Source organism: Olivibacter ginsenosidimutans (assembly GCF_039542865.1).
In the GTDB taxonomy this organism is placed as follows: Bacteria; Bacteroidota; Bacteroidia; order Sphingobacteriales; family Sphingobacteriaceae; genus Olivibacter; species Olivibacter ginsenosidimutans.
The window spans coordinates 57,672-115,342 of the sequence record NZ_BAABIQ010000035.1 but is presented as its reverse complement, the minus strand read 5'-3'; the positions used below and the strand labels follow the sequence as shown (position 1 = coordinate 115,342).

Here is a 57,671-nt window from a genome sequence, read left to right as displayed (position 1 = left end):
TAGCTCCAGTGGAAACCTTAAAAAAACCGGTTACCTTAGAAACGATCAAAGAAGACGAGCAGCTACAGGAAATCGCTTTAGTTCGTCAAGGTAGGTTATCGGTGATGCCGCTAAAGCGAGAAGAGTTTGACCGAATTGTCGCTCTCGGGAGCTAAACGGTTATTCGTTATTGGTTAATCGTAGCTTGTTGTTCATAACATCATACAGATAGCCTGTAAGATTTTGTCTAAAACGTGATCTAATACGAATAACTAAGAACCAACAACCAATAACCAATAACTAATAATCCACTAAGCTCCAATCTGATTAAAAAAATGATGTAATTCAGTCGCTTCTTCCGGTTTCATTTTACCTGCTAGTATTAGCCGTAATTGCCTTCTTCGTAAGGCACCTTCGTACAATTCTTTTTCTTCATCTGTTTCAGGAATTAAGTCGGGTACTGCGATTGTCCTCGAATTCTGATCAATGGCTACAAAGGTATAAAAGGCCTCGTTGGATTTGACTCGCGTTCCAGATGGTATATTTTGCGCGTAAACCTGTAATCTAACTTCTACAGAGGTGTTAAATGCCCGGGTAACCTGCGCTTCAATACTAATGACGTCGCCCAGTTTAACGGGATGCTTGAAGGATACATTGTCTACTGATGCTGTCACAACAATACGGTTACAATGTTTCTGTGCAGATATGGCGGCTGCAATATCCATCCAGTGCAATAATCGTCCACCCATGAGATTATTCAGCGTATTGGTATCGTTAGGGAGTACCAGCTCATTCATGATAGTGAATGATTCGCGAGCAAATTTTTTATCCATTCAGCAAAGATAAGGATTCACAACCGATATATATGCCTTTCATCATTCGCTAAAGTCTAGTATTTCTTCGGCTAATCTTTCCCATCTGGTCTGTTGTTCTTGCAATTCAGCCTTTTTACGTTGATACTGTTGATTAATTTCTTGTAATTTATCTGGACTATTATAGATTTCTGTATCGGCAAGTAATTCTTCCAGCGCAGCCAATTCTTTTTCTAAAGAAGTTACCTCTTGTTCTAACGTGTTCAACTCGCGGTTCATCTGTTGCAATTGCCGCTGTTTATCCACGGTTTCGTTCTTAGGATGCGCAGATTTTTTGTTTTCTTCCTTCTTAGGTTGAGCAGGCACAACTTGTTTTTCTTTTATCGGTTGTTTTTTTGCCGCCCATTCTTCATATTCCTGATAAGTACCTGGATACTCTTTAATTTGTTGCTGCTCAATATACCAAATTTTATTGGCTACGCTATCCAAGAAGTAACGATCGTGGGAAACCGCAATAAACGTACCTTCATATTGTTGTAGGGCCTGAATCAAAATATTGACAGATTGAATATCCAAGTGGTTCGTAGGCTCATCGAGGATCAGGAAATTGGCATCAGCCGTCAAGGCTTTTGCCAAGGCTACCCGAGATTTTTCCCCTCCCGAAAGCACTCTGATTTTTTTAAAGGCGTCATCGCCAGTAAATAAAAAGCAGCCTAAAATAGACCGCAGCTCGGTTTCGGTATGTTTCGGTGCAAAAGCCTGCAGTTCTTGTAAGATTTCATGATCAAGGTGTAAGGCTTCCAATTGGTGTTGAGCAAAAAAGGTTGTTGTTACATTATGTCCCGTTTCACTCTTGCCCTCAAAATCCTGATCAGCTCGGGCTATGATGCGCAATAAGGTAGACTTACCCTTACCATTTGCACCGATTAACGCTATTTTATCTCCCTTTTCAATTACGGCATGTGTATGTTTTAAAATAGGAACACCGGGATATGCTTTCGTGATATCTTCCAAGCGTACCACATGTCTGCCCGATTGCTTACTAAACTTAAAGCTAAAATTAACGGTAGGATTATCATCATCCACGTCATCTACACGCTCCATCCGCTCCAGCGCTTTAAGACGTGATTGCGCCATCTTTGCTTTACTCGCTTTGGCCCTAAAACGTTCGATTAAACGCTCCTCTTGCTTGATCTTGGCTTGTTGGTTCTTAAATTGCCCTGCCTGTATTTCGTTTCTCAGCGCCTTCTCTTCCAAATAATAGCTGTAGTTACCCGCATATAAGGTTAATTTGCCTTTTCTAGACTCAACGGTTTTATTAATAACCCGATCAAGAAAATATCGATCATGAGAGACAATAACGATTGCGCCTTCAAAAGCCTGCAGATAGGTCTCCAGCCACTTTATAGAAGGTAGATCTAAATGGTTGGTTGGCTCATCCAGTAATAAAATGTCCGGAGCTTGCAATAAAATACGGGCCAGCATAACACGCATTCGCCAGCCACCGGAGAATTCCGAAAGTTTACGGTGTTGCTGCTCGTCATCAAAACCCAATCCGGCTAAAATTTCATGTGCCCGGTATTCAATGTTATAGCCATCTAAGGCTTCAAATTCCATTTGTTTATCGCTAAGCTTATTGATCAGGTCTTCACTATAATCGGTTTCCATTTTCTTCAGCAAGCTTTCAATCTCCGTATGAAGCTGATTTTGACGCTCAAAAGCTTCCATGGCCACATGAAGGATGCTTTTTTCAGACTCATACGATAATAAGTCTTGGTTGAGGTATCCGATCTTTAAATCTTTGGCCATCGAGACCGTTCCCGAAGTAGGCGTGTATTCTCCAACGATAATTCGAAGTAAGGTTGTTTTACCTGTCCCATTGGCACCAATCAGCCCCACCTTGTCTCCTGGTTTGATATGCCAATTTGCTTCATCATATAAAGCTCTGGCGCCTATCTCAAAAGTTAAATTATTTATAGCGATCATGATGGCGGCAAAAGTACGAAAAAGTTCTAAAGTTATGAGTTGCCTGTTGCGAGTTGTGAGTTAAGGTTTATGCATATCTTAATACTTTGTACTTAGTACTTAATACTTTTCTAATTATCTTTGCGCCATGTATAAACTTGTTAAACCGTTATTTTTCTTAATGAATCCCGAAACAGCCCATTATAATGTTACAGGTGGATTGCGGGCAGTTAATAAAATTTGGGGAGGTAGCCAATTAATACGGGCAGCTTTTAATTATCAGCACCCTGCACTAGAAAGAAAAGTTTTTGGTTTAACATTTAAAAATCCAGTTGGTCTCGCGGCTGGCTTCGATAAAAATGCTACTTATGTAGACGAGCTGGTAGATTTAGGTTTCGGCTTCATAGAAATAGGTACGGTCACTCCAAAACCTCAACCCGGAAATGACAAACCCCGAATGTTCCGGCTTGTTCCAGATGAAGCCTTAATTAACCGAATGGGCTTCAATAATCAAGGAGTTGAAGTAGCGGCAACACGTTTACGTTATATAAAAAAAAGAAAAGAAGTACTTATCGGTGGTAATATCGGAAAAAATAAAACAACTCCTAACGAAGAAGCCGTAAACGATTATACCTGTTGTTTTGATGCCTTATTTGATGTAGTTGATTATTTTGTGGTTAATGTCAGTTCGCCAAACACTCCCGGTTTACGGGATTTACAGGAAAAAGAACCCCTGATGCATATCTTGAATACGTTGCAACAGCGTAACATGAAAAATGGCATTTCAAGACCTATTTTGTTGAAAATTGCACCAGACCTAACGAATAACCAATTAGACGATATTATTACCATTGTTAAAAGCACAGGTATCGCAGGGGTCATTGCCACCAATACCACCACCTCTAGGGAAGGATTGCATGCTGCCGCCGAGTTAACAAAAGAAACAGGCGGATTAAGTGGTAAACCTTTGGCCAAACGATCGACGGAGGTCATTCGTTACCTCAGTGAAAAATCCAATCACGCATTTCCCATTATTGGCGTAGGAGGAATCCACAGTGCAGCTGATGCACTAGAAAAATTAGCAGCAGGTGCTTCCCTGATACAGGTTTATACCGGTTTTATTTATGAAGGACCGGCCTTGGTGAAAAGAATATGTAAAGCGCTTGTGAAGTAGTAGAGTTGTAACAATCGTAGAGTTGTGATAGTCGTTGGTAATAACTATTCAACTACTTAACCACTCAACTACTAACTTAACTCACCTAATACAAAACATTTTCTATTTTCTACCGTATCCTTTGGAACCTCGATTACCTGGTAATCATATTTTTCATAGGTTGCTTTCATTAGGCCATAGGTTTGTTCAGCTTCTTCCCAAGTTTGTTTCCTTTCTTCATCCGTTGTATAAATGGCCGACCAAGGAGGTAATATAAAAACTTTAGGATTGTACCGATAGGTCCGTGCGCAGAAATCCATTTCGGCGGATATACCGTAACCAATCATTTCGGCGTAACATAGGGTATCTAAAATACTCCGATCAAAGAAAACGGGACTTTTTGTATTGGATAATTGCACTTCACGATAGCTTTTTACCGAGCGTTCCAACATAAGCTCCGTATAATGCGCTTTGTTTTTCCAAGGTAGGGCCTCTCCCTGATTGTCCATTTGTTCCCTGATAATTTGACGGGCTACTTCCGGTATGATAGGGTATATCGTTCCCAATTGATTAAGAAGACTTGTTTTACCCACACCAGGCCCTCCAGTTATGCAATAAAAATTCATTTCTTGCGACATTTTTTCGAAGTTTTGTGCTTATTTAAGCGGTTTAGTGGATGAGATTGGCTGCTAAAAAGCTTATTGCTGTCATATTGAGCGTACCCAGGTTTTTGGAAGAAATTTGAACTGCCCCCGAATATTAGGGATCGAAATGATGACTTTTTAGCCTGCCTCGTTTTTACCGCTATTCAGAAACTTAATGTTTCGTGTAAGTCCAGCAAATTTAGCTCTTTTTACAGCAGATTTCCTAAATACACGTTGAAAAGTTTCTGCTGTAATTTCTTCCCAATCGCGCTTGTTCATTGCCAAAAGTTCGGCGCTTGGCTGAAATGTGGGTTCCGCATGGGGTTCAGAAAACCGATTCCAAGGACAAATATCCTGACAAATATCACAACCAAACATCCAATTATCCATTTTCCCCTCAAATTCTTTAGGAATTTCGTTTTTTAGTTCAATAGTTAAATACGAAATACACTTACTTCCATCGACCACTTGTGGAGCGACAATGGCTTCTGTAGGGCAGGCATCGATACACTTGGTACAGGTGCCACAGTAATCTTTCGTAGGAGGAATATCATAAGTGAGAGGGAGATCAATAATCAATTCACATAAAAAGAAGAAAGAACCTAATTTTCTATTGATTAAATTACTATGCTTGCCGATCCATCCCAGTCCAGCTTTCTTCGCCCAAGCTCGTTCTAAGATGGGAGCAGAATCAACAAAAGCCCGCCCACCAACTTCACCGATATGCTCTTGAATATAGTGAAGTAGTTGTTTTAGCTTATCCTTAATTACGGTATGGTAATCGGCTCCGTAGGCATATTTGGATATTTTAGGTGAAAACTTATCTTTCTGTGTTTCAGTTGTATAATAGTTATAACCTAAAGAGATGACAGATTTGGCATCATCCACTAATAAGCGAGGGTCCAAGCGTTTATCAAAATAGTTTTCCATGTAATGCATTTCACCGTGCATCTGGCCTTGAAGCCATTTTTCTAATCTCGGGGCTTCTTCTTCCAAAAAGTCGGCTTTTGCAATACCACAAAATGCAAAGCCTAAACGTTTGGCTTCTTCTTTAATCAACTGCGTATGTTTCACCGTTGCGCTTTGCATGTTGCAAAATTAGTTAAAATGCGTGGCGAATGAAAAAGTAAATTGTGCTGTACAATTAAAGTTTGTCATTATAGGCAAGCGCCCGATGGATCCATTTTCTAAAATCCGTAGCACGTTTATATCCTTCTTCGTATACATAGATATAACCCTTCATTAATCTTCCGCCATGCACCATAGGTTCACATCCACGTTCTTCCAAATAGGTTTCATAATCTTCTGGTCCTACGCGGCACATCATATGATCACCTCTTACGCAAATACACATTTTATCGTTTACCATAAAACAAATGCCACCAAACATGGATTTCTCCACAACATGCTCACGGTTCATAAGTGCCTCCCGAATGTTGAGCAGTAACGTTTCATTTACGGGTGTCGATTTTTTTTGTTTTGCCATGCGGTATAACCCAAATAATAAGTGTGCGTTATGGGTAAAACGGTAACATACGAAAATAAGTATGTATATTCTTAAACGCTAAAATATGGGATTAGGTTTTTGATTCGTTACTTCATGCGAAGACAGCTACGTTATATTTTCTTAACTTTATGCCTTATGATGAAGTGGTATAAGATTGATCGCCATTTATTGCCACAGGCTGCGGTGATAAAGAAGATTAAAGTAGCAGGTAAAAATGTTTGTCTCATCCATGGTGAGAATCAGTATTACGCCACGGGCAGTACTTGTCCGCATGCAGGAGCCGACCTATCGAAAGGCTGGTGTGCTAATGGTCGTTTGGTTTGTCCTTATCACCGTCATGCTTTTGATCTACTGACGGGGCGTGGTGATCCGGGGCAAGGAAATTACATTTCAACCTATCCATTAGCATGGCGAAATGATGAACTTTATATCGGTTTACCCCTGAGTTGGATTAAAAGGCTTTTCGGATCTAAATAGCTCACTTACATAAAATATCATTAGCGGCTGAAGAATAGGGAATTGGACTGAGATAGGGGATGCCTAAATTTGCTCCTCTTAAAACGAACCAAAGACCAAATAAGATCAGTAAAGCCGGCATCCATTTCGTGAACTTCAATTTTAATCGACCTTTTATCGTCGAACCAATCATTGCTGCTCCAAGCATCAATGGCAGGGTACCTAAACCAAAGAAGAGCATAAACAGACTTCCACGCAAAGCTGTTCCCGTATTTAAGGCGGACGCCAGCGCCAGATAAACCATACCACAAGGTAATAGGCCATTTAGACAACCTACCATAAAATGCCCCCTGGGTTTTTGTAACCAATATGCCATTTTTTCAAGCACAGGCGTGACCAACAATTGTTGCCTACGGGCGATAGCCGGAATTTGCCTTCCGATGAGCTGGTAAACACCAAAAAAGAGTAAAACGACTCCCGTGAACAGGCTAAGTTGTTGTTGCCATCCATTTTGTATACTTGCACCTAAAAGTCCCAACGCAAAGCCTAGCATACTATAGCTCGTTATCCGTCCAAATTGATATAATAATTGTCGGCTACTAGTTGACCAAAAGCTGTTGGTCTTCCCTAGTACAGTGAACATGAGCGGTCCACACATGCCCACACAATGTACACTACTTAGTAAACCGATAAAGAAGGCCAACGAAATCATCTTTCTTAATCATTAACGTAAAATACTTCATCCTGTAAATAATGTTTTCCTTTATGCTGCCATTCCAATTCTAAACGCCAAGCCCCTGGTTTTAAATGATGAATAGGCACCTCGTAGGTTCGTAAAGCAGAAAATCGGAATTTTCTGTCTAACGAGCGATCCGAAGGACGCAATAAACGTAAGGTACCCTCATTATGCTCATTATTAAATACGATTTTCAGATCACCTTTTTGAATGGAAACATGTGCTTTGGCATGATCCCTTGTTACGTTTTCTTTTTGCTGATAGACTTCGTCATACCGCAAGCCTTTTTCATAATAATCCACGTCTTCCAACGAATCGGTATCGTGACTAACCATGTAAATGCCTGCCGTTACCACTAAGGTCATGGCTATCCCCATTCCAATAATTATTTTTGTTCCCCAATTCATTTTTTTAATCAGTATTAAGATATAAAGACATACGTATCAAGACCGTAAACTTATCTTTGGTATTACATTTCGCAGCTGGCCATTCACCATCCGCTAGTAGGTAAGCAGGCGCACAATTTTTAATACACCAACAACTAACAACCCATAACATACAACTCATAACTATCCTCCAACAGGTGCCACAAAGGTTGTTTTCATTTGTTTAACCACTTTATTTGCAGAGACTATCTTTACTTTTACATCTGTTTTATAGTGATGTATCTTATTTTTCGGAATAACTAGAAAGAAAGACAGATGAACCGTTTCATCCTTTTTTATCTCTCGAATGTTTCCAACAGTTTGCAAACGAAAATCCCCATTTGCGCTTTCCAGCGCAAACGGGAGGGTATTAGGCGATTTGTTGATCAATTCCAGGTTATACAAATTCGTTACAGTTCCATCATCTCTAAAAATATAACTCGTTCCGTTGGCTCTTAATAAAGTACCATCAAGGATACTTCTACTAAAAATAAGCCAACCGCAAGTAATAAGTAATACCAAAAGTACCGCGCTATAGGCTATCGTTCGTGTATAATTTCGCTTACTGCCCACTTCCTCAATGTCCTTAGTTGAATAAAATCCAATTAAACGGGTAGGTCTACCAATTTTTTGCATGACGGCATCGCAAGCGTCAATACAGGCAGTACAATTAACGCATTCCAATTGAATACCATTCCGAATATCAATTCCCGTTGGGCATACTTGAACACAAAGACCACAATCGACGCAATCCCCTTGTTGTGGTTCTGTCTGTCCTCTCTTTCGCTTTCCTCTGGGTTCACCACGTTTATGGTTGTATGCAACGGTTATACTCTGCTCATCCAGCAATACCCCTTGTAACCGACCATAAGGACAAATCGTTGTACAGACCAATTCTCTAGCATAGGCAAACACGGCGTAGAATACCAGGGTGAAAATGCTAATAGCGATCAATCCACTAATATGTTGATTAATGGGATCTGTGATAATGTTAATCAATGATTGAACACCAATGATATAGGCTAGAAAGATATTGGCAATAAAAAAGGAGATGACTAAAAATACACCATGCTTAATCACTTTTTTTAACATTTTTCGCCCATCAAGTGGTTGCTGCGCTAGATGTTGCTGTTGGTGGGCATCGCCTTCTATCCAGTATTCGATACGTCTAAAAACGAGTTCCATAAAAATAGTTTGCGGGCAAGCCCACCCACACCAAACTCGACCGTACACTACAGTAAATAACACGATACATACCATAGCGATGAGCATACCAAAAACGAAGATATGGAGATCTTGTGGGTAGAAAACCATTCCAAAGACAACAAATCGCCGTTCAATCACATTAAATAACAAAAGCGGCTCACCACCAATTTTTGTAAAAGGCGTTATAATCAATAAACACAACAGTAGATAACCGATATATTGCCTATACGTGAATAACGGGCCCGTAACTTTTTTGGCATAAATCCAATTTCGTTTGGTTTTTTTGTCTTTTACTGCTATATCCGTTGAATGAGCCATGAATTGCTATTAATTAACTTGTGTTGAATCCTGAACAGCGGCCTCTTCCGTTGCTGGTACTTGAGACAATTCACCTTGCGGCGCTTTTGCATTTGGAGGATTTGTACCATGAATAGACAATATGTAGTTGGCCACATGTGCAATTTGCGCAGGAGAAAGTTGTTGATCCCAGGCAATCATTCCTTTATCGGGAACGCCATGTGTAATGGTTCTAAAAACGTTTTTAATTCCCCCACCATGTAACCAGTAATCATCGGTGAGGTTAGGTCCGATTCCACCTTCACCAGCAGCACCATGACAAGCGATACAGTTCTGATCAAAAATAGCTTTGCCGTCTGCTATTATTTCTGGATTTTTGTCTACAGTTACCGTATTTTCATCTACGTTGTCGGCTTGGCTGGCTAGGAAAGCTTGTCGCTCATTTTCCGCGATCATCATTTCCTGCTCATACTCCTGATCTTGGTTAAGACCTATTCCAAAAACATAATAAACCGATAGGTAAACAACACCAAAAAGCATGGTCGCATAAAACAATCCCATAAACCAAGCAGGGGTTGGATTATCCAATTCCTTAATACCATCGTAGGCGTGATCGATTAATAAATCGTCTTCTTCTGCCAAAGGCCGTAAACCCAATACGTTATTCCAACGGTTTTTCCAAGCCTGCCGTCTTTCCTCTTGTTTGGAACGTTTACTTGCTTCGGCTTGTAGTTCCACTTCGGGCATCGTTACCCGGACAATAGTTTTAAATGCTTTATGTAAAACGATGGCCGCTACTAAGATGACTAGTAAAACCAATACTAAGGTTACCATCAATAGATCTTGGTTGACATTACCACTGCCCGTAAACCAAGATTTGCTTGTTTCAGCTGTTGTCTGTAATAAGACTCCCTTCATAGCTTAATAGTCGTTTAGTTTGTTTCTTCTTCCAATACTTCAGTTTCCCCGTCGTTTAGGGGGAGCTGTTGCATATAATTTACATGTTGTTTCTTCATTCTGAAAAGTAGAATGGCTACTAAGATGAAGAAAGCTAAAAAAATCCATAGCGAAATAATAAGGTACCATTCATTACCTTGCAAGTCTGTTATCTGTTTAAACATGGTTGTTACGTTTAGTTTTCTTTAACCTTAATATCTGTGCCTAGGCGTTGCAAATAGGCAACAATAGCTATAATTTCCCGATCACTGAGCACATCTACTTGATTTGCTTTTAAATCTGAAGCAATGGATTTTGCTTGTTGATCCAAATCTTTATTAGCTTGTAATTCATATCCGTCAGGGTAGGGAACACCTAATTTGCGCATTGCGATAATTTTGCTCGCGGTGTTGGTCGTATCCAATTTTTGCTCAATAAGCCATGGATAAGGAGGCATGATACTTCCAGGAGACGTAATGGTAGGATCTAACAAATGATCAAAATGCCATTTATTGGGATATTTTTTGCCCACACGGTGTAAATCCGGACCGGTCCGTTTCGATCCCCATAAAAATGGATGATCATATACAAATTCCCCGGCCTTGCTATATTCGCCATACCTTACAGTTTCTGAGCGGAAAGGTCTAACCGTTTGGGAATGGCAATTGACACATCCTTCACGAATATAAATGTCCCGTCCCTGCAGTTCCAGAGGAGTATAAGGTTTCACGCTGCTAATGGTAGGTACATTCGATGAAATCATAAAGGTAGGTACCATCTCCACCATACCACCAATCAAGATAACAATCAAGGCAATAACCATGAATAGGGCCGGTTTACGTTCTAACCTGCGGTGGCGCGAGCGTTCGTTAACTATTAATGGTTGTAAGGCTACCGCTTCTGCAGGCTCATTGGCTAATAGGCTACCCTTACGCATGGTGCGTATCAAATTATAGGTCATCATTAATGCTCCCGACAAATAAAGTGTACCGCCTACAGCACGTAGCATATGCATTGGCAAAATCTGTAAGGTTGTTGCTAAAAATGTTGGATATTTTAAGACGCCTTCGGGTGTGAATTCCTTCCACATTAAACCTTGTACAACGGCTGCCCAATACATCGGTATGGCGTAAAATAAAATGCCTAATGTACCTACCCAAAAGTGAATGCTAGCTAACTTTTTTGAATACAGCGTAGTGCCATATATTTTTGGAATGGCCCAATACAGAATAGCAAAAGTCATAAAACCATTCCATCCCAAAGCACCTACATGCACGTGTGCTACAATCCAATCGGTAAAATGGGCAATGGCATTTACTTGTTTTAAAGAAAGCATAGGTCCTTCAAACGTAGCCATACCATAGGCTGTTAACGCCACGACCATAAATTTTAAGGTAGGTTCGGTGCGTACCTTATCCCAAGCACCACGTAGCGTTAATAATCCATTGATCATACCTCCCCAACTTGGAGCGATAAGCATGATCGAAAACACCACACCTAAAGATTGTGCCCAGCCAGGCAAAGATGTATAGAGCAAGTGGTGCGGTCCGGCCCATATATAAATAAAAATCAGCGACCAGAAATGTAAAATACTGAGTTTATACGAATACACTGGTCGGTTTGCCATCTTGGGTAAAAAGTAATACATCATACCCAGATAAGGAGTTGTCAGGAAAAAAGCAACGGCATTATGTCCATACCACCATTGAACCAATGCATCTTGTACGCCGGCATATAAATAATAACTTTTCCATGCGGAAATAGGTAGTTCAAATGAGTTTACGATGTGTAATACCGCAATGGTAACAAATGTGGCGATGTAAAACCAAATAGCGACATACATATGGCGTTCTCTTCTTTTGATGATGGTACCAAACATATTAATACCAAAGACTACCCAGATAATGGTGATTGCTATATCTATAGGCCATTCTAATTCAGCATATTCGTGTGAAGTAGTAAAACCTAAAGGTAAGGTAATAGCTGCGGCGAGAATAATGAGTTGCCATCCCCAAAAATGAATTTTACTTAATACATCGCTGTACATACGTGCCTTCAAAAGACGTTGGAGCGAATAGTAAACGCCCATGAAAATACCGTTTCCCACAAAGGCGAAAATGACGGCATTCGTATGCACAGGCCGAATCCGTCCGAAGGTGCTAAATTGCGTTCCAAAATTCATAACCGGCCATACCAATTGAATAGCCACCAATAAGCCAACGGACATTCCTACAATTCCCCAAAAAATGGTTGCAATACCGAAGTTTCGGACAATTTTATTGTCATAGCTAAATGTTTCTAACTGCTGCATAGTTTAGTTTTTTACTGCTGTAAAAGTATTGACTGTATATGGTGCCGCGAATGATCGATATCGGCGTAAAAAATGATTGTAATCACTATTTGTCTTCATTGGAAATGGCATCATCTGGATTAGATGCACTGATTTCATCTTCAAATAATATACGGATGGATGGTGTGTAGGTGTCTTCATGCTGTCCGTTTTTACTAGCCCAAAAAAAGGCAACTAAAAAAAACAGTGCTATACATACACTACAACCTATTAAAAAGAAAAGAACACTCATCGTTTCATGTTATTTTTAAATGCACAATAGTAAACAGCCAAGCGTGTGAAACTTATAATTGTTATTGTACTTAAAGGCATCAGAATAGCTGCAAATAGGGGAGACATATTACCAGAAATAGCAAAATATAAACCGATGATATTGTAAATGAGCGATATACAAAAGCTGCTATAAATAATCTTCATGGCTTGTTTAGCGAGTCTAAAAAAGGTAGGTAGCAGCAGAAAAGATGTTCCGCTTAATATTCCGTCAGATGCTGGGGAAAAGTTATTGATATCATCACTCACCGCAATGCCGATCGTTGCTTGTTTTAGGGCGCCAGCATCATTTAGTCCATCACCAACCATCGCTACCTTTTTTCCATTTTGTTGTAGCGCCTGTATATAATGCAATTTATCTGCAGGAAGTTGGTTAAAATATAGTGGAGTGCCTGATGGAAATAGATCATGTAATAAGTGCTGATCACTGCAGCCATCACCAGAAATAAGATGTAATGAATATGTTTCTTTCAGTTGTTGTACGACATTCGGTAATGCCGGACGCCAATGTTGTGCTATGCTATAATAGCCTTTTACTTTTCCATTCAGCTGAATATATGTTCCGATAGGTTGCCCTGTTCCAAGACCTAAAAAGTGGGGCGTACCAATGAACACCTCATTGCCATCAGCTGTTGCACGGATACCTTTACCTGGTATTTCTTCGTAAGCGCTGATCGCCAATGGAGCGCGGTAAAACGGTGGCAAACTATTGGCAATGGCTCGGCTAATAGGGTGGTTAGAATTCCTACAAACTGAAAAAACTAAAAGCTGGTCGAGTTCACTTAATTTACCTTGAAAAGCTAACTTGTGATCAAGTGGATTCGTGATCGTTCCTGTTTTATCAAATACAATCGTATCCACTGTTGCCATTTTTTCTATGGCAAGCGTGTGCTTCATATAAAAACCGTTTTTATCGAAAACGCTTAATATACCTGACAGGGTAAAGGGCGAGCTTAATGCGAGGGCACATGGACATCCAATAATCAGTACTGCCGTGAAGGCCCTCCAAGCTTTTGTATAGTCTCCAGATAAAATCCAAAAGCTTGCACTGAAAAAGGCTATTCCAAGTAAGACAGGTGTGAAATAACGACTAACCGTATTGCTAAAAGAAGTAAAAGAGCTGGGTTTAGAAAAAATAGGTTGATTCCATAAGCTCGTCAGATAACTTTGGGATACCGACTTTACAACTTCTAATTCAATAGCTCCTGCCATTTGCCTACCACCGGCATAAATAACCTCTCCTAACACTTTTTCTACCGGAAAGGCTTCTCCGGTGACAAAACTAAAATCTATTTGGGCTTCACCTTTTAATAAAATAGCATCCGCCGGAATGATCTCTTGATTTCGAATCAATATCCGGTCGCCCACCGCTAAGTCGGCCAACGCGATAGCTTTCTCCTGTCCCCCTAAAATGCGCGTTACAGCAATGGGGAAGTAAGATTTATAATCACGTTCGAAAGAGAGATTATCGTAGGTTTTACGTTGTATCCATTTACCGATTAAAAGAAAGAATAACAATCCACATAGGGTATCAGAAAAACCCGGTCCCGTATTCCAAATGATTTCAAAGGCTGAGCGAATAAAAAGCATGGCAATACCTAAGGCCAAGGGAACATCAAGACTTAAACGCCCTTGTTTTATACTTTTTAAGGAAGAGGAAAAATAACTTCTTCCGCTATAAAGCATCGCGATTAAACCGAAGGATAGGTTAACCCAGCCAAAAAGTCGGGCATATGTTGCTTCAAAAGATCCCATACCAAAATACTCCGGAAAGCTCATCATCATGGAATTTCCAAAGCAAAACCCTGCTACAGCAATTTTTCGGATTAATTGGTATTGATCATTTTTTCTTTCACTTTTAACAACATCCTGTAGGGTAATTTGAGGAAGATACCCAATACTATCCATTAAGGCTATAAGTTGCTTTAATGAAAGTTGCTGATAGTTGAAACGAATGCGAACCCTTCTTTTCATGAAATCCGCACGCGAAGAAAGGATATTGGCATTTATTTTATGCAGATTTTCCAAAAGCCATATACAAGAACTACAATGAATTTGCGGTACATACAAGGTAATGATCATACAATCATCATCCTTAAAATCAATTAATTGATTAACAATGTTTTCTTCGTCTAAATAAGAAAGATCACCTGAGTTATTCTTCGTTGACCTTCCGGGATGAGGATTATAGCTGTAGTACCCATTTAATTTATTGCTGTTGAGCAATTGATAGACACTTTGGCAAGCTAAACAACAAAAATGGTGTTCGTCAACTATATAATAGGTGTTGCTTACTTCATCACCACAATGATAGCACTGCAACTTTTCTTCGGTACGACTGGTCTGTGTTTCCATGGCCTATATTGCTTTACTGAACCGACCATTCGATTCGCTGCTGGTATCCATACGCTCATCAAAGGCCGCGCAAATATTCCGGAGAAAAGATGAGCCCAAGTGTGTTACTTTAAGTATCCCTGGTTCAAATGCAACCATTCCATCGGTAATCAAAGGTTTTAAGCGCTGTTTAGTAGTCTCAGAAAGGGGCATTTCCGCCAAATCCAATTGACCGCTACACATCAGGCCAAGAATTTGTTTTCGGATAGCAATGTCTTCTTCAGTAAGTACATGTCCTTTACATACCGGCCATTTGCCTTGCGCTATTAAGTCTTCGTATTCCTTTACTGTTTTTACATTCTGCGCGAAAGCGGTCCAACTGTCGCTAATGGACGATACTCCTAATCCCAACAATAAAGGCGAATGTTTATCCGTATATCCCATGAAATTCCGGTGCAAGCAATTCGATTGAGCGGCAATAGCAAGTTTATCTGTTGGAAAGGCAAAATGATCCATTCCAATATCCAAATAACCAGCGGCTTTTATGATTTCCGTACCCCGTTGATAGAGGTTAAATTTCTCTTCTGTACTTGGTAGATCAGCTTCTGTAAACAAACGTTGTCCGGGTTTTAACCATGGCACGTGTGCATAACTGTAATACGCAATGCGATCGGGTTGCATAGCCATGGCAATTTTTATGGTTTCTGCTACGCTTTCCAAGGTTTGCAGCGGCAAGCCATAAATCAAATCAAAGTTAATGGATGTATAACCAATCCTTCTGGCTTGCTGCATGACCCGTATTACATCTGCCGGACTTTGTTGACGGTTAATTACCCGCTGTACGGTTGGGTTAAAATCCTGAATGCCTAAGCTAAGTCTCCTAAATCCTAAGCCATAAAGTGTTTCAAGATGCTCCTGACTCGTATTTGCCGGATGGGCTTCAAAAGAGAATTCAGCATCATGTACGGGCTTGACGGCTGTTAACAGCTCGTTGATTAAGAAACTCAAGTTTTCAGGACTGAAAAAAGTAGGTGTTCCACCACCGAGATGGATGTCATTGATGCTTATATCCTTTGGAAGCACCCGAAGGTACATTTGCCATTCCTGAAGAACAGCTGTCAGATAGGGCAATTCTACGTTATGGTTTTTAGTAATGCGCGTATTACATCCACAATAGGTACACAGCCGCTCACAATAGGGCAAATGAATATAGATACTGATTCCTTCTTTAGCCTGTTCTGCCGCTTGTTGCACAGATGCTAACCATGCATCAGTCGACCATGTTTCGCTATCCCAACAAGGAACAGTAGGATAGCTGGTATAGCGGGGAACAGGTATGTTATATTTTTTAAATGTTGAAGTGTACATGTGCACAAAAGATTATTTAGAAACGCGTTCATTGCAATCTTGACAACAGCAAGCACGCCCAACACATCGGCCGGCCTCCCATAAATGGAGATTTCTAATCGTTTGATAAGCTGTGCTTTCATAAGATTGATCGTCAGAAGGGTTATTGGCAACTTTAATCCCCAATTTTGATGCACTTACCAAATCAATGTGCGTAGTGGTTTTAGAGCGCGTGATGATGTGCTTAACCCCAATCTGTTTGAGTGATCGGAGGAGGTCGCGATCTAAAACATCCCTTCCAGAAATAATGATCACCGTTTTACCAATACAATAGGAAAGGGTAGTGTGGTTCAGTTCATTGGATATTAAGGTTAAATCGTGAACTTTTGCGTTTGATCTAACTAAGTATTCTTTTTCGTCTGGCTTTATGCTATAAGCGATGGCTTTCATACATGCTAGTTTTTTTGTCTTAGGCTCCTTTGAGCTACACGCAAAACTATATAGAAAGGTAAAATTGGACTATGAAGTGCATCACCAAAAAAAATGATCTAGGTTATATTTTTAAAGCTTTAGGCTATAAGCAGTAAGCTGTAGGCTATAGGCAGTAAGCATAAAGCCCAAAGCTTAGAGCATAAAGCCTACTGCTTAACATTACGTAATCGTTCAATAGAATGGATAATAATGGCGTTTCCTTCTTTAGAAAGTAACTTCTCGTCTTTAAAATCAGCCAGCATGCGGCTAACCGTTTCGTTCGCTGTGCCGGCCATCGCCGCAAGATCTTCTCTGGAAACACGGATTGTACACTGATCCTCATTAGGATCCACGATAAACTTCTCGGCTAAAATGACCAATGCATCGGCGACTTTTTTACGGACCGAATGATAGGCCAAGCGTAACAATTGTTCTTCTTTTTCCCTTATATTATCGGATAATAAATGAATGAACTTTTGCGCGATTAATGGATTTTGATAAAGGATTTCAAAAAAGGTATCTTTATTGATCAGGCATAATTCACTATCCTCAATTGCCTGTGCGTTATCTGAATATTTTTCCCGTGCTAACAGTGCCTCATATCCAAAATAATCACCCATAGTATAAATATTCGTAGATAGCTCCCGGCCGTCTTGATAAAAGAGGTAACTCCTTACCTTTCCCTTTAAAATCTGATAGATGTATAAAGGTTGGTCGCCTTCCTGATAAATACTTTGTTTCTTTTTATAGGTTCTATTACGGCCACTTAGATGAAGACCATTTAATAAATTCTTTTGTTCTGCTTCATTGATGTAGGTTACTTTGGTATGATCCTGGTGATTGGAAGCTTTCTTTTTTAACCGGGTTTCGATAGCATTAAGCAATTCGATATCATCGAACGGTTTGGTAAGGTAATCGTCTGCTCCCATTTCCATGGCTTTACGCATATCCGCACGTTCTGCTTTGGCCGTTAAAAATATGAAAGGAATATTGACCGTTTCAGGGTGTTTCCCTAACAAAAATAAAACACCATAGCCATCTAAATTGGGCATCATAATATCACACAAAATGACATCGGGTACATGTTTCAACGCTAAGTCTACACCTGATTTTCCATCGGTAGCTTCATAAACTTCATAACCGGCTAGTTCCAATATTTCCGTTGTACTTTCCCTTATGTCATTATTGTCTTCAATAATCAATATTCGCTTCATGCGTAAAAAAAGATTTTTTATAGACGAAAGGTAAGAGTAAAAACGGTTCCTTTATTCGGATCACTAATACAACTCACCTCACCATTCATCAAATGGACGTATCTTTTAACAATATTTAAGCCGAGTCCAGTTCCAGGAATATTACCGGTATTGTTTGCTCTAAAGAATGGCTCAAATAAATTCTTTTGCTCTTCTTCTGGAATCCCAATACCGTTATCTTTTACAGTAATAATACAATATTCATCTTGTATTTCACTATTAAATTCGATAAAGGTGTTTTCCCCAGAATATTTAATAGCATTAGAAATTAGATTAATAATGCTATTCTTCAATAAATTAGGATCAATATTTACAATGGCCGTAGAACCCGTATGTTGATATACAATGTGCTGGTTCTGCTTGGCCAGCAATTGCATTTCTTCCGTAATATCTTCCGCTAACTTGATCAGGTTAACTTGCTCTGTTACCACATTGACTTTACCTGCTTCTAATCGTTCAAGCGATAAAAAATCATTAAGAATATTGGTAAGCAATTGTACGGAGCTTTTAATTTTCCCGGTATGCTTTTTTATGTGATCAAAATCGTGCTTATCCAAATATTTTTCGATCAGGGTAGCTGAGAGCTGTACAGAACTCAATGGGGTTCGAAATTCGTGAGAAGCCATGGAGACAAAACGGGATTTCAGTTGATTGAGATCCTTTTCCTTCTCTAAAGATAAACTGACATCTTCTTTAGCTTCTTCTAGCTCACTGATCAATTGGATAAGATCTTTGGTGCGTTCCTTTACTTTTACTTCCAGTTCGGCTGCGTATTCTTTTAATCGTTCTTCTGCTTCTTTTTGTTTTGAAAGGTCATGGATGAAACCGGTAAAAATCTTACGATCTCTATAATTTACTTCGCTAACGGCTAGGCGAAATGGAAAAGTGCTACCGTCCTTTCTTTTTCCACGAACTTCTCTACCGATTCCGATAATATGCTTTACGCCTGTTGTCAAGTAATTATGGATATAGTCATCATGCCTGCTGCGGTCGGGTTCGGGCATAAGCATAGAGATATTATTGCCAATAACTTCTTCTGCTGTATAATTAAATAAACGTAATGCCGCAGGGTTAATTGACTCTACGATACCTTTATCATCAATGGTAATAATACCGTCTATTGCATTATGGATAATTGCTTCGAGTAATTTCCCTGTTTCCATAATTCACATGTTAACAAGAAGGCGCATCCTGATGCGCCTTTCGTTCACGTATAAGCTTACTTTTTATGTTGACCAGCTTGTTGTTGCTGACGCATATATTCCTCCATTCTTTTTTGAAAAGAAGATTTTTTCTTAGCTGTTTCTGGTTTTTTCTTATTTGCTTGAATCATGGCATGAATCTTTTCATCATTAATAGATTGTCTGATGAAGAACTGGATACCGAAAGTCATACAAGTGGATAAGAAATAGTAATAGTTCAATCCTGCAGGATAGCTATTCAATACAAAGAAAAAGATTAAAGGCATAAAATAGCCAATATATTTCATTTGTCCTGTTGCGCCTGACACCATATTGTTGTACCACGTTGAAAGTAACGTAGCGCAAGTCATCAAAATACACATCAAACTGATGTGATTTATATTAACGATAGGTAATTTGGAAAACGTAAAAAGCGCATCGTAAGTTGACAGATCTTTCATCCATAAGAAACTTTGTCCTCTTAACTCAAATAAATTGGGGAAGAAGAAAAAGAATGCAATCATAAAAGGCATTTGCAATACCATCGGTATACAGCCTCCCATAGGATTTACTCCAGCTTGCTTATATAATTTTAAGTATTCTTGCTGTAATAAGGTTTGGTTGTCTTCTCCAACTTTCGCCTTGATCTCATCCATCTCCGGCTTTAATACACGCATTTTAGCCATAGATACGTACGATTTATACGTGAGCGGTGATAAGACCAGTTTTAGCAAAACGGTTAATACCAAAATAATCAATCCATAATTCCAATTGAAACCTTCCAAAAGATTAAATACTGGTAAGGTAATGAATCGATTAATCCATTTCATCGGTCCCCAGCCCATATCTACCTGTTTCTCTAAGTCATTTCCCTGATCTTTTAAGATACTGAATTTATTGGGGCCGAAATAAAAAGATAGCGGATAGGTATTGACATCCTGGCGTGCAAAATCCAGATTCATATTGGCTGTAAACGACTTTACAATATCGCCATTAGTTACGGTTGCAACTTTTAGCGAACCACCGTCAAAACCATTTTTAGCTAGCAGTACATTAGAAAAATAGTGCTGTTTAAAAGAGAACCAACTTAGCTTTCCTAATTCTTTACTATCGTCTTTGGCTAAATTTAGTTTATCTACATCTCCCTCATATTCTTTATAGTAAGCCGTAGAGCGCTTTTGTTCATCGCTTAAATCCTTTTCCTTTTGCGGCAGTTCCGCTTGCCAATTAAGTGTTAATTTCGTTTCGGCAGGAGCAACCACATCTTGCATACCTTTGGTGACAATCGTTAATCCTATTTGATGACTCTTCCCCTTAATGCTGTAGATGTAATCGATATATTTCGCATCAGCATAATTTAAACGGAAGGTTACCGAGCTGGAATCCGTATTATTTACGGTAATATTACCTTTTGTAAGTGGTTTGAAATAAAGGTCGTTAGTGTTGATATTAACCCCTGCTGTGCTAAATACGAGCCCAAACCTATTTTTGTCTCCTTGAAATAAAAGCAGTGGATTCCCTTTATAATCTTTTTCGCCTTTAACCTCAACAGCCGTTACCCGAGCGCCCTTCGTACTGATATTAGCTTTAATATATTCATTTTCAAGCGTCACGGTTTCTGCTGCACCAACTTTCGTCTGACCAAAAGGACCGGCTAGGACGGTAGAGTCTACCATACTCGCTTCCACACTCTGCTGTGCTGCAGAAAGGCTATCTATTGGTTTTTTTTTCTGCTCAGTTGATTTAACCCGGGCTATTGAATCTTGTAGTTGTTGTTCTTTTTTTATTTCCTCTTCTGAAGGTTTCAGGAAAAACACCGATCCTGCCAAGATGAGCATAATCAAAAACAGTCCGGTGAACGTATTTCTATCCATTTTATCTATTTGATGCTATATACTAATGTAATGTATTTAAATTTAAAATTATCGTTTTCCCGCTTTAGCCAAAGCAGCGGCCACAAAGTTAACAAAAAGTGGATGAGGATTTGCTACCGTTGACTTTAATTCTGGGTGAAATTGACCAGCAATGAAAAAAGGATGGTCTTTTAATTCAATAATTTCAACTAAGCCATTATCTGGATTAATACCAGAAGCGATCATACCGGCCGTTTCATATTGTTTTAGATAATCATTATTGAATTCGTAGCGATGGCGATGGCGTTCACTAATTCTCGTTTTACCATATATTGCGGCAGCCTTGGTGCCTTTTTTTAGCTCACAGGGATAAGCTCCTAACCGCATGGTTCCACCCATATTCTTGATATGTTTTTGATTTTCCATCAAGTTAATCACTGGCTGTTTGGTTTTTTTGTCCATTTCGTAGCTATTGGCTCCTTTTAAGCCTAGCACATTTCGGGCAAACTCAATAACGGCAACCTGCATTCCCAAACAGATACCAAAAAATGGAATTTGGTGTTCCCTCACGTATCTAATCGCTGCTATTTTCCCATCCAAACCACGTTCCCCGAAACCAGGTGCTACCAGCACTCCATGTAGGCCTTTTAATTTTTCCTCTACATTGCCATCGTTAATGCTTTCTGCTGCTATACTTCGTACACTGACTTTACATTCATTTTGTGCGCCAGCATGAATAAAAGATTCGTTGATTGATTTATAGGCATCTGGTAATTCAACATATTTTCCTACCAAGCCAATTTTAATTTCTGCCGTCGGATTCTTGACGCGCCCTAAGAACGCTTTCCAATTTTCTAAATCCGGCTCATTTTTGTTGGATAATTTTAACTTGGCTAATACGGTCTTATCCAATTGCTCTTTCAACATTAAAAGGGGAACATCATAGATGGATTGCGCATCAGCCGATTCAACAACCGCATTGATATTAACATTACAGAATAAGGCGATTTTTTTTCGAATATCATGCCCAATACGATGTTCTGTACGGCAAACTAGTATATCGGGTTGTATGCCGTATTCTAAAAGCATTTTCACCGAGTGCTGGGTTGGTTTTGTTTTTAGTTCACCAGCTGCAGCGAGGTAGGGCACTAAGGTTAGATGGATCACCAATGAATCGTTACTGCCTAATTCCCAACGCAATTGACGTACGGCTTCTATAAATGGAAGTGATTCGATATCGCCAACGGTACCCCCTAATTCGGTAATCACGATATCGTATTTGCCTGTTTCTCCTAAAAGCCGCATCCGACGTTTAATTTCATCTGTGATATGTGGTACTACTTGAACGGTCTTGCCTAAGTAATCACCAGCACGCTCACGTTCAATAACGTGTTGATAAATTCGCCCAGTAGTCACATTGTTCGCCTGTGATGTAGGGGTATTTAAGAAACGTTCGTAATGACCAAGATCTAAGTCTGTCTCCGCACCATCTTCCGTAACATAGCATTCACCGTGTTCATACGGATTTAGTGTACCTGGGTCGATATTAATATAAGGGTCAAATTTTTGGATGGTCACACTGTAGCCTCTCGCTTGAAGTAGTTTTGCCAATGAGGCCGATATAATACCTTTACCTAATGATGAAGTAACACCGCCCGTAACAAAGATGTATTTGGTCATGATAATAAAATGGAAAATTATATGCTGTATATTGTTCTGATAACGATTAAAGCATGTTCTTGTACGGGATACAAAAGTAGAATTTTTTTTTGTCTTTTATCTGGAAATAAGGAATTGTTGGTAAATAAATAGGAGGTAGACGTAAGGTACGAGGTGTAAGGTATGAGGTTTTAAGCTTTAAATATAACACCAGTTTATAGCCTTAAGCTGTAAGCTTTAGGCAAAAAGCTCAAATAAAATTGCTATTTTTACACATCTCAAACAAAATAGTTTAGCATTTTGAATTTTAACGACTTTAATTTTGATGAGCGGTTATTAGAAGGCCTTACCAGCATGGGCTTTAAAACGCCAACACCCATTCAGGCACAGACCATACCGCTGATTTCCCAACAACATGATTTAATTGCGTGCGCACAAACAGGGACTGGTAAAACGGCTTCGTATCTTTTACCGATTATGGATGCTATCTGCAAGATGCCAGATCGTCCAACAATAAGTGCGTTAATTTTAGCGCCTACTAGAGAACTCGCCGTACAAATAGACCAGCAGGTCGAAGGCTTAGCTTATTTTACGGGAATTACTTCAATTGCAGTTTATGGTGGGGGAGATGGAATGGGGTATGAACAACAACGCCGAGCGCTTCGCGAAGGGGTTGATTTAGTCATAGCAACACCTGGAAGATTGATCGCACATATGGGGTCGGGCTCCGTTAAGCTGGAAGCCATTCGTTTTCTTGTGCTGGATGAGGCCGATCGCATGTTAGATATGGGATTTAAAGATGATATCCTGCGTATTGTACGGCAATTACCCGAACAACGGCAGACCTTGTTATTTTCTGCTACTATGCCGCAAAAAATACGTGCATTTGCAAAAGTCCTGCTAAAAAACCCTTCTCAGGTTAATATCGCTGTTTCTAAGCCAGCAGAAAAAATTAAACAGCTATATTATAAGGTCTTTGACCAACAAAAACTTAACCTGCTAAAACATATTCTTCAAGGTAATGAATATAAAAGCATCATTATCTTTTGCAGCACCAAAGAGCATGTGAAACTATTGGATAAAGAATTACGTTCATCCGACTTGAAAGTTAAAGCTTTCCATTCTGATTTACAGCAAGATGAACGGGAACAGATTCTGCTAAGCTTTAAGAATAGAAGATTGAATATATTAGTGGGTACAGATGTTCTTTCGAGAGGCATCGATATTGAAGGAATAGATTTAGTGGTAAATTATGATGTTCCTTCCGACCCAGAAGATTATATACACCGGATTGGTCGGACCGCTCGAGCAGAACATACCGGAACAGCCATTACTTTTGTAAACAGTCGCGATTTTCGTAAATTTATAGCTATTGAACGCCTGATGGATCGTAGTGTCGAAGAAACTCCTCTGCCCGATTTTTTAGGTGAGGGGCCGCATATCGTTCCTACTCAAAAGAAAAAGAAGAAAAAAATCTTTAAAAAGAGAAAAAGTAAAGGCTATGACCATCCCATAAAGGCAACGACAACCAGTGAAGATTCCAAGGCTTCCTAAAGGTAAAAGAAATAGGTGGTGATATGGTAAGCAAGCTTATTAGAAAAATACATTTGGGTATTTATGTATTCTGGGTTGTTTTCTTTTTTATTTTATTTTATCCCTTATTAGCTATCCTAGCCCGAAACCCCAAAAAGAATTTTTCGTCAATCGCCAAATATAGAAGACAAATTGCCCGATTAAGTACTTGGTGTAGCGGTTTTCGTTTTAAATTTAATATTCCGTATGACTTTACCTGGAATGGCGTTTATATTATTTGCGCCAACCATACGTCTATTTTAGACATTTCTGCTTTGGCAATATTGTGCAAGCAAGATATTTCTTTTATGGGTAAAATAGAATTGCTACGGAACCCCATCACTCGTTTTTTCTTTAAAACAATTGATATACCAGTTGATCGGAGAAGTAAGATCTCTTCCTATAAAGCTTTTAAGCTGGCACAGCAGCGTTTAGCGGAAGGGAAAAGTGTTGTCATTTTTCCAGAAGGAAAAATAGAAGACACTTATCCTCCCGTATTACAGGATTTCAAAAATGGGCCGTTCAAATTGGCTATAGAAAACAATATCCCTATTCTTCCGGTCGTTATAAATGGGTTATGGAAGCTCCTATGGGATGAAGGGAGTAGGGGAAGCAGACCTGGCCATTGTACGATCCATGTATTAGAACCTATAGAAACCACCTCACTTGGCATAGCAGCGTCTGATCAATTAAAAGATTACGTCCATCAGTTATTTGCTAATTACCTTATGGGTCCGTAAGTTTCATTTTAATGTAACAAATCGAGATAACAGACGTCTTATCCGTATTATCATATATAGCTTATGTCATCATCGCTCATAGACATCAAGGAAATAGGAAGAAAGTACGTTATTGGTGCCGAAACCATTCACGCGTTAAAGTCCGTAACCTTGCAGATTAATAAGGGAGAATTTGTAGCCTTAATGGGACCCTCGGGATCGGGTAAGTCTACCTTAATGAATATTCTTGGCTGCCTGGATACGCCCACCCGTGGAGAATACATCTTAAATGGTATAAAAGTTAGCGATATGACCGATGACGAACTGGCTGAAGTGCGGAATAAGGAAATCGGTTTTGTTTTTCAAACATTTAATTTATTACCCCGTTCTACCTCATTGGATAACGTGGCGTTACCTTTGATATATGCCGGATTAAGTAAATCAGCACGGGTAGAAAGAGCGCAAAAGGCATTAGAAAGTGTAAACTTAGGCAATCGGGTAGACCATAAGCCTAATGAGCTTTCTGGTGGCCAACGTCAACGCGTTGCTATCGCCCGAGCACTTATTAATGATCCGTCTATTATCCTTGCCGATGAACCCACCGGAAATTTGGATACCAAAACTTCTGTTGAAATTATGGGACTGCTAGAAGAAATCCACTCAAGAGGAAATACAATTGTTCTGGTCACTCATGAGGAAGACATTGCACAACATGCCCATCGGATTGTTCGCATGCGCGACGGACTGATAGAAGATGATTATCCTAATAAGGATATCAAAAGTGTTTCTCCGAGATTAGCGGCGCTAAAAGAAAAGGGTGCGGACTTTGAAGGAATATGAGTTGTGCGTTGTGAGCTATAACCTACAGCTTACAACCTATTGCCTTTTTTACTTTTTACTTTTGAATTTTTACTTTGAAAATGAAAATATACACAAAAACAGGTGATAGCGGACTTACCACCTTAATTGGTGGTACAAGGGTGCCTAAAGATCATATTAGGGTGGCTTGTTATGGTACAATCGATGAGCTTAATTCCTATATAGGCTTAGTTAGATGTTATGCTATTTCCTCAGCCACAGATACGCAACTTGAAGAAATACAGCAGTTGCTTTTTGCTATCGGTGCGGTATTAGCTGCCGACCCGGAAAAATCCAACATGAAATTATATGCATTGACTACGAGTGATGTTAAATTCTTGGAAAAGGCTATAGATCAAATGGACGGTGAGTTACCAACCCTCAAACATTTTATTTTACCTGGAGGTAGCATTTTGGTTTCTACTATTCACATCGCTAGATGTGTTTGTCGAAGAGCGGAACGCTTAGTTGTGCAGTTGGCTAGCGCTACAAGTGTACCAGAAAATGTTGTTATTTATCTAAATCGCCTAAGTGATTATCTCTTTATTCTGGCTCGGAAGATGGCTAAGGATACGGATACTAAGGAGATTATATGGCATGCCCGTTAATAGTTTAGCCCTTCCGAATAACGGGTGCTGCCTTCTGCTGGCTTCCATTCAGACTTAGGCTCAAAATAATTCCAAAGTAGAGCTGAAACCTTACGGGCCAGCTGCCATGCCTCATTATCTCCACTCCACCGCTGATCTTGTAAGTTTTTGGTAGCGATATAACAAACATAATCGCCATGGGGTGCATTAACCATTAGTAGTTCTGATCGCGAATCGTCTACCATCCCTTGTTTAGACGCACTTTGTATATATGGAGGTATCTGTGATAGGGCATATTCATCGTAATAAATGTGCGTCATCAGGCGATACATGCGTTCGGATGCAGCCTTACTAACCACTTCACCTTTTCTTATTTTAACCAGCAACTGCGCCATTTCCCTGGGTGTCGTCTGTCCCCAACCAAATTGCTTCCAATCTTTTTCTCTGCCATCCGTTCGAGAGTTTACCCGTGTATCATGCAAACCATAGGTTTCCATTAATGTGTTAATTGCCGCACCGCCGCCAGCTAAGGATTGGTTCCAAAGGGAAGTGGTATTATCGCTATAACTGATCATCAATGCAGCTAAGGTGCTTAAATCAATCTTGGTACTATCCTTAAAGAATTGTGCCAGTCCAGACCCACCGGTTTTCAGGGAATCCCGATATAGCATCGTTTGATGATACGTTAATTCGCCCTTTTCTATTTTGTCAAATAACCCGACTAAAATGGGCACTTTAACAATGCTTGCAGTTGGGAAGATGGTATCCGCATTTAGAGCAGCTTCCTTATCCCTTTTTACGTTGTAAACATAGAGGCCAACCGTTCCGTGAACGTCTTTCGCTGCCTGCTCCAGGAGATGCTGCAGTTTACGATCAGTTTTTTGGGCATTTACGCAGATAGTCGTAGAGAGGCAAAGGAGCGTGCAATAAAGAAAAACGTTAACATTCACCATAGCCCGTTATGATTGGTGATTGATCTTGTGGAGATCCTGAGGTTCATCTATTGCGAAGGTTTCAACGAAAGTTTCGGCCGTTTGTATACGGTAGCCGTTTTCCAGCCAGCGCAATTGTTCTAATGATTCCGCTTTTTCTAACGTCGAGAGGGTCAACTTCGTCAATGCTTTTAACACCGCACTCCGATAGCCATAGATACCGATATGTTTATAAAAGGTATGGTGCTTTAACCATTGTTCGGCCGGTATACCCCTTAAAAAGGGTAGCGTAGCCCTACTGAAATAAATGGCTTCCTTTTTATGATTCAGCAATACCTTGGGCGTGTTTGGATTAAATAGATCCTTATCATCCTGAATAGCCTTTACTAAGGTAGCGATCTGGGTTTCCTTTTCACGGAAACAAGCGGCAACCAAGTCTATTTGCCTAGGATCAATATAAGGTTCATCACCCTGAATATTAATCGCTATATCAAAATCTGTCTTATAGGCAATCACTTCCGCACACCTATCCGTTCCGCTCTGATGTGTGGCGGCAGTCATCATAACCTGACCACCGAAGGTATGAACATGATTTAGGATACGTTGATCATCAGTTGCCACAACAACCGTTTTTAGAGACGATGCTTTCAATGCCTGTTCATAAACGCGCTGAATCATACTTTTCCCTTGAATGTCGATTAAAGGCTTACCAGGAAAACGGGAAGAAGCATAACGTGCAGGTATAATTCCGATGATGTTCATAATTGTTATGTTAAGTATCAAGACATAAGTATCAAGATAAGAATAAATTAAAAATCCTGAAGAGCCTTGTCTTTACGTAAAACATAGCACATACAACTTAAAACTCAAAAGCTTTTTCACTTTCCATCTTGTGTCTTGTGTCTTACATCTTGTGTCTCCATTTAAAACAATCCATTTAAATTCTTCTCAATCTCTTCAATCACGAAACCAAGATCTTCAGGTTTATTGGCAAAATCCAATTTGTCTTTATCTAAAATTAAGAGTTTCCCTTCTTTATAACCCGTAATCCACTTTTGGTATTTGTCATTCAATTTGGATAGGTAATCCAATCGTATGCCAGCCTCATACTCTCTTCCTCTCAGCTGAATATTATCTACAAGCGTTGGTACGGACGCTTTTAAGTAAATCAAAAGATCTGGCGGTTTAATAAATGAAACAATACTTTCAAAAATCTCACTGTAATTTTCAAAATCCCTGGATGTCATTAAGCCCATATCATGCAGGTTCTCAGCAAAAATATAAGCATCTTCATATATCGTCCGGTCCTGAATAATATTTACATTCCTTTTTTGCAGATCAATGATATGACGAAAGCGACTATTTAAAAAGAAAATCTGTAAATTGAAAGACCACCGTTTCATATCGCTGTAAAAGTCTTCCAAATACGGGTTATCTTCGACTTCCTCAAACTGCGGTTCCCAACCTAAATGTTTAGCTAACAAACCCGTTAGGGTTGTTTTTCCTGCACCAATATTACCTACGATGGCTATATGCATATTCGTTATTCGTTATTTGTTTGATTTATGAAACGGATTACCGAAATCTTTTCTCTTTATGCATTCCGCTTCCTAAAATGGTTTAAAACCAATAATTTCCCGCACATCACTTATGGTTTTACGGGCACTTTCCCTTGCTTTTTCGGCACCTAAATTCACTACACGGCTAATATACGCTTTATCGTCGGCAATTGCTTCAATACGCGATCGCACCGGTTCTGTTGCCACAACCATGTCTTCTGCTAATTGTTTTTTTAAATCGCCGTAACGAATGTTACACGTATTGTATAGGTGATCAAAATGCGCCACGGTATCTGGTGTAGATACCACCGTCATTAAATCAAAAAGGTTCTGTATCTCCACAGGTTTTTGTTGATATTCCTGTGTTGGCCCACTATCGGTTACCGCACGCATGACCTTTTTCCTTATGGCTTCTGGCTTATCCGACAGATAAATACAATTCGCATCGCCCTCAGACTTTCCCATTTTACCTTTTCCATCCAAACCCGGGATTTTTATTAAGTTATCACTATAGCTAAAGGCGAAGGTTTCGGGGAAATAATCGTGTTGATACAAGCGATTGAAACGATTGCCGAAGGTCCTTGTCATCTCTAGATGCTGCTCTTGATCTTTACCCACAGGAACTTTTGTTGCTTTGTGCAGTAAAATATCTGCTGCCATTAAAACGGGGTAAGTAAGTAGACCAGCATTTACGTTATTGGGATTAGCACGCACCTTATCTTTAAACGAAGTAGCCCGTTCAAGTTCACCTACATAGGCATTCATATTTAGATAGAGATAAAGCTCGATAACTTCAGGCACATCAGACTGTACATAAATGGTAGCCTTCTCTGGGTCGATACCCGCTGCAAGATACTCTACCACAACTTGCTTGACATTATGGTGCAAATTTTCAGGTGTAGGGTGTGTCGTTAACGAATGTAGATCAGCAATAAAAAAGAAGCAGTTATATTCATCCTGCATGTTTATAAAATTCTTTATTGCGCCATAATAATTTCCGAGGTGCAATTTTCCGGTACTCCGGATTCCACTTACAACAGTTTCCATATAGTGGCGAAAATAAGGATTTCTCCGTAAATTTCATCACCGGTATATAAGTTCTGTCAACGATAAGATTAAAAAAAACTTCCTAACTTTACGCTTCTTTTATTTTATTAAAATGACACCAGAAGAGATAAAGAACTATTTTGATAGTAATCCGCCACCATTTGAAATTGAATGGAAACCTTGGGCTAAAATCGCGAATACCAAAAAATTTCTGGAAGCTTGCTATACGGCAATTGAGCATTACAAGGGTTCATACCAAAATTGTCCTGATTATTGGCACCTGTTGGAATTTTATAAAGATCGGGTAAGCGATCAAAATGCTTCGGAAACCCCTGCGGCTTGATAGGGGATAACTTCGTACTTCCTGCGTACCATCTTCGAGTCCAGGGTTAGTCCAGGTTTTTGCGATAAAGACCTGGACTAACCCTAGATAAAGCATGCATACATGCTATATTCATGGCGAAGATGGTACGGACATGATGTAAGGTTGGTACGACTCTTAGCCGAATCACGATTAAAGAATTTGCTAGATAGAAATTGGCATATTTTGATCAGTCTCATTTCATTCGACAGTTCAAGTATTTCTCTGGTTTTACCCCATCAGAATACCTCAAAACCGGAAATAGCTGCCCACGGATGATGTTATTTCATAAAGATTAATAGAAAAAACCAGTTTAATTGTCTGATCATACCCGTAATTCTGTCTATTTCACACCGCCTAAATTGTAGAAGAGTTAAATATCTTTGTTTTGATAAAAGAATGTATATGAAAATAAAAACCGGAGAATTTATAGCGATATCGGCATGTACCATGATGCTCACGGCTTTGGGGATAGATATCATGCTTCCAGTTTTTGGTGAAATAAGGAAACACTTTGAGTTAAGCCCCTCATCCACTGCCGCTGCAAACATCGTGGTTTTCTTTTTCCTCGGTCAGGTTACTCAAGTTATTTTTGGGGTACTGTCAGACCGTTTTGGTCGGCTAACCATACAGCGTATTGGGTTTCCATTGTATATCATCGGCGGAATCGCCGCTACATTTGCCCCAAATCTCGACGCCATGGTCGCTGCACGTTTCATTGCCGGTATGGGCGCATCAGCTGTTTTCATGACAACGATTGCCAGTGTGCGAGATCGATTTTCCGGCGATCAGATGGCAAAGATTCTTTCCTTGATTTTCACTATTTTCCTGTCCACGCCGGTATTCGCGCCATTTTTGGGTTTAGCCATTCTTTCTGTAGCATCGTGGCGTATGGTCTTTCTAACACCTGTATTATTTGCCATTGTAGCGTTTATCTGGTCGCTCAGGCTGGAAGAATCGCTTCCAAAATCGCAACGGAGTATCTTATCAGCAAAGAATATTTTTCTTTCCACGAAAGCCGTTTTAAGCAACCAGGTCTTTCTTCGGTATACAACGATTACCACGATGCTCTTCGCCGGTTTAAGCGCGTGGGTTTCCAGTTCTGAGCATATCATTACAGAAATTTACGGGAAACCATATTTGTTTGCCTGGATTTTTGGTGGTATTGGTCTGTTACAGGCTTTTTTTACGCTAACCAATTCGAGGCTTTCGTCTAAATTCGGAGCGCGTTCTACGTTACAAGGCCTACTTGTTGTTTATACCATAATAGCCGCCTGCTTGCTTGCATCAGATTTTTTATTTGGCGATCCACCCAAACTCCCCATATTTGTTACAGCTGTTGCGCTACTATTGGGTATCAATTTGGCCATCGAGCCTAATAGCAGCGCTCTTGCAATGGAGCCTATGGGGCGTATGGCCGGTCTGGCCTCATCCCTTTACGGAACTTTTTTCTTTTTTATCGGTTCGGGTCTCGGTTCGGTCATCAATATGTACATGAAAGATTCGGTGTCACCTATTATTGTCAGTTTTTTTACCTTCGGTATCGTCACCTTAATCCTTGCATTTAGCGATGGCAGGCCAAAAATGTAAAAAACAGACTTGAGGATGTTTCTTAGTTGCTTCATCAGAAAAACCGCTATCGGTATCTTAAAATCATATCATCTACTGATGTGCATAAAGCATTTTTGAAGGAGTTGGGGTTACCTCCGATTTTTTAGTTAGATATATGTTGATAGTATTCCCAAAATGTATAGTGAGGGCGAAATCAGAACAAGGCGAGATATAATTGGTTCGATATTCCCTGAAAAATTGGAATTTGATGGAAAGACTTATCGAACCGCAAGAATGAACGTAATCGCAAACCGTATCTTTCAGACAAACAGCGATTTATCCCAAAATAAAAACAGGAAAAGCGATAGTAATAATCACTTTTCCTGTTTAGTACGCCCATCAGGATTCGAACCTGAGACCGACGGTTTAGAAAACCGTTGCTCTATCCAGCTGAGCTATGGGCGCATGCTATTTTAAAGCGATGCAAAGCTAATAAAATCTTTTATTTTTGGCACCTATTTAATCAAATATTTTTTACGCTTTCTTTTCTAAATACGCTTTTAATACTGCTGCATTGTTATGTTTTTCATTCTGAGCAGCATACAGAAAGGTTACTTTTTTATGTTGTTTGAAAGTACGCATTGTTTCTTTAAGTTCGCTGTTGCTGTTTAATTCTGCTTGGTACTTTGATTTGAAATCTGTCCACTTTTCATCATCATGATTAAACCATTTCCTTAAATCCGTAGATGGAGCGAGGTTTTTCAACCAAAGGTCAATCTTTGCATCTTCTTTCTTGATTCCGCGTGGCCATAGGCGATCAACTAAGACACGGAAACCGTCATGTTCATCTACGGTTTCATATATTCGTTTTATTTTATAAGTAATCATAACTTATCCTATAGTATATCATCAGAACAAAACATACACCATATTTGTGTGTGAAACTATTCTGCCTATTCCACGGAGATCTAGTGTCTATGTTACACAATTATTTGTATATATTGTAAAATATAGTTTATTTAGTAAACTGATCACTATCAATTATACAAAAGCTTGGAGACCATTATAACAAAAAAATGAACAAACAAAACATCTTCTTATCACTATTAACCGTTTTAAATCTATCCGCTTACGCACAAAACCTTTCTGATTATAAGCAAACGATCGATGGAACTAACTTAAGCTTCGAAATGAAAGCCATTCCGGCCGGGAAATTTAAAATGGGAAGTGAAGAGGGCAAAGCGGATGAAAAGCCAGTACATGATGTAGCAATAGACGGTTTTTGGATGGGAACCTATGAGGTTACATGGGATTTATTCGAACCTTTTCTCTACAAAGATTTTGAAGTTACCATAAGTTCAAACGGAAAAGTACCTGCCCATGTGGACGCCGTAACCCGGCCAACAAAACCGTATTTAGATATGACCTTTGGTATGGGTAAAGAAGGGCATCCAGCTATTGCTATGACGCATTATAATGCGATACAATTTTGTAAATGGCTGTATGAAAGAACAGGGGTTTTTTATCGCTTACCTACTGAAGCCGAATGGGAATATGCTTGTAGAGCAGGAAGTACCAGTAAATACGCTTTCGGAGATGACGAGGGGCAGCTAGGTGATTATGCCTGGTACTTGGATAATAGCGATGGTACCACCCATCAGGTAGGGCAAAAAAAACCTAATGCTTGGGGTCTTTACGATATGCATGGGAATGTTTCGGAATGGACTTACGACCAATATGATGCTAACTTTTATGCTTCATCAGCAGCAAAGAATCCGGTTAATAAACCAACATCCTTATATCCACACAGTGTTAGAGGAGGTGCTTATGACGATGATGCTACGGCCTTACGTTCTGCAGCACGCTTAGCATCAGATCCTGCATGGAAACAACTTGATCCTCAAATTCCAAAGAGTAATTGGTGGTTTCCCGAGGCTCCTTTCGTAGGTTTTCGCTTGGTGAGGCCTGTAACTCCTCCTTCAGAAAGTGAAATCAAGGCCTATTATGACCAAGCACCTATTCCTGACAAATAATATCAGATAAAAACAAACAATAAACCAAAATGAATACATTAAATCTTCAACGACGCGATTTCTTAAAAGCGTCTGCTGCTATTGCTGGTGGCACCATGTTAAGTAGTTTGCCTTTAATGGGCTATTCTTCCGTTAACGACACCATTAAAATAGCTTTAATTGGCTGTGGTGGGAGAGGGTCTGGGGCTATTGACCAAGCGTTATCCACCAAATTCAATGTAAAACTTGTTGCTATGGCAGACGCCTTTAAAGATCGTCTGGATGATTGCTTCAAAAATACTTCTGAAAAACATAAGGAGAAAGTTGATGTACCTGAAGACCATCAATTTATTGGTTTTGACGCGTATGCAAAAGCAATCGCTCTTGCTGATGTAGTTATTTTGGCAACACCTCCCGGGTTTAGGCCAATTCACTTTGAGGAAGCGATTAAACAGGGAAAACATGTATTTATGGAAAAACCGGTAGCAGTAGATGCTCCTGGTGTGCGAAAAGTGCTGGCTGCAGCAGAAGAAGCTAAAAAGAAAAAACTAAACGTTGTTGTCGGCTTACAGCGTCGATATCAGCTGAATTATCGCGAAACTATCAAGCGTATTCAAGACGGAGCTATAGGTGATATTGTGAGTGGACAGGTATACTGGAACAGTGGTGGGGTTTGGGTGCATCCGCGCAAACCGGAGCAAACCGAAATGGAATACCAAATGCGCAATTGGTATTACTTCAACTGGCTTTGCGGCGATCATATTGTCGAACAACACGTGCATAATATAGACATTGCCAATTGGGTTAAAGGATCTTATCCAGTTTCCATTCAGGGTACAGGAAGTCAAGCGTGGCGTAAAGGAAAAGACTATGGTGAAATTTACGATAACCATGCGGTAGAGCTTACTTATGCAGACGGTGCTGTAATCTACAGCCAATGCCGTCACTTTGAGGGAACCAGCAACCGGGTGGACGAGACTTTTCAAGGAACTAAAGGCCGTACGTTTTTATCAGCAAGCAATGTCGGTAGGTTATGGGATTGGAAGGGGAACATGCTGTTTAATCATCCCACAAAAGGACAAGCTAACCCTTATCAAACGGAACATGATGAGCTTTTTGAAAGTATCAGTAAGGGAGAGTATAAATTCTGGGATGCAGAAAGGGGAGCGCTAAGTACATTAACAGGTATTATAGGCCGATATGCCACCTATTCTGGACAAGTTATCAAGTGGGAAGAAGCCTTAAATGCAAATAATTCGCTTATGCCTGATAACCTGGCATGGGATGCTAAACCAAAGGTATTACCGGATAAGAACGGTCTTTATCCCGTGGCTCAACCCGGCTTATTCCAATGGGATAAAGCATAAACAAGATGTATCCGAAGCAGAACAGTACAGGCATATCTTTTATACGGTTGAAATATGGTATTTTAACCGTATTGGCTGGCCTGTTTTGCTCTTTTTCCTTAGCAGATAACAAGGAGGATGAGCAACGATTCCAAATCAGTGGATATGCACAAGGTACCACCTATCAAATTAATTATTATAGCTCTTCAGAAGCGATTAGTAAGCAAACAATAGACCTTATATTAGCTGGTATCGACAGCTCCATGTCCATCTATAAATCTTATTCTCAAATTAGTCAGTTCAATAACAGTGAAGAAGGAATATTAATAGACCATAAATTTCGTACCGTAATTGAGAAATCATTACAAATTTTTCATGATACAAAGGGCTTATTTGACATAACTGTTGGCCCCTTGGTAGCGGCATGGGGTTTTGGTACAAAAAATATTAATTCGTATCCCGATAGTGCAAAAATTGCTTCTATAAAAGCCTGTGTAGGCACCAATTTTCTGGAATTAAACGGGAATTTTCTTCGTAAAAAGAAACCATGCGTCAATATTGATGTAAATGGTATAGCACAAGGCTATAGTGTCGATGTAGTGGCCGATTATTTATTGAAGCAAGGGATTAAGCATTTTGTCGTAGAGATTGGAGGTGAGCTGCGCATTCATGGAAAAAAACCTGATGGCAGTTTAATGCGAATCGGTATTGAGGGGCCAGCAAATGATGATGATGAACCCATTATTAAACACATCGTTGGGTTAAGTAGCGGTGCAATCACTACTTCGGGAAACTATCGCAAATTCAGAAAAAACGGTTCAACGAAAATCACTCACCTTATCGATCCTAGGACCGGTTATCCATTAGCCAATGAGCTCATCAGTGTTACCTTGTTTGCTCAAGATGCAATTACGGCAGATGGCTATGATAATGCTGTTATGGCCATGCACCTAGAGGAGGCACTACAGTTTGTGGATCGCCACCCTTCATTAGAAGCATATATCATTTATCATGACAAAAAAGGGAATGTGGCTGATACCATGACCAATGGATTTAGACAATTGTTAATTAAAGAAGATATAGGACATAAGATATAAGATACACGATTGAAGTGAAAACCTTTTGGGGTTTAAGTGCAATGTTTTACGTAAATAAATCTGCCAATCGGTTTTTTACTTTTTAATTTGTTCTTATCTTGATACTTATGCCTTATTACATAATACTTAAAAGAAAATGAAAAGAAACGAATTTTTACAAAAAGGATTGTTGGCTACCGGCGCATTAATAACGGGCAGTTCGCTTTCTGCCAGTACTAAAGCCGGTACAATGACTGCTGATGGAAAGCCATTTAACTTAAACTATGGTCCGCACGATGGTCAATTTAAAAACCTGGCTGGAAACAGTTTCCTAGATCAGATTCAATTCATGTACGATCAAGGCTTCAGGGGGATAGAAGATAATGGCATGTCAGGAAGACCCCCTGCCGAGCAGGAAAAAATAGGTAATCTCTTATCTAAATTAGGAATGGCAATGGGGGTTTTCGTGTTAGATAAAGGCGGCAATGGTGCCAATACGTTGGCTGCTGGTAAGCAAGCACATGTGGATATATTTTTAAAAGGTTGTCAACAAGCAGTTGAAGTGTCTAAACGCTGTGGTGGAAAGCTAACCACTGTAGTTCCTGGAGATTTCTCACGAAATCTCTCCATAGAAATTCAAACCGCTAATGTTATCGAAGCATTAAGGCGTGGTGCTGAAATTTTAGAACCGCACGGCATTACGATGGTACTTGAACCGTTAAGTGATACACCTGATTTATTTTTAAGAACATCCAATCAAACGTATCTTATTTGTAAAGCCGTAAATAGTCCTTCTTGTAAAATATTATACGATATTTATCACATGCAGCGCAATGAAGGTGATTTGATTGCGAATATCGAACGGACATGGAGTGAAATTGCCTATTTTCAGGTAGGGGATAACCCGGGAAGAAACGAACCAACTACCGGAGAAATCAATTATAAAAACATTTTTAAGTATTTACATCAAAAAGGTTATAAAGGTGTTGTGGGCATGGAACATGGAATTTCAGGGAAAGGGAAAACAGGGGAAGAGCGGTTAATTGCTGCTTATCGTGAAGCAGATGCATTTATGTAATTGAAAAATATCTAAAAAGTTGTCATTTCGATGGTAATAAAATGACAACTTTTTAGATGCTCCCTTTAGATTGCATATGGGCTATTCAAGTCTTTATTTCTTCGAGGTGTCCTTTTTCAAACTTTCTTTGACATCTTTATAGCCTTCCTTTGTTTTATCAGCCACTTTATTCGCTGCATTCTTAATATCCTTACCTGCGGATTTTGCAGCATCACTTACGTCTTCTTTGGCTGATTTTACATCTTCTTTGATGTTTTGTCCGGTTGTTTTCGCATCTGCTTTTGCATCTTTAGCAGCAGCATTGATGTCCTCTTTTGCACGCTGGCCAGCTTCTTTCACAGTATCGATTCCATTATCAATTTTCTGACCGATAGTAGTGGTATCCGTCATATCCATGGTATCATCCATCATAACTGTATCCGAGCTACCGTTATTCTCGGTATTTGCAGAATTATTACAAGCAGCAAAGGAAATGCCTATAGCAGCCAAAGCCAATAAATTCCATCTTTTCATAGTTTTTGTTTTTTATTAAAACAATAAACAATTAAAGTGCCAAAGAGTTTGAGCAGTGCTTTTGCTTAATTTTTAAGGATAAATGGCATGCTTAGCAGCGGCTAATGTATTTTTCAATAAACCAACGATCGTCATGAGCCCTACGCCACCAGGTACTGGTGTAATATAGGATGCCTTAGGTGCTACAGATTCAAAATCGACATCGCCATATAATTTATAGCCTGACTTCGTCAGTGTACTTACTTCACGATTGATGCCAACATCAATAACGACAGCACCTTCTTTTACCATATCAGCCGTAATGAAATTTTTCTTTCCGATAGCTGCGATAATGAGGTCTGCCCTTAAAACCTCTTCTTTTACGTTTTTGGTTCGGCTATGTGTTAGCGTAACAGTGCAATTACCCGGTTGCGTATTCCTGGCTAACAAAATACTCATCGGACTGCCCACAATATTACTTCTTCCAACCACTACGGCATGCATACCCGTTGTCTGTATCATGTAATGATCCAGCATCAATAGAATGCCATAAGGTGTTGCTGGTATAAAGCAAGGTAAGTTTCGTTGCATGCGTCCTAGATTAATTGGATGAAATCCATCAACATCTTTTCGATAATCAATAGCCTCTGTAATCTTCTCTGGATCAATATGCTTCGGTAAAGGGAGTTGAACAATTAAACCATCTATGCGATCATCCTGATTAAGTTCTTCTATTTTTTGGATTAATTCCTCTTGAGAAATATCATCTTCGTATCGGATATTAGTCGAGTCAAACCCAACTTGCTTGCAGTTGCGCATTTTGCTTGCAACATACGTCTCACTTCCGCCATCATGACCAACTAATATAGCCACTAAATGTGGTTTCCTACCATTAGAAGCTAGAAATTCAGCCGCCTCAGCCGCTATATCCTGTTTTATCTTTTCTGATACGAGTTTACCGTCTAGTAATTGCATATTTTTTAGTTATGAGTTGTCAGTTACCCGTTACGAGTTCTCTAATGTGCTCACAACGCACAACTCGCAACACACAACTTGCTTTAGTCTAACTTCAGCACGGCCATAAATGCGGATTGTGGAATCTCCACATTTCCTACCTGACGCATGCGTTTTTTACCTTTTTTCTGTTTTTCCAATAATTTCCTTTTTCGGGAAATGTCGCCGCCATAACATTTTGCGGTTACATCTTTACGCAAGGCCCGCACATTCTCACGGGCAATAACTTTCGCACCGATAGAGGCCTGAATAGCGATTTCAAATTGTTGTCTAGGTAACAACTCTTTTAATTTTTCACAGATCTTCTTACCGAATTCATAAGCATTGCTCCGGTGAATAAGGGAGGATAAGGCATCCACCGGCTCGCCATTCAAACGAATATCCAGTTTAACCAAATCCGATTGTTTATAACCAATTTGATGATAATCAAACGATGCATAACCCTTAGAAATGGTCTTTAATTTGTCGTAAAAATCAAATACAATTTCACCCATTGGCATTTCAAATACCAATTCCACTCGGTCTGCGGTAAGGTAGCTTTGATTGATAATTACGCCACGCTTTTGGATACAAAGCGACATTACAGGTCCCACAAACTCGGCTTTCGTAATAATATTTGCTTTTATATAAGGTTCTTCAACAAATTCCAATTTGCTCGGATCAGGAAGGTCTGAAGGATTATTTACCTTTAAGGTTCCGTCTTTAGTGGTGTGTGCAATATAGGAAACGTTTGGTACTGTTGTAATCACCGTCATGTCGAATTCCCGTTCCAAACGCTCTTGAATAATCTCCATATGCAGCATTCCTAAGAAACCGCAACGAAAACCAAAACCGAGCGCGGCAGACGATTCTGGTTCAAAAACCAGCGATGCATCGTTTAGCTGTAAGCGGTGCATGCTTTCGCGGAGCTCCTCAAAATCTTCTGTATCTACCGGGTAGATTCCTGCGAACACCATCGGTTTAACCTCTTCAAAACCCTTTATCGCTTCTTTACTAGGTCTGTGAACATGCGTAATGGTATCACCCACTTTAACTTCGCGAGCCTCCTTTATTCCTGAAATGATATACCCAACATCTCCGGTGCGGATAAGCTCTTTAGGCACTTGATTTAATTTCAAGGTACCGATTTCATCGGCTACATATTCTTTTCCCGTTGCGATAAATTTCACTTTATCATTTTTCCGGATTTCTCCATTTTCTACCTTAAAATACGCCATGATTCCGCGGAAAGAGTTAAATACCGAATCAAATATTAAGGCTTGTAGAGGTGCTTCCGGATCACCAACTGGATGGGGGATACGTTCAACAATAGCGGCTAGGATTTCCGGTACGCCCAGTCCCGTTTTGCCCGAAGCCGGGATAATATCCTCACGTTTTCCGCCAATCAAATCAATGATTTGGTCCTTAACCTCTTCTGGCATAGCACCAGGCAGATCCATTTTATTTAAGATGGGAATAATTTCCAAATCATGTTCTAATGCTAAATATAAATTAGAGATGGTCTGTGCCTGAATACCCTGTGAAGCATCCACAATAAGTAAAGCTCCTTCACAAGCAGCAATTGAACGAGATACCTCGTACGAAAAATCAACATGGCCAGGGGTATCGATTAAATTTAATATATAGTCTTGCCCATTATAGGTGTAATTCATTTGGATGGCGTGACTTTTAATCGTGATTCCACGTTCACGTTCCAGATCCATATTATCCAATAACTGGGCTTGCGCTTCCCGCTGGGAAATCGTATTTGTATATTCTAATAGACGGTCAGCCAACGTGCTTTTACCGTGATCGATATGTGCAATGATACAAAAATTGCGGATATGCTTCATGTAGGCAATTTGCGAATTAATGGGCAAAGATAAAGCTTTAACGGTAGCTTTCCTTACAATATTTTTGTTTTTTATAGGATTTAATGATTATCTACTATATTTAACCTTGCGTTTATAAAAAAGGACAACCCATGTTTTTTTCTGCAGAGTTTCTGAACCATATAGAAGCTGTTATTGGTAACTTGATTGGTACAAATTTTCGTTTAATCTCTATGTTGCCCGTATCTGGCGGCGACATTAATGAAAGTTTTCGTATTCAAGGTCAACAACAGTCTTTTTTTTTAAAAGTCAACGATGCTGATCGCTTACCACATCTATTTGTATTGGAGCGTGAAGGCTTGAAATTGCTTCAAAAAACGGGTGGTGCCGTTATTCCGGATCTGTTGGTGGCCGGACAATACAAACAAGACGCCTTTCTGTTAATGTCTTGGATAGAAAAAGGTGAAAACACCTCTTCAGCGCAAGCCAATTTAGGTAGAATGTTAGCCTTTATGCATAAGAATACGCAAGACTTTTTTGGACTGGATTACGATAATTATCTGGGGGCCTTGCGGCAACAGAATACACCATACAACAATTGGGCAGACTTTTTCATTGAAGAACGCCTAAAAAAACAATTAGAGCGGGCGGAGGCAAGCGGTATCGCCGATATACATTTGCTACGTAAATTTGAACGGTTATGCTCAAAAATCCCAGACCTGTTTCCTGCTGAGGCACCTGCTTTGCTACATGGAGATTTATGGAATGGAAATTACCTCGTAGATGATAAAGAGATTCCTTTTTTAATCGATCCAGCAGTTTACTATGGCCATCGGGAAATGGATTTAGCGCTTACTCAACTTTTCGGCGGATTTGATTCAGCGTTTTATGAGGCATATCAGGAGGTTTTTCCCTTAGAAAAGGAATGGCAGAAAAGAATAGATCTATGTAATTTATATCCATTGCTTTTTCATGCCAATGTTTTTGGAGGGAATTATATCCGTCAAGTGGAGGAAATAGTAGATAACTACCTTTGATCAGTTCATCATCCAAACGTACTATACAGGAAACGCCAATTAAAACAAACAGGTATTTAATTTGTTCTGTTTAACTACGTAAGCGTTTGTTTATTTAAAGAAAATAATATGGAAAAACTAGTAAATGAATTGATTCAGAAAGCAGGTCTTTCTCCGGAATTGGCACAAAAAGCATCTGTTGTCGTGCTGGATTACATAAATAAGCATTTACCTGATTCGTTAAAAGGGAAAGGTGAAAGTATACTGAATGGGAATTTCGACGTTCAATCCCTTTTAGGTAATAAAGAGGGGGGAGGCGATAGCCTGGTCGATAAAGCTAAGGGGTTATTCAGTTAAACCCGCTTTAGGCTTTAAGCTTTAAGCAGTAAGCTTAGGGCCTATTGCCTAAAGCTTATGGCTTACTGCGTTACCCACTAAAGCTTCACAATCGCTTAAACTTCAATCGTATAGAATTACCAATAACCACAACATCTGAACAGGCCATTGCTAATGCAGCCAACATCGGGCTCAAGAAGCCAAAAGCTGCCAGCGGAATAGCAAACACATTATAAAAAAATGCCCAGAACAAATTCTGCTTAATGGTTAACAACGTATGTTTACCTATTTTCAGTAAAGTAATAATAGACTTTAGCTCGTTGTTTAATAACACTACTTTTGCTGATTGTATAGCAACCTGACTGGAATTACCTAAGGAAATGCCCACGTCTGCTGTGGTAAGCGCAGGTGCATCATTAATGCCATCGCCAACCATTGCTACTTTTCCTTTTGTTTTCAATTCCTCAATAATGGTTAATTTATCTTGAGGAAATTGCTCCGCATAAACCTGATCGATACCAATTGTTCTCGCTAAGGCGATACATTTTTCTTTTCGGTCTCCACTTAATAAAACAGGTGTAATCTGTTGTTCTTTTAACGTTTGCATTAGCATAGCTGCATCAGGTTTTAGCTCATCTTCCAAGGCAATTTTTGCTATTAATATGCCATTCTTCAAAAGAAAAACATCGAAGCCTTCAGCATCTGTGCGGTTAGTTACCAATTGTTTCGAGCCTATCTGATAGCTATTCCCTTCGCTATCAACTGCTTTAATGCCAAGTCCCTTTTCCTCTTTAACTTGTGTAAAAATAAGTTTCGCTTTCGGTTTATCCTGAAACGCTTTTACCAATGATTTCGCAATGGGGTGACTAGAATAGCTTTCCAAGCCATACACCATTGCTGCTAGATCTTCGTCGGGAAGTGTACTATCCATCAAACGCACAGAAAAGTTACCGGTAGTTAGTGTGCCTGTTTTGTCAAAAACCATATAACGTAAATCGGTCATTTCCTCAACCGTATCACCACCTTTAATGAGCACACCATTTTTAGCACTGCGGCCAAGACCAACCATAACTGCAGTGGGTGTAGCAAGCCCCATAGCACAAGGACAAGAGATAACCATTACCGCTATCGCGTTCATGAGCGACTGGCGAAAACTTAAATCAAACGCAAAGTAAGCAAGGAAAAAAGTTAACAGCGCAATACCTATTACTACTGGAACAAAGATAGCGGCTACTTTATCGCCCAAACGTTGGATAGGTGGTTTAGCTGCCTGTGCACGCTTCATTAAATCAATAATCTGCGCCAAAACCGTTTTGTTTCCCACCTTAGTCGCTGTGATCCGAAGGCTTCCACGTTCTATTAAGGTACCTCCAATAACCGCATCATATTTATGTTTCTCTACCGGTACACTTTCACCGGTTAACATCGATTCATTAATTGCAGCTTCACCCCAAATGATATCACCATCGGTCGGAATCTGGTCGCCTTCATTAACCAATAGAATATCGCCTACATGAATATCTTTAGCATCAATTGTTTCTGTCGTTCCATCAAGTACCCGTATGGCTTTTGTATGCTGAATTTTTATCAGATCCTTAACCGCAGATGTCGTTTGGATAACCGAACGCTTTTCAAATACGTTTCCCAGTAATACTAACGTAATGATGGTAGCCGTAGTTTCATAAAAGAGATAACTCGGTCCAAGCGCTAATAAAGTACCGATCAAACTGTAAACAAAAGCTGAAGTAGAACCAACAAAGATTAGCACATCCATGTTGGGCACACCACCTTTGATAGAGTTTATGGCACTTTTACCAAAGTAAGCACATCCCAAGATGAAGACGGGTAAACACAACGCTAACTGTACATACGGTTGGTGTAGCCAGTGAAAAGGTAAAAACATATGGAGGAATAGGGGGATGGTAAACACCAAAGCAAAGAGAAATTTATGCTCAATTTCGCTTAAAAAGCCGCTCTTGACTTCTTGGTTTTCTTGTTGGACTTTAAATCCCAAACCTTCAATGGCATCAATTACCTGCGGTAAATTGACCTCATCATGACTTGTAAATTTCACTTCTTCATTAGCAAAACTTACAAAAACATTGGCATAGCCCTTTTTTTCCAATAATTTATGTACCGATAGTGCACAATTATTGCAATGCATACCCGTCACATGAAGCTCAACTAATTTATCCTGTTCTTGCTTTTGCATAGTCAACTTAATCTTTCGTCAAACGACATTACTCCTTTCCTTACAAAGGTAAGCCTATGGCCTTTAGCTCTTCATAACAAACCAAGGTATAAATGGTACTTATACAGGATTTTTTATAAATTAGCATCCTTATTTGTTTTGGTATGCAGGAATCATCTAAGCAGCACATTCCCATTTACAATGGTGCTATAGCATCCAAAGGGCATCCGGATGCTTTTGATATTGTAAAATTGGCTTTTGGTCAGGATCGGTATGAAAAAACCAATCATCCACACCGACATGACCACTACACGCTGCTTATATTATGTGAAGGATCTACCAAACAATTTATTGATTTTAAAGCGTATGAGGCCAAGGATGCGGCTTTATTATTTATACAACCAGGCCAGGTACACTATGAAGTTAATCCAGGTTATGCGAGCATGTATGTCATTACCTTTACCAATGAATTTATGTTTTCGTATACAGCGAATAACCATTGGACACAAGCCTTTAACACGAATTTATTGCCTTTAAAATCAGAAGAATTAGGCGAGTTACTTCCTTTTCTCTATTTATTACAGCAAGAATTTTCAGCCTTTAAACAAAAAAAAGCCATAATTGCCTTACTTTTTTTGGCGATGCTGGAAAAAATAACTTTATTTATCGCCTCTCATAACCCAACGGAAAATAGAAAACGCTACAGTAAATTGATGCATCAATTTATGGAATTGGTGGAAACGAATTTTTTGACTGAAACAAAAGTTACAGATTATGCAGCTAAATTATTTATTTCCGCCGGACATTTAAACGACATCGTTAAAGAAATGAGCGGTACCAATGCTAAGGCGGTGATTGATGAACGACGGGTTTTGGAGGCCAAACGCTTACTCTTTTGGACACAATTGCCAATACGGGAGGTCGGTTGGAAAATTGGTTTTGAAGATCCAGCTTATTTTACCCGTTTCTTCAAAAAACATACCGGTAAACTTCCCGCTGCCTTTCAACGGGATATCCAGCAAACCCTACAACATTAAGCTAGATAAACCCATGAATAGTCAGCAAGAATATATCAAACAAAGCATCCATTTAAAAAAGGATCTGCTCATTTTGGTTATAAAGATCATTGTATTTATACCCATTACCTATTCCCTCGTCGCAAATCAGGATTATTATACCCATAAACCGGTCATCGGACATCTGGTATATGCCCTAAATGTTTTTTTATCAAGTAATATTTTGATTTCAAGCACCCGTATTATCCTATTATCTTGGTACAAAAGACGGTCGCTCTATTTTCATACCAGTTCAAGAGGGAGTTTCGTTTTAGGGATCAATCGCATCGCCTCCGTATTAAATGCCATTGTTATTATCTTTAGCGTTATGCTCGCTTTTAACATAAATCCCAAAGATTTTCTGACCAGCATTACCATCGTTGCTGCTGCTATTGCACTCATTTTCAAAGATTACATCACCAATATGATCAGCGGTTTGATTATCATGTTCTCGGATCAGCTAACCCTAGGGGATTATGTAAAGATAGGAGATTATCAAGGGCAGATTGTCGATATTACGCTCGTAAATATTGTGATTAATAATGATGATGACGACATTGTTATGGTTCCAAACAACTTTGTATTTACCACTAACATTGTTAACCAATCATTTCAAAATTCACGAAAGGTCAGTGTTGAATTTGAATTACCCACACAGTATACCATGGATCGTGAGGACCTCAAAAACCTGCTCAACGATCTATTGAATAAGCATAGTAATGAAGTGCTTGAGAATAGCATGAAATTAAAAATACTTACCGTGCAGAAAGATGTGGTGAAGTATAAGGTGCAGTTCACCTTAACCAATCTGGGGAAAACGCAATCGCAGTTTATCAAAAATATCGTATTGAACGAAGTACTGAAAATTGGAAAGGAAAACAATTAGCTAATAACTAAATTAGCCAATGATCCAATTGAAATCAAACCTTTCTTAGTTTCACGCCCTTTACAAAATGATGGCTTCCCTTTTCGAGTATCAGATTGGCTCGAAAACGTGTCGGGAGGATGTTTTTTATTAAGTTAGGCTTATTGATTAAATCCCAAATATTAGCGGCTATAGCTATAGCTTCTTGCTCTGATAAGGTTGCATAACGATGAAAATAGGAACTTGGATTTTGAAAGGCTGTTCGTTGCAACTGCTTGAACCGGGAAATATACCATTCCAATAAATTTTTTTCATTGGCATGTACATAAATCGAATAATCAAAAAAGTCGGATACAAAGACTTGCGGCCCTTGATGTTTTTCACTAAGATTTACCTGTAAAACATTGATTCCTTCTACGATAACCACATCTGGATTATGGATTTCTTGTACCCGATTAGGTATAATATCGTATTCCAGGTGCGAATAAATGGGTACTTCTAAATGTTCCTTACCTGCTTTAACATCTGCTAAGAAATTGATTAGTCGTTTCGTATCGTAACTTTCTGGAAATCCTTTTCTATTCATAATACTTCGCTGTTCCAACACTTTATTCGGGTATAAAAAACCATCTGTTGTAACTAAAGCAACACGGGGTTTCTCCGGCCACAAAGAAAGGACTTTCTGTAATACCCTGGCGGTGGTACTTTTACCCGCGGCCACGCTACCTGCAATGCCAATAATAAAAGGGGAACGTTTACGACCACTGTTTAAATAACCATTTTCTGCTTCATATAACTTCTTTGCAAAGTCGATATGGATATTTAATAAATGGGAGAGAGGAAAATAAACCTCTTGAATTTCGGCTAGGTTTAAAGGTTCATTTAAGGCATTTAGCTTACTGATATCTTCATCGGATAACGAAAAATTCAGCGCACCATTTAATGTTTTCCATTCATCCCTACTGATACTTATGTATGGAGCATACTGTTCTTTCTTTTCGATATCAGTCATAAGTCTCAATTAGGATTCTTGCTCGCAAACCTAATGATTCAAACGTAAAATTCAAAAGTAAAAAGTAAAAAGCGAAAAGCAAAAAGCTATGAAAAGGCAGTAGGCAACGCCAATAACAAATAACCAATAACAAATAACCAATAACAAATAACCAATAACAAATAACCAATAAAAAACAACTAATAACAAACAACTAATAACTTGTAGCAAATTAAGGTAGCAAATTACTATCGATCACAATAGGGTTTGATAAGATTTTATGCACTGGGCATAATGATGCTATCTGTAAAAGGCGCTGCCGTTGTTCATCATTAAGCTCGCCTACTAAACTAATGTGGCTCTTAATATATGTTGTTTGTTGATGGGTACTGGGCACAACATCCATTTTTAAGGTAATATTAACCTCCTGCAAGTCCCATTCCTTTCTATCCGCATACATGCGTAAGGTCATTGCCGTGCAAGACCCCAAACTAGACAGCAGCAATTCTTTCGGTCCCAAGCCTAGATCAGCACCTCCCAACGATTCTGGTTCATCGGCGATCAACACTTTCCGACCATTACTGATTTCTGTTTTGTACTTTTCTTTTCCAATACTTACGGTAACACTTAATACTGACATCGTTAAAGTTATGAGTTATGATCGTTATCCAAAAAAGATATATGCAATGATAATAGCAGCAATTATACCAGCCAATTCGGCCAATAAAGCAGCGGGTAGGGCATGTCTTGTCTTTTTAATTGCCACCGATCCAAAGTAAACTGCGAGCACATAAAAGGTTGTTTCTGTACTTCCCTGAATAACACAGGCTACACGGGCAGCGAAATTATCTGCACCCCGCTGATGCATCAAATCGATCATCAATCCTCTTGCGCCACTACCACTCATCGGTTTCATGAAAGCCACTGGCAACGCCTCGACAAAACGGGTGTCAAAACCTAGCCATCCAACGACAGCGCTAACTCCCTGTACCAAGTAATCCATCGCGCCGGAGGCACGGAAAACACCAACAGCTACTAGGATACCGACTAAATAGGGAATAATTTTAACGGCAACCTCAAAACCTTCTTTCGCCCCTTCAATAAACGATTCAAAGACATTTACGTTGCGATAAAGCGCCAAGGTAATGAAAGAGATAATAACGGTAAATAAGATAACGTTGCTGGCAACCTGTGAGATGACGTTGATCTCTTCTTGTTTTAAGGTTGAAAAATAATATAGCAAGCTACCAACAATAAGCGTTAATCCCCCAACATAAGCCAACACCACCTTATTTAACAAATTAATACGTTGATAAATAGCCGTTATGATTAATCCCACTAAAGTAGAAAAGAAGGTTGCTAATAAGATCGGAATAAATACATCCGACGGATCCACTGCACCAGCTTCCTTACGATAAGCCATAATGGTAATTGGTAATAGTGTTAAACTTGATGCATTTAATACCAAAAACATAATTTGGGCATTAGTTGCTACCTCTTTGTTTGGATTTAACGCTTGCAATTCTTTCATTGCCTTTAAACCAACGGGTGTAGCGGCATTATCAAGGCCCAACATATTAGCAGAAAAATTCATTAAGATGGAGCCCAGTGCAGGATGATTTTTAGGAATTTCCGGAAAAAGTTTATTAAAGAAAGGTCCCACTAGCTTAGCAAAAATGTTAATCATACCACCCTTTTCGCCAATTTTCATAATACCCAACCAAAAGGACATCAATCCGATTAAGCCCAATGATATCTCCGCACCAGCCTTAGCCGTGTCAAAGGTTCCATTGATAATCGTCTGGAAAATCTGTTGATCCCCTAAAAAAATGAGTTTAAATAAGGCAACAATAAAAGCAATTAAAAAAAAGGCGATCCAAACGTAATTTAAGGCCATATATTAAGTATCAAGTATCAAGTATCAAGTATCAAGTATTAAGTATCAAGTATTAAGTATCAAGACATCAGTAGATAGATATTATTTACGTGATTAGTATTACCAAGTTATCCGTATCTGTAAACAAGGATTGGTTTACTGTTCACGCATCATTATCCATACGTTAGCCACGGTTTAAAAAGCTCCAAGGTTTATTATGCGAACCATTGTTTTTTTGCTCTTCTATTAAAAAATCAGCCATCGTATCTAAGATAGCATTATTTTCACTAACCGTACGATCGCCAAGCGCAATCAATCGTTTCATATTAGAATCATCGGCTGCATCCAAGCTTTCCTGAATACTGTTTAAATTACCTGGTTCAATACGCAAATAGTCTTGTTCTTTGCCGGATGAGCGAAACAATTGATGCAAGAAAAAGTCGCTACTTTCTGCGACACCGCTCATCATAATATCAATCAGCGCAGGAACCATTGCAATGGCCCGACTTTTTTTGAAATGTTCCAGATTATACGATTTCCTTGATCTTCCTGTACCCAACGAGAAGATGTGGATATCATTGATTTTGGTCTGATTAAATGCCCGAGTTACTTCTACCAGGCCGCTGAGTGCAGGATTCGTAGCAAATACACCACCATCCAGAAGCGGATAACGCGTACCGGCTAGCGAATAAATTTCCGCTACACTGAAAAAAGTAGGAGCGGCAGAAGTTGCCCGGCAAACATCTTTTAAATAGAAATCCCGTGCGTCTCCTCGTTCTATTGCCGTTTGCTGTCTGAAAAAATGGGTTTTTCGGAGTTCGATATTATAAGCAGAAATGATACAAGGTTTGATTAGCTCGCTCAACTTGGTGTTTCCGAAATATTTTTGCAAAACACTTTCCAAGGTTGTGCTATCATAGCGTTCACTGGTTAGACCAAGGCTGGAAGTGATTCGCTTAAAAAAGCCCATTTTGAAAATGTCGTGCCCATATTTTAAATACATATCGAGCGCTTCTTTTGCCGAAAAACGAGGACGTTTAGGATTCTCTTTATTTGGGCACAGCAGTAAACAATTCAGAATTCCTCCGGTACTAGTACCCGCAAAAAAATCAAAAAAATCGACAATAGCTGCCTGCGGATTATCGGTTTTTTGTTTGAGCTTATCCTCCAAGGCAACCAGTATCATTCCCGGAATAATTCCACGAATACCACCACCATCAATAGATAAGATTTTTTTCATAAAGGTTTTTAAACAATTGACCGATGCATCAATTAGCTAATTAGCCAATTGATGCATCGGCTAATTGACTAAAGGTGTATAACCTCGCCATAAGCATCCGCAGTAGCCTCCATTACGGCTTCACTCATGGTTGGGTGAGGGTGTATAGTTTTTATAATTTCATGTCCGGTTGTTTCCAACTTACGGGCAACCACCACTTCAGCAATCATTTCGGTCACATTAGTTCCGATCATATGTGCTCCTAAGAATTCGCCGTATTTTGCATCAAAAATAACCTTCACAAAGCCATCTTTGGCACCGGCAGCACTGGCTTTACCCGAAGCAGAGAATGGAAATTTACCCACTTTAATTTCATATCCAGCTTCCTTTGCAGCTTTCTCTGTATAGCCCACTGAGGCAATTTCAGGTGAACAATAGGTACAGCCCGGAACGTTATTATAATCAATGGGTTCAACGTGCAAGCCTTTGATCTTTTCTACACAGGTAATTCCTTCGGCAGAAGCCACATGGGCTAAGGCTTGTCCCTTAACGATATCACCAATAGCATACACACCTTCTATATTAGTCTTATAAAAATCATCTACAACAACACGTCCCTTTTCTGTTTTTACACCAACTTCTTCCAAGCCTATGTTTTCAATATTCGGTGTAATGCCTACAGCCGATAGAACCACTTCAGCTTCGATGGTCTGTTCGCCTTTTGCGGTTTTTATTTTTACTTTACTAGGATTAGCAGATGTGTCAACGGCAGTAACCTCCGCGCCGGTTAAAATATCGATGCCTGCCTTCTTCAAGCTTCGCTCCAATTGTTTAGAAATTTCCTCGTCTTCCACCGGTACAATGCGATCTAGGTATTCTACAATAGTGACCTTGGTACCAATGGCATTATAGAAATAAGCGAATTCAACGCCAATAGCTCCTGAGCCTACAACGACTAATGATTTGGGTTGTTTCTCCAAATTCATGGCCTGGCGGTAGCCGATAATCTTTTTACCATCTTGTTTTAGATTAGGTAATTCACGCGAACGAGCACCTGTAGCCAAAATAGTATGTTTAGCGGTATATTCTTTTGTTGATCCATCTCCACCTTTCACTTCAACTTTACCACCCTTTTTAATTTTGGCAGTACCCATTAGCACATCAATTTTATTCTTCTTCATCAAGAATTGGATTCCTTTGCTCATGCCATCCGCTACGCCACGGCTACGTTTAATAACCGCTGTAAAATCAGCTTCGCCACCATTTACGTTAATACCATAATCGGCAGCATGCTGTAAATATTCAAAAACCTGTGCACTTTTTAACAACGCTTTTGTTGGGATACAACCCCAGTTCAGACAAATTCCACCAAGGGATTCCCGTTCAACAATAGCAGTTTTAAAGCCTAATTGAGAAGCTCTGATTGCTGCAACATAGCCTCCTGGGCCACTTCCAATTACAATGATGTCGTAATTCATTCCTATAATAATTAATTCGTTTCAATTGTACAACGAGCAGAATACCCATTATAATGTATATATCCTCGCTTAACAGATATCGCTCCCGCAAACCTAATAAAAATTCTTAGAATTGGAACATTATGCTTGTCTGTTATTCGTCATACCCTCTTTAACGGAAATGCTGTCTTTGGAATTTAAACGAAAGAAGACGATTCGACGTATATGAAGAGCACCTTTCATAAGCATTTATAAAAAAGGTTCTTTATCTAAATAAGTTTATCCAATCGGGATAATGGCACCACGTAAATGATAAAAAATAGTGTTAGACTAATAATAAAGCTGTTTATGGTTAAAATAATAGCAATAAAGCACGTAAAGTTGATGTTTGAAAGAAAAACTGTGAAGCTAAGTCAGCAATTTCAAGCAAAACAATAAATATCGGTCACTTTGTCATAAAAGATATTCAGTTTTTGTTACAAAAAAATCCTATGCACCACATTTAGTGAGAAGATTTTCATATAAACAGCAAAAAAGTTATCCACAATCAACATTTTATTGGTGAAACTATATTAAACATAATGAAATAAAACCATTTTAGGGTATATTTTTTTTCATTTTATTTAAAAAAAGCTATGTTTCACTAACATATAATCAAGAAGCCTCTGATCTTCCTAGCGTCAAGCACGTATTAAGTTAACACTAACTTAATATAAAACGTGCAGTTTTTTGATTGCATGTACTTAATTTTGCTCCGAAAAACAAACAAAAATTATCCATTAATTTAACACACACATGAAGAAGTTTTTACTTTCTTTTATTTTGTTACTCGGTGTAGCGCTTGTACACGCACAAGTGACTACGAGTAGTATGAGTGGTACCGTATTGGAATCGGATGGACAGGCTTCCATTGGCGCTTCCATTAAAGCGACGCACATGCCTAGCGGTACTGTTTATGGCGGATCAACCAATGAAAATGGACGTTTTAATTTAGCTAACATGCGGGTGGGTGGACCGTATACGGTAGAAGTAACCTACATAGGTAGTAAGCCCGCAAAATATGAAAATATCTTTTTGCAGTTAGGACAACCTTATGTACTGAATGTCACCTTAACCGGTGGAGTTGAGCTCGATGAAGTTACCGTTACAGCAGAAGGAGCTTTGAACTCCAAAAAGACGGGGGTATCAACCGCTATTTCCCGAAAGAAAATTGAAGAGATGCCTGCTATCTCCAGAAGTATTACGGACCTTACCCGTATGACACCACAAGCCAACTCTCAAGGAGATGGCTTTTCTTTTGCAGGTAGAAATAGTCTTTTCAACTCGTTGACCTTGGATGGTGCGCAAATGAATAATGTATTTGGATTATCTTCCTTGCCCGGCGGGCAAACCGGTGCACAGCCGTTCTCGTTAGATGCAATTGAAGCAATTCAAATTAACCTTTCACCCTATGATGTAAAGCAAGGTGGCTTTACTGGAGCGGGTGTTAACGCCATTACCAAAAGTGGTACCAATACTTTTTCGGGCTCAGTTTATACGTATTATAAAAATCAAGACCTACAGGGATATAAAGTAGATGGCGTTGATCTTCCTAAAAACGAAACCTACTCCAACAAACAATTCGGTATCCGTTTAGGTGGGCCAATCATTAAAGATAAACTATTCTTTTTCGTCAATGGCGAGATTACCCGTCGAACTACTCCAGGGAGTAATTACTTAGCAAACCGCGGAACTACTGGTGACAATATTTCCAATGTACTGGCAAGTGATCTCGATCGGGTTAAAGAAGTGTTGATCAGTAAATATAATTATGACCCAGGTGTTTATGAAGGCTTTGATAATGATCAGCATGCTGATAATGTTACGGCAAGGATCGACTGGAATATCGATACCAAACATAAGTTGACCTTGCGTTACAATTACTTGAATTCTTACCGGGATATTAATCCTAGCGGATCAAATTCAGGAGGTAATTTTAGAGGGCCAGGAACGACTTCGTTATTTTTCTCGAATATGCGTTACCGCCAGTACAATAAAATTAATTCCATCACTGCGGAACTGAATTCCAGTTTTAACAGCGAGATGGCTAATAACCTACAGGTGGTTTACTCGGCTTTTCGCGATTACCGTGATATCATGGGATCAAACTTTCCTGTGGTGGATATTAATAATGGTAGTAGCAATTACATTTCCTTTGGTGCGGAACCTTTTAGTAGCCTGAATGCGTTGAATCAGGATATTGTAACTTTAACCGATAATTTCAATCTCTTCAAGGGTGATCATACCTTAACCTTCGGTGGATCTGTGGGTTATCAAAAATTCAGCAACGCTTTTGCACAGTTTTATAGTGGTCAATTCCGCTATGACTCTGTAGACGATTTCATAGCTGCTGCCAATGGCGATAATTCGGTTCACCCATCTTTGTATCAACTGACCTATTCTGCCATACCGGGTGTAGCACGTCCTTATGCAGATTTCAGCATGGTGCCTATTGCTGTCTATGCGCAAGACGAATGGTTTGTAAAGCCAAACTTCAAACTAAGCTACGGTGTGCGGGCAGATGTCCCGATCTATACAGCAGATATTGCATCCAATCCTCTAGTTACGGAGATGACTTTCCGGGATGGCGAAAAATTGGATGTAGGTCAAGTGCCCAAAACAAAAATACTTGTTTCGCCAAGAATTGGTTTTAACTGGGATGTTACGGAAGACAAGTCGGTTGTGGTACGTGGTGGAACCGGCATATTCACTGGCGGGGTACCGGGGGTATGGTTAACTAACCAAGCTGGAAATACCGGATTAATGTTTGGAAACGATTATTTAACAGCCGATCCTAAAACTGGAAGAATAGTGGATAGGCCCTTTAATCCGGATCCATCGGCCTATATACCGGCTAACCCAACAACACCGTCTACGTTTGCTATCAATGCAACGTCAAGGGACTTCAAAATGCCCCAAATTTGGCGTTCCAGTTTAGGAGTTGATTACATGTTACCTTATGGTATCTTAGCAACCTTAGAAGGCATGTATACTAAATCGATTAACGAGGTTTACCATCGGGATGCCAATCTTCTAAATCCCGCAGGCCAATATTCAGGGACAGGAGATACTCGGGATTATTTTCAAGGTGGTAGCGATGCATCAAGAGTCAATAAAAACATTACCAATGCGATTGTATTAGATAATACCAGCAAAGGGCACGCTTATAACATCACACTACAATTGCAGAAACAATTCGGCAAATTTGGCGATGCGATGGTGGCTTATACCCATAGTGATGCGAAAGACATCACTTCAAGCCCAGGTTCACAAGCTAACTCGGCTTATGCCGGCAATGCGATTGTAAACGATCCTAATCATCCGGTTATTGCTTATTCTTCTTTTGTGGTGCGGAACAGAATCGTAGCTGCGGTGAACATTAATTTCAACATTACCAAAAACTTACCTTCGAAAGTCGGTCTATATTATGAAGGCCGTCCTTATGGTGATGCTTATGGCGATACCCGATTTAATTATGTGGTTTCAGGAGATATCACCAATACTGGAGGCAGATTTTCAAATAGCTTGATGTATGTTCCAAAGGATCGTAACGATATTGTATTGGTTGATATTACTGGAGATAATCCAGAAACGGCCGATCAGCAATGGACTCGTTTAGATGCTTACATTAATCAGGATAAGTACCTTAGCACAAGAAGAGGTAAATATGCAGAGCGCAATGGTGGGGAATATCCTTGGATGAACCGTTTCGATTTACGCTTCATGCAGGAACTTACCGGCTTGATCAAAGGTAACAATAGCCACAGGTTACAGGCTTCTATCGATATTATCAATTTAGGTAATCTATTGAACAGTAAATGGGGTGTAACTAAAGTTCCGTCGATGACCAATTTCCTGCAATATAAAGGAGCCGTTGACAACACCCCTACCTATACCGTTAATCAAAACTTGGGGACAACGACATTCAGAAATAATACGTCGATTGACTCCAGATATCAGATCCAGTTAGGGCTAAGATATATTTTTAATTAGGTTTCAGCTTATATGTATTAAAAGGCTGTCTTTCTTCTATAGAGACAGCCTTTTTCATTCGATAGATAGGACCTACAAAGTAAACATTTAAATCATTCCATTTTCGTAATATCGCACTATGAATAGAAAGGATATTTTTGTCTACGGTATTTTAGCTTACTTATTAATAAGCTTAGGCGTTACTTACGGACAGGACACCACCCAAAAAATTATTCCTAACCGCAATAATGCACCGCAACAGCAAGAAAAGCCTTATGTTATTCTCATTTCAGCAGACGGCTTTCGCTATGACTACCTACAGAAATATCATGCACAAGAGTTGAAACGTCTCGCTAAACAGGGAGTTAAGGCAGAAGCGCTTATTCCGTCGTTTCCATCCATTACGTTCCCTAATCATTATACGATCGTTACCGGTCTATACCCTGCACATCATGGATTGATTGGAAACAATATGATTGATCCTTTCTCCAACAGCCGATACAGTCTGGGAAATAAAAAAGCCGTAACCAATCCGATATGGTATGGAGGAATACCGATTTGGACCTTGGCCGAACAGCAAGGTATGCTGAGTGCTTGTTTTTATTGGCCAGGCTCTGAAGCAGCCATTGGCGGAATTTTACCTTCTTATTATTACGCTTATAATGAAAAAATACCAATAGCCACGCGCATACAAACGGTAGTTAACTGGTTATCCTTGCCGCCAGCTAAACGGCCTCACTTCATTACGTTCTATCTACCGGAAGTAGATCATATAGGACATTTATTTGGTCCTGACGCACCTGAAACGGAAAAGGCCGTCCATTTTATTGATTCTGCTGTTTATGCGCTAAATCAAGCTGTAGCCAAAACCGAATTGCCTGTAAATTTTGTTTTTGTTTCTGATCATGGCATGACGAGCATTGATACCTTACATCCATTAAAACTTCCGATAACGATTGATACCAACGAAGTACAAGTAAGTGATAACGGCACTATCGTAAACCTTTACGTTAAAAACAAAAAGAAAATTAAAACCATCTATAAGGCTGTTCATACAGACGATGGCCGCTACCAAGCTTACCTCAAAAATAAGGTGCCCTCCCGATATCATTTCAGCAAAAAAGAAGATGTGCATCACCGGATAGGAGATATCGTACTTTTAGCTAAATCACCTTATTATTTCTCCCGTAATAAACCGCATCCCGGTGGGCATGGTTATGATCCCGATGAAACACCGGAAATGAAAGTTACCTTTATCGCATGGGGTCCGGCCTTTAAAAAAGATATGTGTATCCCAGCCTTTGAAAATATCCATATTTATCCCCTGCTTGTCGAGTTATTAGGATTAGTGAATAATCAGAAAATAGATGGAGACAAGCGATTGCTAAAAGAAGTGTTGCTGCGCTAAATTAAGTAATAGAATTTAGGAAATACCTAATTTTTCTATTAAGGTATATAGTATTTCTTTAATGTCGGCAAGCTCTGATTTAATATCGGCAATGGAAGCCTCACAACGTTCCTTCTCGGATATATTATCCCAATTTTCCACAAGTCCTTGCCAATTGGTATACTCATTCGTGGCACCGTCTTCTGCCAACTCAATTGCTTTCAATTGGTATAACTCGCTCAGCGCTTCCAATTGGGTCAAACTTAGCGGTAGCTCGCCGGATTCCATGGTTAGATAATCGTTGACATCTACACCCAATTTATAAGCTACATATGATTTACTGTAATCGTATGAATAACGCAATAATCTCAGTTTTTCAGCTAATTCCATAAGTTTAGGTTTTTTGCTTGAATTTATT

The 57,671-nt window shown here is 39.5% G+C and carries 53 protein-coding genes and 1 tRNA gene (1 of these 54 only partly in view); 19 read left to right on the top strand and 35 right to left on the bottom strand.

Annotated elements, in window-relative coordinates:
- Positions 1–155 carry the final stretch of an EVE domain-containing protein gene (locus tag ABD930_RS12315; RefSeq protein ID WP_345232028.1) on the top strand. Its footprint begins 250 nt before the window's first position, so the window shows 155 of its 405 coding nt (coding positions 251–405); its start codon lies beyond the left edge, outside the window; the stop codon is at positions 153–155.
- A gap of 135 nt (positions 156–290) precedes the next feature.
- Here the strand turns inward: ABD930_RS12315 and ABD930_RS12310 are convergent, their stop codons facing one another.
- Complete coding sequence (locus ABD930_RS12310) at positions 291–812, bottom strand: acyl-CoA thioesterase (protein WP_345232027.1); 522 nt, start codon at positions 810–812, stop codon at positions 291–293.
- Positions 813–854: 42 nt separating this feature from the next.
- Complete coding sequence (locus tag ABD930_RS12305) at positions 855–2,777, bottom strand: ABC-F family ATP-binding cassette domain-containing protein (RefSeq protein ID WP_345232026.1); 1,923 nt, start codon at positions 2,775–2,777, stop codon at positions 855–857.
- Positions 2,778–2,904: 127 nt separating this feature from the next.
- Between ABD930_RS12305 and ABD930_RS12300 the strand changes: the two genes are divergently transcribed.
- The gene (locus ABD930_RS12300; protein ID WP_345232025.1) at positions 2,905–3,930 is read left to right on the top strand and encodes a quinone-dependent dihydroorotate dehydrogenase; all 1,026 of its coding nucleotides are present in this window, start codon (positions 2,905–2,907) and stop codon (positions 3,928–3,930) included.
- Positions 3,931–4,001: 71 nt separating this feature from the next.
- Here ABD930_RS12300 and ABD930_RS12295 read toward each other — a convergent pair whose 3' ends face one another.
- The 3 genes from ABD930_RS12295 to ABD930_RS12285 form a co-directional block, all read right to left on the bottom strand.
- Positions 4,002–4,535, bottom strand: coding sequence for an AAA family ATPase (locus ABD930_RS12295; protein WP_345232024.1), 534 nt, complete (start codon positions 4,533–4,535; stop codon positions 4,002–4,004).
- 156 nt (positions 4,536–4,691) lie between these two features.
- Positions 4,692–5,642 carry a tRNA epoxyqueuosine(34) reductase QueG gene (queG, locus tag ABD930_RS12290; RefSeq protein WP_345232023.1) on the bottom strand — a complete coding sequence of 317 codons (951 nt, stop codon included), beginning with the start codon at positions 5,640–5,642 and terminating at the stop codon, positions 4,692–4,694.
- Between the two features lie 55 nt (positions 5,643–5,697).
- Positions 5,698–6,039, bottom strand: a complete 342-nt coding sequence (locus ABD930_RS12285) for a TfoX/Sxy family protein (protein WP_345232022.1) — start codon at positions 6,037–6,039, stop codon at positions 5,698–5,700.
- 156 nt (positions 6,040–6,195) lie between these two features.
- Between ABD930_RS12285 and ABD930_RS12280 the strand changes: the two genes are divergently transcribed.
- Positions 6,196–6,537 carry a Rieske (2Fe-2S) protein gene (locus ABD930_RS12280; RefSeq protein WP_345232021.1) on the top strand — a complete coding sequence of 114 codons (342 nt, stop codon included), beginning with the start codon at positions 6,196–6,198 and terminating at the stop codon, positions 6,535–6,537.
- A 1-nt stretch (position 6,538) separates the two neighbouring features.
- On the opposite strand, the gene ABD930_RS12275 is transcribed toward ABD930_RS12280, so the two are convergent.
- The 14 genes from ABD930_RS12275 to pyrG all read right to left on the bottom strand — a co-directional run bounded on the left by ABD930_RS12275 (position 6,539) and on the right by pyrG (position 22,855).
- Positions 6,539–7,228: a sulfite exporter TauE/SafE family protein gene (locus ABD930_RS12275; protein WP_345232020.1), complete on the bottom strand. Its 690-nt coding sequence runs from the start codon at positions 7,226–7,228 to the stop codon at positions 6,539–6,541.
- A 5-nt stretch (positions 7,229–7,233) separates the two neighbouring features.
- Positions 7,234–7,659: a FixH family protein gene (locus ABD930_RS12270; protein WP_345232019.1), complete on the bottom strand. Its 426-nt coding sequence runs from the start codon at positions 7,657–7,659 to the stop codon at positions 7,234–7,236.
- A gap of 162 nt (positions 7,660–7,821) precedes the next feature.
- Complete coding sequence (gene ccoG / locus ABD930_RS12265) at positions 7,822–9,201, bottom strand: cytochrome c oxidase accessory protein CcoG (RefSeq protein ID WP_345232018.1); 1,380 nt, start codon at positions 9,199–9,201, stop codon at positions 7,822–7,824.
- 9 nt (positions 9,202–9,210) lie between these two features.
- The gene (locus ABD930_RS12260; protein ID WP_345232017.1) at positions 9,211–10,098 is read right to left on the bottom strand and encodes a cbb3-type cytochrome c oxidase N-terminal domain-containing protein; all 888 of its coding nucleotides are present in this window, start codon (positions 10,096–10,098) and stop codon (positions 9,211–9,213) included.
- A gap of 14 nt (positions 10,099–10,112) precedes the next feature.
- On the bottom strand, positions 10,113–10,301 hold the full coding sequence (locus ABD930_RS12255; RefSeq protein WP_345232016.1) for a hypothetical protein: 189 nt from the start codon (positions 10,299–10,301) through the stop codon (positions 10,113–10,115).
- Between the two features lie 11 nt (positions 10,302–10,312).
- The gene (gene ccoN, locus ABD930_RS12250) at positions 10,313–12,427 is read right to left on the bottom strand and encodes a cytochrome-c oxidase, cbb3-type subunit I (RefSeq protein WP_345232015.1); all 2,115 of its coding nucleotides are present in this window, start codon (positions 12,425–12,427) and stop codon (positions 10,313–10,315) included.
- 85 nt (positions 12,428–12,512) lie between these two features.
- Entirely contained in the window at positions 12,513–12,698 is a 186-nt protein-coding gene (gene ccoS / locus ABD930_RS12245; protein WP_345232014.1) for a cbb3-type cytochrome oxidase assembly protein CcoS, read from the bottom strand.
- Positions 12,695–15,091: a heavy metal translocating P-type ATPase gene (locus tag ABD930_RS12240; RefSeq protein WP_345232013.1), complete on the bottom strand. Its 2,397-nt coding sequence runs from the start codon at positions 15,089–15,091 to the stop codon at positions 12,695–12,697. Before ABD930_RS12240 ends, ccoS begins: the two co-directional genes overlap by 4 nt.
- Before the next feature lie 3 nt (positions 15,092–15,094).
- The gene (gene hemN, locus ABD930_RS12235; RefSeq protein ID WP_345232012.1) at positions 15,095–16,438 is read right to left on the bottom strand and encodes an oxygen-independent coproporphyrinogen III oxidase; all 1,344 of its coding nucleotides are present in this window, start codon (positions 16,436–16,438) and stop codon (positions 15,095–15,097) included.
- A gap of 12 nt (positions 16,439–16,450) precedes the next feature.
- Entirely contained in the window at positions 16,451–16,867 is a 417-nt protein-coding gene (locus ABD930_RS12230; RefSeq protein ID WP_345232011.1) for a Rossmann-fold NAD(P)-binding domain-containing protein, read from the bottom strand.
- 188 nt (positions 16,868–17,055) lie between these two features.
- Positions 17,056–18,102, bottom strand: coding sequence for a response regulator (locus ABD930_RS12225; RefSeq protein ID WP_345232010.1), 1,047 nt, complete (start codon positions 18,100–18,102; stop codon positions 17,056–17,058).
- A gap of 17 nt (positions 18,103–18,119) precedes the next feature.
- Positions 18,120–19,304, bottom strand: coding sequence for a PAS domain-containing sensor histidine kinase (locus ABD930_RS12220; protein ID WP_345232009.1), 1,185 nt, complete (start codon positions 19,302–19,304; stop codon positions 18,120–18,122).
- A 56-nt stretch (positions 19,305–19,360) separates the two neighbouring features.
- Complete coding sequence (gene yidC / locus ABD930_RS12215; RefSeq protein WP_345232008.1) at positions 19,361–21,196, bottom strand: membrane protein insertase YidC; 1,836 nt, start codon at positions 21,194–21,196, stop codon at positions 19,361–19,363.
- Between the two features lie 48 nt (positions 21,197–21,244).
- A complete protein-coding gene (pyrG, locus tag ABD930_RS12210) occupies positions 21,245–22,855 on the bottom strand; it encodes a CTP synthase (RefSeq protein WP_345232007.1) in 1,611 nt (536 codons plus the stop codon).
- Positions 22,856–23,134: 279 nt separating this feature from the next.
- Between pyrG and ABD930_RS12205 the strand changes: the two genes are divergently transcribed.
- From ABD930_RS12205 to ABD930_RS12190, 4 genes are all read left to right on the top strand, one after another.
- Positions 23,135–24,388, top strand: a complete 1,254-nt coding sequence (locus ABD930_RS12205; RefSeq protein ID WP_345232006.1) for a DEAD/DEAH box helicase — start codon at positions 23,135–23,137, stop codon at positions 24,386–24,388.
- A gap of 23 nt (positions 24,389–24,411) precedes the next feature.
- Positions 24,412–25,146, top strand: coding sequence for a lysophospholipid acyltransferase family protein (locus ABD930_RS12200; protein WP_345232005.1), 735 nt, complete (start codon positions 24,412–24,414; stop codon positions 25,144–25,146).
- A 63-nt stretch (positions 25,147–25,209) separates the two neighbouring features.
- The gene (locus ABD930_RS12195) at positions 25,210–25,965 is read left to right on the top strand and encodes an ABC transporter ATP-binding protein (RefSeq protein ID WP_345232004.1); all 756 of its coding nucleotides are present in this window, start codon (positions 25,210–25,212) and stop codon (positions 25,963–25,965) included.
- A gap of 80 nt (positions 25,966–26,045) precedes the next feature.
- Complete coding sequence (locus ABD930_RS12190; protein WP_345232003.1) at positions 26,046–26,591, top strand: cob(I)yrinic acid a,c-diamide adenosyltransferase; 546 nt, start codon at positions 26,046–26,048, stop codon at positions 26,589–26,591.
- On the opposite strand, the gene ABD930_RS12185 is transcribed toward ABD930_RS12190, so the two are convergent.
- From ABD930_RS12185 to trpS, 4 genes are all read right to left on the bottom strand, one after another.
- Positions 26,588–27,523, bottom strand: coding sequence for a serine hydrolase (locus ABD930_RS12185; RefSeq protein ID WP_345232002.1), 936 nt, complete (start codon positions 27,521–27,523; stop codon positions 26,588–26,590). The genes ABD930_RS12190 and ABD930_RS12185 overlap by 4 nt on opposite strands.
- 6 nt (positions 27,524–27,529) lie before the next feature.
- On the bottom strand, positions 27,530–28,264 hold the full coding sequence (gene kdsB, locus ABD930_RS12180) for a 3-deoxy-manno-octulosonate cytidylyltransferase (protein ID WP_345232001.1): 735 nt from the start codon (positions 28,262–28,264) through the stop codon (positions 27,530–27,532).
- A 161-nt stretch (positions 28,265–28,425) separates the two neighbouring features.
- Entirely contained in the window at positions 28,426–29,040 is a 615-nt protein-coding gene (locus ABD930_RS12175) for a deoxynucleoside kinase (RefSeq protein ID WP_345232000.1), read from the bottom strand.
- 72 nt (positions 29,041–29,112) lie between these two features.
- The gene (gene trpS / locus ABD930_RS12170) at positions 29,113–30,108 is read right to left on the bottom strand and encodes a tryptophan--tRNA ligase (protein ID WP_345231999.1); all 996 of its coding nucleotides are present in this window, start codon (positions 30,106–30,108) and stop codon (positions 29,113–29,115) included.
- Positions 30,109–30,220: 112 nt separating this feature from the next.
- On the opposite strand from trpS, the gene ABD930_RS12165 reads away from it, so the two are divergent.
- A complete protein-coding gene (locus ABD930_RS12165) occupies positions 30,221–30,451 on the top strand; it encodes a DUF6965 family protein (protein WP_345231998.1) in 231 nt (76 codons plus the stop codon).
- Positions 30,452–30,874: 423 nt separating this feature from the next.
- On the top strand, positions 30,875–32,059 hold the full coding sequence (locus ABD930_RS12160) for an MFS transporter (RefSeq protein ID WP_345231997.1): 1,185 nt from the start codon (positions 30,875–30,877) through the stop codon (positions 32,057–32,059).
- Positions 32,060–32,411: 352 nt separating this feature from the next.
- On the opposite strand, the gene ABD930_RS12155 is transcribed toward ABD930_RS12160, so the two are convergent.
- Both ABD930_RS12155 and ABD930_RS12150 read right to left on the bottom strand, forming a co-directional pair.
- Positions 32,412–32,485 (bottom strand) — tRNA-Arg (locus ABD930_RS12155).
- Between the two features lie 69 nt (positions 32,486–32,554).
- Positions 32,555–32,908, bottom strand: coding sequence for a DUF488 domain-containing protein (locus ABD930_RS12150; RefSeq protein ID WP_345231996.1), 354 nt, complete (start codon positions 32,906–32,908; stop codon positions 32,555–32,557).
- A gap of 188 nt (positions 32,909–33,096) precedes the next feature.
- Here ABD930_RS12150 and ABD930_RS12145 point away from each other — a divergent pair, with 188 nt between their 5' ends.
- From ABD930_RS12145 to ABD930_RS12130, 4 genes are all read left to right on the top strand, one after another.
- A complete protein-coding gene (locus ABD930_RS12145; protein ID WP_345231995.1) occupies positions 33,097–34,053 on the top strand; it encodes a formylglycine-generating enzyme family protein in 957 nt (318 codons plus the stop codon).
- A 29-nt stretch (positions 34,054–34,082) separates the two neighbouring features.
- Positions 34,083–35,399, top strand: coding sequence for a Gfo/Idh/MocA family oxidoreductase (locus tag ABD930_RS12140; RefSeq protein WP_345231994.1), 1,317 nt, complete (start codon positions 34,083–34,085; stop codon positions 35,397–35,399).
- A 5-nt stretch (positions 35,400–35,404) separates the two neighbouring features.
- The gene (locus ABD930_RS12135; RefSeq protein ID WP_345231993.1) at positions 35,405–36,475 is read left to right on the top strand and encodes an FAD:protein FMN transferase; all 1,071 of its coding nucleotides are present in this window, start codon (positions 35,405–35,407) and stop codon (positions 36,473–36,475) included.
- A 136-nt stretch (positions 36,476–36,611) separates the two neighbouring features.
- Positions 36,612–37,532: a hydroxypyruvate isomerase family protein gene (locus ABD930_RS12130; RefSeq protein WP_345231992.1), complete on the top strand. Its 921-nt coding sequence runs from the start codon at positions 36,612–36,614 to the stop codon at positions 37,530–37,532.
- A 93-nt stretch (positions 37,533–37,625) separates the two neighbouring features.
- Here the strand turns inward: ABD930_RS12130 and ABD930_RS12125 are convergent, their stop codons facing one another.
- The 3 genes from ABD930_RS12125 to lepA all read right to left on the bottom strand — a co-directional run bounded on the left by ABD930_RS12125 (position 37,626) and on the right by lepA (position 40,870).
- Entirely contained in the window at positions 37,626–38,045 is a 420-nt protein-coding gene (locus ABD930_RS12125) for a hypothetical protein (RefSeq protein WP_345231991.1), read from the bottom strand.
- A gap of 72 nt (positions 38,046–38,117) precedes the next feature.
- Positions 38,118–38,999: a bifunctional 5,10-methylenetetrahydrofolate dehydrogenase/5,10-methenyltetrahydrofolate cyclohydrolase gene (locus tag ABD930_RS12120; protein WP_345231990.1), complete on the bottom strand. Its 882-nt coding sequence runs from the start codon at positions 38,997–38,999 to the stop codon at positions 38,118–38,120.
- Positions 39,000–39,082: 83 nt separating this feature from the next.
- The gene (lepA, locus tag ABD930_RS12115; protein ID WP_345231989.1) at positions 39,083–40,870 is read right to left on the bottom strand and encodes a translation elongation factor 4; all 1,788 of its coding nucleotides are present in this window, start codon (positions 40,868–40,870) and stop codon (positions 39,083–39,085) included.
- A 131-nt stretch (positions 40,871–41,001) separates the two neighbouring features.
- Here lepA and ABD930_RS12110 point away from each other — a divergent pair, with 131 nt between their 5' ends.
- Both ABD930_RS12110 and ABD930_RS12105 read left to right on the top strand, forming a co-directional pair.
- Entirely contained in the window at positions 41,002–41,886 is an 885-nt protein-coding gene (locus ABD930_RS12110) for a fructosamine kinase family protein (RefSeq protein WP_345231988.1), read from the top strand.
- 108 nt (positions 41,887–41,994) lie between these two features.
- Positions 41,995–42,222, top strand: coding sequence for a hypothetical protein (locus ABD930_RS12105; protein ID WP_345231987.1), 228 nt, complete (start codon positions 41,995–41,997; stop codon positions 42,220–42,222).
- 85 nt (positions 42,223–42,307) lie between these two features.
- Here ABD930_RS12105 and ABD930_RS12100 read toward each other — a convergent pair whose 3' ends face one another.
- Entirely contained in the window at positions 42,308–44,413 is a 2,106-nt protein-coding gene (locus ABD930_RS12100) for a heavy metal translocating P-type ATPase (RefSeq protein ID WP_345231986.1), read from the bottom strand.
- Between the two features lie 143 nt (positions 44,414–44,556).
- On the opposite strand from ABD930_RS12100, the gene ABD930_RS12095 reads away from it, so the two are divergent.
- Together ABD930_RS12095 and ABD930_RS12090 are read left to right on the top strand one after the other, a co-directional pair.
- Positions 44,557–45,429 (top strand): helix-turn-helix domain-containing protein, encoded by an 873-nt coding sequence (locus tag ABD930_RS12095; RefSeq protein WP_345231985.1) that lies wholly within the window; start codon positions 44,557–44,559, stop codon positions 45,427–45,429.
- 13 nt (positions 45,430–45,442) lie between these two features.
- The gene (locus ABD930_RS12090; RefSeq protein WP_345231984.1) at positions 45,443–46,333 is read left to right on the top strand and encodes a mechanosensitive ion channel family protein; all 891 of its coding nucleotides are present in this window, start codon (positions 45,443–45,445) and stop codon (positions 46,331–46,333) included.
- A gap of 34 nt (positions 46,334–46,367) precedes the next feature.
- Here ABD930_RS12090 and coaA read toward each other — a convergent pair whose 3' ends face one another.
- The 5 genes from coaA to lpdA all read right to left on the bottom strand — a co-directional run bounded on the left by coaA (position 46,368) and on the right by lpdA (position 51,876).
- The gene (coaA, locus tag ABD930_RS12085; RefSeq protein WP_345231983.1) at positions 46,368–47,324 is read right to left on the bottom strand and encodes a type I pantothenate kinase; all 957 of its coding nucleotides are present in this window, start codon (positions 47,322–47,324) and stop codon (positions 46,368–46,370) included.
- Positions 47,325–47,535: 211 nt separating this feature from the next.
- On the bottom strand, positions 47,536–47,943 hold the full coding sequence (locus tag ABD930_RS12080) for an OsmC family protein (protein WP_345231982.1): 408 nt from the start codon (positions 47,941–47,943) through the stop codon (positions 47,536–47,538).
- A 24-nt stretch (positions 47,944–47,967) separates the two neighbouring features.
- A complete protein-coding gene (locus tag ABD930_RS12075; protein ID WP_345231981.1) occupies positions 47,968–49,200 on the bottom strand; it encodes a nucleoside recognition domain-containing protein in 1,233 nt (410 codons plus the stop codon).
- Positions 49,201–49,363: 163 nt separating this feature from the next.
- Positions 49,364–50,419 (bottom strand): patatin-like phospholipase family protein, encoded by a 1,056-nt coding sequence (locus tag ABD930_RS12070; RefSeq protein WP_345231980.1) that lies wholly within the window; start codon positions 50,417–50,419, stop codon positions 49,364–49,366.
- Positions 50,420–50,487: 68 nt separating this feature from the next.
- Complete coding sequence (gene lpdA, locus ABD930_RS12065; RefSeq protein ID WP_345231979.1) at positions 50,488–51,876, bottom strand: dihydrolipoyl dehydrogenase; 1,389 nt, start codon at positions 51,874–51,876, stop codon at positions 50,488–50,490.
- Positions 51,877–52,650: 774 nt separating this feature from the next.
- On the opposite strand from lpdA, the gene ABD930_RS12060 reads away from it, so the two are divergent.
- Positions 52,651–55,887 (top strand): TonB-dependent receptor, encoded by a 3,237-nt coding sequence (locus ABD930_RS12060; protein WP_345231978.1) that lies wholly within the window; start codon positions 52,651–52,653, stop codon positions 55,885–55,887.
- Positions 55,888–56,005: 118 nt separating this feature from the next.
- On the top strand, positions 56,006–57,274 hold the full coding sequence (locus ABD930_RS12055) for an alkaline phosphatase family protein (protein ID WP_345231977.1): 1,269 nt from the start codon (positions 56,006–56,008) through the stop codon (positions 57,272–57,274).
- A gap of 15 nt (positions 57,275–57,289) precedes the next feature.
- Here ABD930_RS12055 and ABD930_RS12050 read toward each other — a convergent pair whose 3' ends face one another.
- Positions 57,290–57,643: a helix-turn-helix domain-containing protein gene (locus ABD930_RS12050; RefSeq protein WP_345231976.1), complete on the bottom strand. Its 354-nt coding sequence runs from the start codon at positions 57,641–57,643 to the stop codon at positions 57,290–57,292.
- Between the last annotated feature and the right edge of the window lie 28 nt (positions 57,644–57,671).

Excerpts from the sequence above, each read along its gene's own strand:
- ABD930_RS12310 (WP_345232027.1), bottom strand. The coding sequence starts at position 812 with ATGGATAAAAAATTTGCTCGCGAATCATTCACTATCATGAATGAGCTG.
- ABD930_RS12305 (WP_345232026.1), bottom strand. The coding sequence starts at position 2,777 with ATGATCGCTATAAATAATTTAACTTTTGAGATAGGCGCCAGAGCTTTA.
- ABD930_RS12300 (WP_345232025.1), top strand. The coding sequence starts at position 2,905 with ATGTATAAACTTGTTAAACCGTTATTTTTCTTAATGAATCCCGAAACA.
- ABD930_RS12295 (WP_345232024.1), bottom strand. The coding sequence starts at position 4,535 with ATGAATTTTTATTGCATAACTGGAGGGCCTGGTGTGGGTAAAACAAGT.
- queG (WP_345232023.1), bottom strand. The coding sequence starts at position 5,642 with ATGCAAAGCGCAACGGTGAAACATACGCAGTTGATTAAAGAAGAAGCC.
- ABD930_RS12285 (WP_345232022.1), bottom strand. The coding sequence starts at position 6,039 with ATGGCAAAACAAAAAAAATCGACACCCGTAAATGAAACGTTACTGCTC.
- ABD930_RS12280 (WP_345232021.1), top strand. The coding sequence starts at position 6,196 with ATGATGAAGTGGTATAAGATTGATCGCCATTTATTGCCACAGGCTGCG.
- ABD930_RS12275 (WP_345232020.1), bottom strand. The coding sequence starts at position 7,228 with ATGATTTCGTTGGCCTTCTTTATCGGTTTACTAAGTAGTGTACATTGT.
- ABD930_RS12270 (WP_345232019.1), bottom strand. The coding sequence starts at position 7,659 with ATGAATTGGGGAACAAAAATAATTATTGGAATGGGGATAGCCATGACC.
- ccoG (WP_345232018.1), bottom strand. The coding sequence starts at position 9,201 with ATGGCTCATTCAACGGATATAGCAGTAAAAGACAAAAAAACCAAACGA.
- ABD930_RS12260 (WP_345232017.1), bottom strand. The coding sequence starts at position 10,098 with ATGAAGGGAGTCTTATTACAGACAACAGCTGAAACAAGCAAATCTTGG.
- ABD930_RS12255 (WP_345232016.1), bottom strand. The coding sequence starts at position 10,301 with ATGTTTAAACAGATAACAGACTTGCAAGGTAATGAATGGTACCTTATT.
- ccoN (WP_345232015.1), bottom strand. The coding sequence starts at position 12,427 with ATGCAGCAGTTAGAAACATTTAGCTATGACAATAAAATTGTCCGAAAC.
- ccoS (WP_345232014.1), bottom strand. The coding sequence starts at position 12,698 with ATGAGTGTTCTTTTCTTTTTAATAGGTTGTAGTGTATGTATAGCACTG.
- ABD930_RS12240 (WP_345232013.1), bottom strand. The coding sequence starts at position 15,091 with ATGGAAACACAGACCAGTCGTACCGAAGAAAAGTTGCAGTGCTATCAT.
- hemN (WP_345232012.1), bottom strand. The coding sequence starts at position 16,438 with ATGTACACTTCAACATTTAAAAAATATAACATACCTGTTCCCCGCTAT.
- ABD930_RS12230 (WP_345232011.1), bottom strand. The coding sequence starts at position 16,867 with ATGAAAGCCATCGCTTATAGCATAAAGCCAGACGAAAAAGAATACTTA.
- ABD930_RS12225 (WP_345232010.1), bottom strand. The coding sequence starts at position 18,102 with ATGAAGCGAATATTGATTATTGAAGACAATAATGACATAAGGGAAAGT.
- ABD930_RS12220 (WP_345232009.1), bottom strand. The coding sequence starts at position 19,304 with ATGGAAACAGGGAAATTACTCGAAGCAATTATCCATAATGCAATAGAC.
- yidC (WP_345232008.1), bottom strand. The coding sequence starts at position 21,196 with ATGGATAGAAATACGTTCACCGGACTGTTTTTGATTATGCTCATCTTG.
- pyrG (WP_345232007.1), bottom strand. The coding sequence starts at position 22,855 with ATGACCAAATACATCTTTGTTACGGGCGGTGTTACTTCATCATTAGGT.
- ABD930_RS12200 (WP_345232005.1), top strand. The coding sequence starts at position 24,412 with ATGGTAAGCAAGCTTATTAGAAAAATACATTTGGGTATTTATGTATTC.
- ABD930_RS12195 (WP_345232004.1), top strand. The coding sequence starts at position 25,210 with ATGTCATCATCGCTCATAGACATCAAGGAAATAGGAAGAAAGTACGTT.
- ABD930_RS12190 (WP_345232003.1), top strand. The coding sequence starts at position 26,046 with ATGAAAATATACACAAAAACAGGTGATAGCGGACTTACCACCTTAATT.
- ABD930_RS12185 (WP_345232002.1), bottom strand. The coding sequence starts at position 27,523 with ATGGTGAATGTTAACGTTTTTCTTTATTGCACGCTCCTTTGCCTCTCT.
- kdsB (WP_345232001.1), bottom strand. The coding sequence starts at position 28,264 with ATGAACATCATCGGAATTATACCTGCACGTTATGCTTCTTCCCGTTTT.
- ABD930_RS12175 (WP_345232000.1), bottom strand. The coding sequence starts at position 29,040 with ATGCATATAGCCATCGTAGGTAATATTGGTGCAGGAAAAACAACCCTA.
- trpS (WP_345231999.1), bottom strand. The coding sequence starts at position 30,108 with ATGGAAACTGTTGTAAGTGGAATCCGGAGTACCGGAAAATTGCACCTC.
- ABD930_RS12165 (WP_345231998.1), top strand. The coding sequence starts at position 30,221 with ATGACACCAGAAGAGATAAAGAACTATTTTGATAGTAATCCGCCACCA.
- ABD930_RS12160 (WP_345231997.1), top strand. The coding sequence starts at position 30,875 with ATGAAAATAAAAACCGGAGAATTTATAGCGATATCGGCATGTACCATG.
- ABD930_RS12150 (WP_345231996.1), bottom strand. The coding sequence starts at position 32,908 with ATGATTACTTATAAAATAAAACGAATATATGAAACCGTAGATGAACAT.
- ABD930_RS12145 (WP_345231995.1), top strand. The coding sequence starts at position 33,097 with ATGAACAAACAAAACATCTTCTTATCACTATTAACCGTTTTAAATCTA.
- ABD930_RS12140 (WP_345231994.1), top strand. The coding sequence starts at position 34,083 with ATGAATACATTAAATCTTCAACGACGCGATTTCTTAAAAGCGTCTGCT.
- ABD930_RS12135 (WP_345231993.1), top strand. The coding sequence starts at position 35,405 with ATGTATCCGAAGCAGAACAGTACAGGCATATCTTTTATACGGTTGAAA.
- ABD930_RS12130 (WP_345231992.1), top strand. The coding sequence starts at position 36,612 with ATGAAAAGAAACGAATTTTTACAAAAAGGATTGTTGGCTACCGGCGCA.
- ABD930_RS12125 (WP_345231991.1), bottom strand. The coding sequence starts at position 38,045 with ATGAAAAGATGGAATTTATTGGCTTTGGCTGCTATAGGCATTTCCTTT.
- ABD930_RS12120 (WP_345231990.1), bottom strand. The coding sequence starts at position 38,999 with ATGCAATTACTAGACGGTAAACTCGTATCAGAAAAGATAAAACAGGAT.
- lepA (WP_345231989.1), bottom strand. The coding sequence starts at position 40,870 with ATGAAGCATATCCGCAATTTTTGTATCATTGCACATATCGATCACGGT.
- ABD930_RS12110 (WP_345231988.1), top strand. The coding sequence starts at position 41,002 with ATGTTTTTTTCTGCAGAGTTTCTGAACCATATAGAAGCTGTTATTGGT.
- ABD930_RS12105 (WP_345231987.1), top strand. The coding sequence starts at position 41,995 with ATGGAAAAACTAGTAAATGAATTGATTCAGAAAGCAGGTCTTTCTCCG.
- ABD930_RS12100 (WP_345231986.1), bottom strand. The coding sequence starts at position 44,413 with ATGCAAAAGCAAGAACAGGATAAATTAGTTGAGCTTCATGTGACGGGT.
- ABD930_RS12095 (WP_345231985.1), top strand. The coding sequence starts at position 44,557 with ATGCAGGAATCATCTAAGCAGCACATTCCCATTTACAATGGTGCTATA.
- ABD930_RS12090 (WP_345231984.1), top strand. The coding sequence starts at position 45,443 with ATGAATAGTCAGCAAGAATATATCAAACAAAGCATCCATTTAAAAAAG.
- coaA (WP_345231983.1), bottom strand. The coding sequence starts at position 47,324 with ATGACTGATATCGAAAAGAAAGAACAGTATGCTCCATACATAAGTATC.
- ABD930_RS12080 (WP_345231982.1), bottom strand. The coding sequence starts at position 47,943 with ATGTCAGTATTAAGTGTTACCGTAAGTATTGGAAAAGAAAAGTACAAA.
- ABD930_RS12075 (WP_345231981.1), bottom strand. The coding sequence starts at position 49,200 with ATGGCCTTAAATTACGTTTGGATCGCCTTTTTTTTAATTGCTTTTATT.
- ABD930_RS12070 (WP_345231980.1), bottom strand. The coding sequence starts at position 50,419 with ATGAAAAAAATCTTATCTATTGATGGTGGTGGTATTCGTGGAATTATT.
- lpdA (WP_345231979.1), bottom strand. The coding sequence starts at position 51,876 with ATGAATTACGACATCATTGTAATTGGAAGTGGCCCAGGAGGCTATGTT.
- ABD930_RS12060 (WP_345231978.1), top strand. The coding sequence starts at position 52,651 with ATGAAGAAGTTTTTACTTTCTTTTATTTTGTTACTCGGTGTAGCGCTT.
- ABD930_RS12055 (WP_345231977.1), top strand. The coding sequence starts at position 56,006 with ATGAATAGAAAGGATATTTTTGTCTACGGTATTTTAGCTTACTTATTA.
- ABD930_RS12050 (WP_345231976.1), bottom strand. The coding sequence starts at position 57,643 with ATGGAATTAGCTGAAAAACTGAGATTATTGCGTTATTCATACGATTAC.